Source organism: Pseudoselenomonas ruminantium, from assembly GCF_900104055.1.
GTDB classification, from domain to species: Bacteria; Bacillota; Negativicutes; order Selenomonadales; family Selenomonadaceae; genus Selenomonas_A; species Selenomonas_A ruminantium_C.
This window is the reverse complement of the sequence record NZ_FNJQ01000009.1, coordinates 1-57,671: the sequence shown is the minus strand read 5'-3', so window position 1 is coordinate 57,671 and position 57,671 is coordinate 1. Positions and strand designations below refer to the sequence as shown.

Sequence of the window (57,671 nt, the reverse complement as noted above, 5' to 3'; positions counted from 1 at the left end):
GCATCTACTTTCTTGAGGGCTTTGTCCATATCACCGGTCTTGCTGCCGAGATTCTTGCAGATGGACTGCGTATCATCAGCTACAGATTTATAATGTTTCAGGGTGTTGAGCACATCCTGATAGCTGCCGCTCTTGCCAGCCTGGGCAATGCCCTTAGCAGCTTCCTTCACCACAAACACAGCATCACGGAGGGCCAAAGCCTTGTACCAGTTTGCCATGGAACGATCTTCCTTAGCCCAGGACAGGCGTTCCAGCGTCTTCTTCTTAGCCTGCTCATCCTGAGAGTTCAAACGGGTTTCAATCATATTACCAATGTTGCTGTCAACCCCCGGGATAGAAGCATAACGGTACGCACTGCCCAGATCGCTGAAGTTGGAACGGGATACATTCGAGATATTGCCTAATTCATTGAAATGGCTGTTGTTCTGCAGGCCTGCTGCTTCTTCCAGCTTATACTGAGCACCTGCCGTGAAATGCGTAGCCAGTTCCAGATGAGCCTTCATAGCTCTGATATGGTCGTTCATACCATTCATGTCCACATTCAAAGCCTTCTTGACAGCAGCTTTGGCCTCTTTCTTGGCATCGGACACAACCTTATGTTTCATCTTGTCAATGGAGCCTGCAAAACCATTCATGATGCCGGCTTCTGCCTGCTGCATCCCTACAGCCTGGGACATATTACCGGTCATCAGGCTATCCACCTGTACAAATTGGGCAGATAGTCCCATCGCTAACGTCAACGTGATTCCTAAAGCTTTTTTCTTCATTCTGCAAATCTCCTTTACTATTTCGTCCGTGCCGAAGCCCGTAACTATTGGTTTGGAAAGCCTTTACCCACAATATGCCCATAAATTCATATGACCAATAAGCTTACCAACGTACACTAGTATACCACGGAAATTTGTTCTCAAAAAGGCTTTTTCTCATTTTATTTTCATTTTTTCTTAATTATTTTTTAAGTAAGTCCTAATCTTTCTCTAATTTTCCCGATTTCCATTTTTTTCATAAAAAAAATACTGCCCCCAAAAGGAGACAGTATATTCTTTCTCATTTCATCAACAGGACGATGATAACCCCCGGCACCCCTAAGACACCAGCTATCAATGCCTTGAGGAATGTGATTTCCACACCGGCGCCAAAGATATTGACTACCCATAGGACCAACGCACCAACAATGCTGTTGGTGATCATCTTCCACAGAAGTTTCATGGGCAGGGCTACCAGCTTGCCAATCAGACACAGGGCAATCAGCCCGACCGCAAAAGCGGCGATAATTTCCATTTAGATTTCCCTCCGGTTTTCCATCGCCTTGGAAAGCGTCACTTCATCCGCGTATTCCAGATCACCGCCAATCGGCAGGCCGTGGGCAATGCGGGTGACTTTAACGCCCATAGGCTTCAACAGTTTGGCTAAATACATAGCCGTGGCCTCGCCCTCCACATTGGGGTTCGTGGCCATGATGACTTCCTTCACCTTGTCATCCGTGAGTCTGGCCAAAAGTTCCTTGATGCGGATCTGGTCGGGGCCAACGCCTTCCAATGGCGACAACGCACCATGAAGCACATGGTATACACCTCTATAGTCGCGCATGCGTTCCATGGCTGCCACATCCTGAGGCTGCTCCACCACACAGATGATTGAGTGGTCGCGTTCTTCCGCTGCACAGATGGCGCAGGGATTCTGGTCGCTTAAGTTGAAGCAGGTATTGCAATAGCCGATTTTCTCCTTGGCCTCGATAATGGCTGTTGCGAGTTTCTTCGCCTGCTCAGCGTCCATATCCAGCACATGATAAGCAAGGCGCACTGCCGTTTTGTTACCTATACCCGGCAGTGCGCGAAAATGCTCTATTAACTTTGCCAGCGGGGCAATATACTGCACGCCTGCTCCTTAAAAGAGTCCCGGCGGCAGGCCAAGACCGCTCGTGAGCTTGCCCATTTCCGAGGCCATCATATCGTCCACTTTCTTCGTGGCGTTATTGAAAGCAGAAGTGATGAGATCCTGCAGCATTTCCACATCTTCCGGATCAACAGCAGCCGGATCGATCGTGAGGCTCTGCACCTGCTTCTCGCCGTTCATGACGATCTTCACAGCGCCGCCGCCCGTCGTAACGTCCACGGTCTTGCGCTTGAGCTCATCCTGCATCTTCTTCATGTCGTTCTGCATCTTCTGGACTTTTTTCATCATGCCGGCCATATTGCCCATGTTGCCCATTCCACCAAACATATTTGTAACTCCTCTCAAAGGTAAATTTTTACATTTCAACATCTCTTAGACTACCAAAATAAAAAGCTTCCGTCAAGGAAAAAAGGCTCTGCCTTAGTATTATGGAAGGCATCGAATCATTAAAGAAAAATTAGAATTCCCTTGCTAGGCCCTGGCAGATATGCTATCCTAAATTCATGACTGCCTGCCGCCTGTTGCGGCCAACAGGCAGAACCAGTTGGAAAATACGAGAATAAGAAAGGAAGCGTTAAAAATCGTGACAAGTCAAAACAGAATATGCAGCGCCTGCCAAAAGGAGATTCATGATGATGGAGCAATGTTCTGCCCCTATTGCGGTGCAGCCATCCATCAGGGTGAATGGAAGTGCCGTTCCTGTGCCACACTGAATGACAAAGACGCAAAATTTTGTAAAAACTGCGGTGAAGCGCAGGACCATGACAGCCATCAATTCAATATCGATGATTACATCCAGCGCTTCAGGGAATATAAATATTTCAAACACATTATGATTGCCCTGGCCTTATTGATTGTCTCCATCGCCGGCTCGTCCTACTACTTCAATAATATGAATGAAGGCAATTACCTGAAGATGTACGCTGAGGCACACCGCAGCCTGAATGATGCCACCAGCATCGTCGTGACCAACACCAAGCCCGGTGCCATCAAGCCGGAAAACGCAGAGGAACTCAGCAAGCAGCTGCAGTCGGAGAAAGACGAAATCGACGAAGAAATGAAATCCTTTACCTCCCGCAAGCCCTTTGCCGGCTATACGGCCCAGCATGAAGCCATGATTGAACTGCTGCAGAAAGAAAGCAGCGTGCTGGAAACTTCGATTCAGGTAATCAAATCCCCCTTGAATGAAGATGTAGACAACGCCCTGAATGAGGTCAAAGACAATACGGAGCAAATCAAGAATCTGTCCGGCCAGATCAACGTCTCCAATACGGTAATGACGCTCGATGACGATATCACCGTGCTGCCCGCCCAGCTCAAAGCCTATGTGACGGAGCAGCGCAAGCTCGAAGAAGAACGAAAACGCATCGAAGCCGAAAAACAGGCCCGCCTGAACGAATTGAAAACATTCTTCGCTGAAATGGACGAAGCTATTGAACGCTACAACAGTGCCAAGGCCGATACAGGCGGCATGATGGAATCCCTGCGCAACGGCGGCATGATCTGGGCAGACTACTTCCGGGTACTGAACCAGGCCAGAAACGACCGCGAGGGCGTACGCTATAAGGTAAACAACATGAAATGCCCGCAGGGAACCGACCAGCTGCGCAAGGACTTCCTGCAGGTACTCGACGATTCCGTCCGCTACTGCGACGTGATGAAAATCGGCGCCAACCTGCAATTCAACCGCTATTACGCCAGCGCCTACCAGAAAGAGGAAGAAGCCAAGAAAATCAACGAAAACGTGCAAAAAGAATATGCTGCCTTTATTGCCAACTATAATGAGAGCAAAAGCAGCATGCTGAACGAGTAAAAGGAACATTAAGATATGGCAAAGTAGTAGAGAACCCCCCTCAGCAACTGGGCAAAGCTGAGGGGGGTTCGAGTACATCAAGTATTCGTGTCCTTAATATAGCATCTCGTATTGAGAAATACCAGTCCTTGCTTGTCTATAAAGAAAATGATATAATTAGTCATAAGAAGAGGACGAACCACAATGATGGTCGCCCAACACCGTCATCTGCAGCGCATAGGTCCGCGGTTGGACATTAAAAACCACCCTTTTGGTCGAGGGTGGTTTTTTCTTGTATAAAATTATAAAATGGCCTGCGAAAATTATTCCGCAGGCCATTTTCAAGGGTTATTTTGTTATAGAAGGGAAATTCCTGGTTAACTTGAGATCTTTGGCCGTGACGTTCACGGGTTTGGCGAACCATGCCAGGGCATAGGCTGCCGTGCCGGTGTAGTCGATGGCGTATTCGTTGGTGGACCAGGAGCTCAGCACATCGATATAAGACTTGGCCACGGGGACCTTGTTCTCTTCGAGGTACTTGGTCTGGTCGGGATCGCCGCCCTTGATATGGTTCGGGCCGCCAACGAGCAGGCCGGGCACATAGGCACCAGTGCTTTCATGGATGCGGTTGTGCGGATGTTCCGGCGGGTTGGAACCCATGCCGGTCAGGAAACTCTTATCGAGGGAATTGCGGCCGAGCATATAGTGGATCTGGGCCAGTGCCCCTTCCTCATACTCTGCCTTGGGCTGCAGCTGATAAGCCATCAGCAGCATGTCGCCCTGCGTCAGGGCGTTCTTCGTGGAAGCCCAGGTGTATTCCTCTTTGGAGAGGGCGCAGCCAAAGCCATCCTTCTGGATCTTGCCGGCAATCATGTCCGCATAATCGAGATAGACCTTCTTGACCTCGGACTGGAAGCCGGCATCGGCTTTAGACGCAATGGCATAGGCGAACTGCGCCAGAGCCAGCGTATTATCCCAGGTGAAGAAGCCCGGTGCCTTCAAGAGCTCTGCCTTGTTGGCTTTGAGATAGTCTTCATATTTCTTGTCGCCGGTGGTGCGGAACATTTCCGCTGCCATCCAGAGGCGTTCCTGTATATCATTCGTGTCGTTGTAGGGGCCGGAGCCGCTTTCCTGGCCTTCGTCCACGCGGTAGATGGATTCCTTGGTCTTGGAAAGATAATTCCAGACCTTATCGGCATCCTTCTGCAGGGACTTGGCATAGGAAGCATCGAGGCCTTTGTAGACGCGGGCGCCGATGGCGAGGCTCGCACCGTACATAGCCGTGCTGGCGGTGCAGGTGCTATAGAGGAAGCGATCCTGCGTGTCAGAATCCGGACTCTTGTCAAAACCAGGCCACTGCGCACCAGACACCTTATGGAATGTGCTGCCGTCCTTGCGCATCATCTTCTTGAGGAAGTCGAATTCATACTTCACTTCGCTGAGTGCATCGGGGAGATTCTTGTCACTCGTGACACCTGCCGGGAAGAGCAGCTGTCCTTTGGTGAAATGATCCGGATGGGCTTCATAGGCCAGCAGGAGTTCTGCGGCCGCAATCGCGCCCGTCGTCGTGTATTTGCCATAGTCACCGGCATCATACCAGCCGCCGGATACATCCACCTTGTCGCCCTTCTTGTTGAGCTTGTCGGTGAAGTAAACCTGCGCCTGCGTGTCCTGCGGATGGCCCATCTTTACCTTGAGGCCGGTCACGTCCTTATCATCGATAGACGTGCTGCAGCGGGACAGGGTGAAAGAACGCCAGGTCTGCACATTGGGAACTGCATAGACATTATCGCCAATGGCAAATTCATAGGATTCACGATTGCCGACTTTGAGCTTGTACGTGCCGGGCGTATTGAAGTTCGTGAAATCTGCCTTGCGCAATGTCTCTTCCGACATGGCATCGGCCTTGGCCTCAGACAGCTTGCCGGTATAGACGACCTTATTGCTCTTGGCATCGACGAGACTGAAATCCGTTTCCTTGGAATCCGTTACCATCGCCGTCTTATCACGGCCGGTAAGATAGCCAACCTGATCCACGTGCATGCCTGCGTCAGCGGCTTCTACCAAAGTTGCTGCCCCGCAGGTACCTACCATGGCCAGACCTGCTAAAACGAGTTGACAAAGTTTTTTCTTACTCTGCATGATCGTATCATCTCCCAAAATTTTGCCTTCCCCAGTGGGGAAGGCATTTCATAGCTATTGCTTATTCAGAGAACGGAGTATATTTGATGGATTTATATTCCGCCGTCAGCGGCATATTGTCATCTTTGAATTCTTTGAGCCATTCATTTACGCCCTTGCCCGGCCATGCATTCATCATGATCTTCTGCTTGGTCACCGGCAGGTCTTCGTTTTCGCGGCGGAATACTTCCTTGCCATCGACGAACCAGATAATGGAGTTCTTATGCCATTCAAAAGCATAGGTATGGAAATCTTCGGAAGCATCGAAGCCCAGGTCAATCATCTTTTCATGGCCGCCCTTGCCGTTGCGGAAGTAGTTGAGCTGTACCTTCGTGGTGTCTTTGCCGAGCACTTCGAAGTCGATTTCATCCCAGGGATCGCCATCATAGGGGCCCGTGTAAGTGAAGAAGGAAGAAACCACGCCGTCATTCTTGATGGCCTTCATCACGACTTCATAACGGCCATAACCATAGGTGGCCTTGCTGCGGTATTCGCCGCCGGAGTACGGAACCTTGTCGGCTGCCGGATTCGGTGATTCATCAATCGTCAGCTGCAGTGCGCCATCTTCGAAGGTCACGTTTTCCTTATGCCAGAAGCAGTTGAAGGGCATGCCGTTCGTCCAGCCGTCGGAAGCTTCAAAGAGACTATTTTCGCCTTTGGTCAGATCTACTTCAAAAGCATCGCTGGCCTTGGTTTCCGTTGCCGGTGCGGCAGAAACCACAGCCGGAGTGAAGAGATCCATGGAAACCGATACGGGAGCTGCCAGAGCCATCAGCACAGCTGCTGCTACTGCTTTTTTGCGGATATTCATCATTTTTATTTCCTCCTCATTCGAAGCTCAAATCTTCGCCATTGCTCTTAATAACCTTCTGATACCAATAGAAAGATTTCTTCGGACTGCGTTTCAAAGTGCCTTCGCCCTTGTTGTTCTTGTCCACATAGATGAAGCCATAGCGCTTCTCCATTTCACCGGTGCTGGCGGATACGAGGTCAATCGGGCCCCAGGGGCAATAGCCCATGAGCGTCACGCCATCTTCTTCGATGGCTTTCTTCATCTGCGCGATGTGTTCAGCAAAATATTTGATGCGTTCATCATCCTGCACTACGCCGTTTTCGTCCGGTTCTTCGTGCAGGCCGATGCCATTTTCCACGATCATCATGGGCAGTTCATAGCGTTCCGCCAGGACGTTGAGCATATAGCGCAGGCCCACCGGATCGATCTGCCAGCCCCAGTCAGAGGCTTTGACATACTGATTGGGGATTTCCTTGGACAGATGACGGCTCGTCTCGTCGTATTCGCTGACAAAGCTCATGTAGTAGGACAAGGCGAAGTAATCTACCTTGCCTTCTTCGAGAGCAGCCAGGTCGCCGTCTTCCATCTTGATGTCGTAACCGTGGAGTTCCCATTCCTTGAGCATATACTGCGGATAATGGCCGCGGCACTGCACATCGCTGTAATAGAAGGTCCGATCCATTTCCTTCAGGGCTGCCATCTGATCGAGGGGTTTACAGGTTGCTGGATAAGAGGGGGACATTGCCAGCATGCAGCCAATCTGGAAATCGGGGTTGATCTTGTGACCTTCGATCACGGCCTTGGCCGAAGCCACGAGCTCATGATGGGCGACCTGGTAAAGAACCGCGTAACGGTCTTCACCTTCCTGGTAAATGACACCGGAGTTGGTGAACGGTGCGAACGTTTCTTTGACATTGCGCTGATTGTTGATCTCATTGAAGGTCATCCAGTATTTGACCTTGTCCTTATAGCGCTTGAAGCAGACCGTCGCGAAGCGGACGAAGAAGTCCACGAGCTTGCGGTTACGCCAGCCGCCGTATTCCGTCACGAGATGATAAGGCATCTCGAAATGGGACAGGGTGATAACCGGCTCCATACCGTACTTATGCATTTCATCGAACAAATCGTCATAGAACTTAAGCCCTTCTTCGTTGGGTTCGAGTTCATCCCCTTTCGGGAAGATGCGCGTCCAGGCAATGCTGGTGCGGAAGCATTTGAAACCGAGCTTGGCCAGCAGGGCGATATCTTCCTTGTAATGGGAGTAGAATTCAATCGCCTCGTGGTTCGGATAAATCTTGCCAGGCAGCACGCCATCGGTGATTTCACGAGGCTTGCCGGGGCCGCCGACGGTCATGACATCAGCTACGCTGATGCCCTTGCCGCCTTCCTGCCAACCGCCTTCGAGCTGATGGGCGGCAACTGCACCGCCCCAAAGGAAACCTTTTGGGAAACTCATAATCAGGCCTCCTTCTTCTCTGCGTCGAAGCGTTTGTACACGTCGATGAATTCCAAAGCGATAGTCTTGAAGCCCTCAGCGCTCATGAGCTGGTCCTCGGCATGGAGGATCAAGAGGCCGATATGCTCGCCTTCCCCGGCGGCTTCTTTCTGCAGCAGGCCTGCATGTGCGTCATGGCCTTCTACGAAAGCTTCGTCACCATCTTTAATGAGCTGGGCAGCCGCTTCATAGTTGCCTTTTTTGGCTTCCTGAATGGCTTCTATATAACAGCTGCGAGCCGTGCCCACAGCAGAAATGATCTGAAATGCAGTAAGTTCTAAACCTTCCATGATATACCTCAATCTTTATTAGTCATTCATCAATTTACGAGCGAATTCCAGTGCTGCTTTGCCGTCCATACGACCATACATGCGCATGTCGATGGCGTCTACAGGAACACCGGGAACCTGTTCCGCAATCTTGTTCTTCTGGAAACGAATCTGAGGACCGAGCAGGATGCAGTCCGCATCATTGGCCTTCGTAGCGGCATCCGTTGCGGAGAACGCATCGATGGAGCAGTCATAGTTAGCAGCAGCAGCAGCTTCCTGCATCTTCTTGACGAGCATACTGGTGGACATGCCGGAGGCACAGAGTAAAACAATCTTTTTCATGGTAAATACTTCCTTTTTGTAAAATCTTAGAAATGGTAATCAATCTGGGTGCGGATGAAGTTACGATGATAGGACTCATTCTTATGACCGTACAGAGTGTTCTGAGCCGTAGCCATGGAATACATGGTTTCCCACTCAATATTCTTTGCCGGTACATACTTGAAGCCAACTACCCAGCCATGAGAACCTGGCTGCAGGAGGCCCCATTCCTTATCGCCCATGATACCCACTAAATTATTGGCGTTCTTAGCATAATCATACCAGCGGGCATAAAGCTGGAAAGATCCCGGATTATCGACGTTGGACCAACGATAGTTAAGACGGAATGCCATGCAATCCTTCTTGTTATACTTGGTTTCTGTATAGCCACCTGCACCCCATTCACCAATATTATAAGAACGAGCATTTGTCCTAGCATAATCACCGATAAGGAAGATATTCTTCATTGGATTCCACATCGCACTCAGAACAAAACCATGGGAACCGGCCGTATTGCGGAGTTCCGAAACAGTTTCCGTAAGCGTTACATTACCCGTAGCATCTACCTTACCTTTAATACCGTCAGTATAGTAAAGTGATAACCCCTCACCGCTGTTAAATTCACCGTAAGAAGTGTCCCCACTAGCAGAACCATACCACTTAAATTCACCGCCGGCTTTAAGCTTACCGCTGATATCCTTAATCGTTACATCAGAACCTTCAATCTTGTAGGTAGTGGTCTTATCATAAACATTCTGGCCTAAGGAATCGCCCTTGCCCACATTAAGTTTGGCAAATGCACAGTTGATCTGCAGCTTCGGAGCAACCTGTCCCTGAATGCCAACACCAGCAACGCTGAAATCATATCCCTTGTCAGTCGGCGTGAGATAGAATGCAGAAGCCTTCAAGCCTTTTTTATTAATCGGCGTGCTTACTACCACACCATCGGTTTCATTACCGAGAAGAACATTCTGGAAGCCCAGTCCACGCCATCTGCGGCCAATATCGAAGTCAAATACCCCAATCTTACCATCAGCCCAAATACGCTGAATTACACCATCTTCATCATCACGACCCCAATGAGACTTGAGCGTACCATCAGCCATTACATAATTGGCATAACGAGGATTTGTTTCACTTTCAAAGTTGAAATTCCACTTATCATTAACTTTGAACTGCCCTTTCAAATCCAGATAGAACCGGCGATTGTCATTGCGGTCAATATATCCCTTGATGTTATCATTATCCCAAGTTACACGACCAAAACCATGCAACTGTACGCGATTCTGTGCTTCTTTCAAGCCTTTGATTGCATTCTTATTGCTTTCTGCTACTTTCTTGGTGCGTTTGAGCTGGGCATTTTCCTTCTTCAAAGCATCCAGCTGCTGATTTAATTTCTGCTGCTGTGCTTCAATAGCCGCAATGCGGGCAGCCAGATCCTGATCAGCACCATCAGCAGCCGGAGCAGCGAATACGCTGCCGGAAAGGCCCATGGTAAGTCCAAGAAGTACGGCGGCAGTCCTTTTCTGATTAATCATCCTACATCCTCTTTTCTCTATCGCATCCACATAAAGTCTTTATTCTCTAATTCAATAATCTCACTGTTCAGCAGCCGGCTTTACTTCTGCCTTTACTGCATTATCTTCTTTTGCTTCTTCTTCCATATCGCCCATTTCCTCTTTCAGGAATGCTTTATCCTGTGCTTTGAGGAACGGGAAGTAGATTACCGTAGCGATGGCCAGATTGATGATCTGTACCACTGCGCCCTGCCAGCCGTTGAGCAGGAAGCCTGCGATGACCGGCGGCGTCGTCCAGGGAACCTGTACGGCACTGAACGGAGCCATAAAGCCCGTCGTGATGGCGAAGTAGGTTACGAACATCGCAATCAGCGGCACGATAACGAACGGAACCAGCAGATACGGGTTGAATACGATTGGCAGACCGAAGATAATCGGTTCATTGATGTTGAACAGGCCGGGAACGAAAGCCATCTTCATCAGGGATTTGAGCTGCTGGGAACGAGCCGTGAAGATACCGGCAAACAGGAGGCCCAGCGTCAGGCCGCAGCCGCCGCTCTTAACGAACACATCGTTGATCTGGCAGGTGAAGATCTTTGCTTCGGGGTTGTTGATAAGGCTCATACCGGCATCAATCAGATGCTGGTTGTCGAGGGAGTTGGCAATCAAGAGCGGGCTTACAACGCCGCCCACCACGTTCGGGCCATGGATACCAGCCCAGAACAGGATGCTCTGGAGACCTACGATAATGGAACCGCCGGCGAGGGAATCAGACAGGCCCTGCAGCGGCGTCTGAATTACTTTGAACACGAGTTCCGGCAGCGTGGTTGCGCCGATGTAATGGCAGAGGCCATAGAGTACAGAAGCACAAGTGAAGAAGATCATGCCCGGTACCAGAGCCGTGAAGGCTTTGGCCACACCGGAGGGTACGGAATCCGGCATCTTGATGCCGATGTGGTTCTTTTCGCAGTAGCAGAACACATAAGAAACGAAGAAGGCAATCAGGATGGCGGTGATTACACCGTTACTGCCCACCCAGGCTTTCGGAATGATGTCACCAACGGTTTCCCCACCCTTGCTGATGATTTCCGGCGGCATCAGGATCAGGAACGTGGACAAGGACAAGATCGAAGCCATAATGGCATCGCAGCCTTCATTCTCCACAAATTTATACGTGATTGCTAACACAACGATCAGTGCCAAAACGCTGAACGTACCACCAGCAACCGCATTGAGCGGTGCCGTCCAATCTGCTCCGAAGATTGAAGCCATGAATTCCGGATAACCCGGCAGCGGTAAGTTTGCCAACAGCAGGAATACTGAACCGCAGATGGTGAATGGCGTGGTCATGATGAAGCCATCACGCAGGGCGGCGACAGCTTTGATCTGTGCAAACTCGCCCATGAATTCGATAAACTTATCGAACATCTCTTGCTTAGTCATTTTCTTTCCTCTCTCCAAAAGTTTTTTATTATTGCATGGGGTTATGCGCTTAACCCCCGTTCCCCTTAAGGTGATTCTAATATAACATAGCGCAAATCACGAAACAATAAATCGAAACCAATACGAAACACTGATACACGGATAATCGTAATATGTGTAACAGCATGTAGCACTGTTACATCGATTGCTTATATTTAGAATATTTATCCTTTTATATGCAAAAAAGGCCCGCTAGGAAGCTCCTAACCTTCCTAGCGGGCCTTTCCGTTTTGTTGCTTAACGACTCTTCACAACGTTTGCCTATGCCTAAAGTATAACATAGTCAATATGAACCTGCAAGATTTTAATAGTAGAAATGCTTGCTCAGCCATTGTTCTTTCTGCTGTGCACTATGGAAATCCACACGCGTCATCAGCACGGCGAACAAGATATCCATCACATACTTGGCCCCCAGCAGGAACACCCGTGGCCCCAGTTCCTCCATGGAATTCACCGTAGCAACGGGGAACACCACGTCGGCCAGGCTGGCCAGGCTGGATTTGGTCGAGGCTGTCAGCACGATGATTGGATTGCCACGCAGTTTCAACAGATGGGCGATATCGAGGAGCATCCGGTTTTCCCCGGTGCGGCTGATGAAGAAGGCCACATGCTCCTTGGGTGCGCCCGTGGCCTGCAGATACTGCATGGTCATGGCCGGATGAACCGTGGAACACTTGTTGGCCATGATAAAGCCCGTGGCTGCCATATTGGCAATATCCAGGTTGTTGTCCATGGCGTAGAAATCGACATGGTCGCTCTTATTGATGATCGTGAGCGCCCGAACAAAATCCCCCGGCTCGAGCATGGCACGGGTTTCCTTAAGCGAGTCAATCTCAATGCTCGTTACCTTGTCCAATATGCTGTGCACCGAATCCTTATCCGTCATCGCCAGTTCTTCGCCATGGGGACGGTCAGTATAGCGCATCATATCAGCCAGGAACTTCACGCGGAACTCGGTATAACCGCCAAAGCCAAGCTTCTGGCTGAAGCGCACGATTGCCGCCGAACTCGTGAATGTCTCCTTAGCCAGTTGCCGCGTGGACATGCCCGGTAGATTGCGGAAGTGCGCCAGCAGATAACTGGCAATCATCCGCTCGGATTCCGAAAACCCTTCCTGCTCCTGTAACTGCTTGATTAGACCTTTCACTTATTGTCCTCCTCGATTTCCACCACGTGGTCCCCAAAAATCTCAAAGGCCTTCTCCAAGGGGGCGCGCTCCTCGGGAGGCATAGAATCCAAATCAACATGTATCGTCGGCTCCTCCGGCGGAGGTGGCGGCAAAGTTTTTTTCTTCGGCACAGGACGCGGCGGCGGTGCCGCTGGCGTATTCTCTCCGCTGCAATGCAGGCGCAGGGAACGCCCTGTAAGCTCCTGTAATATCTCTTCGATCAACGTGCGATAATTGCGCATGGCCAGATCTGCCATCAGCACGCCCTGAAACTTCACCAGGAACTGCGTTTCCGTCATGCCCGCAAACTGTCCCTGATTCATGCAGGCAAAGGCAGGCATCTTGCGTTCTTTCAGCGCCTGCAGCAGTTTATCCCAGACTTCCGCATCGCTGGCGGTAATCGGCACGGCCTGTACTTCCTGTACAGGTGCGGCCGCCGGCATGGGACGGGACGGGCGCTGCGTTACTGCCGCAGCAGGTTTCGCCGCAGGCTGGGCAGGCGCTGCCGGACGGGCCGCCAGCTGTGCCGCCATCTGCGAAAGTTTTGCTTCGAGGCTGGCCAGACGTCCACTATCCACGGCGGGAGCAGCTGCCTGCACCGGTACGGCGCCGCTGTCTGCCGGATTGCATAATGCCAGCAGCGCGACCTCCACCGTAATGCGCGGCTGCGGCGACCACTTGAGCTCCGCCAAAGCCTCATGGAGTTTCTTGATCATGGCCATGACCTCTGCAGCCGAGAAGAATTTCCCCTGCGTCTGCAGGACTTCATCCGGCTCGGCATAGAGATCCATCTGTGCAAGCGTGCCCGTAGACTGGTAAATCATCAGGCTGCGCAGATGCAGGGATAGTTCCGTAAGCACCTGCTTCAATTCCTTGCCATCCCGCAGGAGGTCCGCCAAAACCTCTAACGCTTTCTGGCTTTTATGGGCATAGATGGCCTCCGTGAGCTTGTAGATTGACTCATGGCCGATAAGCCCCAAGGTCTGCCGCACCCGGGCAGCCGTGAGTTCCCCATCGGCCAGCGCCGAACACTGGTCCAACAAAGAAAGCGCATCGCGCAGACCGCCATCGGCCTGGATGGCAATCATGTTCAGGGCTTCCGGCTCGGCTTTCAGCCCCATTTCCGTCGTGACCGTTTCCAGCCGCCCGCGGATTTCCTCCACCGTGATGCGCTTGAAATCATAGCGCTGGCAGCGGGACTGGATTGTCGGCGGCACCTTATGGGCTTCCGTCGTCGCCAGGATGAACACCACATGAGCGGGCGGCTCCTCCAAGGTCTTGAGCAGCGCATTGAACGCCTCGGTAGTCAACATATGCACTTCGTCGATGATGTAGACCTTATAACGGCCATCCACCGGCGCAAACTTCACCGTTTCCCGCAGGTCACGGATCTCATCGATACCACGGTTGGAAGCCGCATCGATCTCAAACACATCCATCGTGGAACCGTCATTGATTTTCCGGCAGGCCTTGCACTCACCGCAAGGCTCCGGTGTGGGCCCATGTTCACAGTTGAGCGCCTTGGCCAGGATTTTCGCCGTACTGGTCTTACCTGTGCCCCGCGGCCCGGAGAACAGGTACGCATGACCAATCCGGCCGGTATTGATGGCATTAGAAAGCGTCCTGCTGATATGCTCCTGCCCCACCAGATCTGCAAAAGTCCCGGGACGCCATTTACGATAAAGTGCAATATAGGCCATGCTGCTCCCCCACATAAAATTTCTAATCCATACACCAAAAAAGACAGCCTCACGGCTGTCCCAATTCATCCATTCTTTTCCACGTCGAACTGCAGCCCCCAGGCACCCTCGCGGCACATGGAGCACCCCGCTTATCGCTGCTTCCTTCCGGACCTGACGAGGTTCACAGGACTCCATTGCGCAAGACCAAGACGCTACAGCCCGACCTGAAAAAGAATATCATGCGGAAAAAGGGAATCCGCATAAGAACAGCTATGATTGTATCATTTTTATCCTGTTTCGTCAATACTTTGTTTAACACAACACACTAAGCCCGGTGGCTGGCGATTGCTTTCCGCAGCATTTGATGCTTTTTATCAAAGCAAAGGAAAGTAATTGCCAGCCACCGGGCGCCTTAGCATATATTTTCTATCTTATTCAAATTCAATCGTTGCCGGCGGTTTGCCCGTGCAATCATACATGACGCGGTTGACGCCCTTGACCTCATTGACGATGCGCGTGGTAACGGTCTGCAGGACTTCCCAGGGAAGCTGTGCGCTTTCCGCCGTCATGAAGTCGCTCGTCATGACCGCACGCAGGGCAATGGCATAGTCATAGGTACGGCCGTCGCCCATAACGCCCACGGAACGCATATTCGTGAGGGCGGCAAAATACTGGCCGAGGTTCTTGTCGGCACCGGCTTTGGCCACTTCCTCACGGTAGATAGCGTCAGCTTCCTGCACGATCTTGACCTTTTCTTCGGTGACTTCGCCGATGATGCGGATGCCAAGGCCCGGGCCCGGGAAGGGCTGACGGCTTACGAGGTATTCGGGGATACCCAGCTCACGACCGGCATTGCGCACTTCGTCCTTGAAGAGCAGGCGCAGGGGTTCCACGATTTCCTTGAAATCCACGAAATCCGGCAGGCCGCCTACATTGTGGTGGGACTTGATCACGGCAGATTTGCCCAGACCGCTCTCGATGACGTCCGGATAGATCGTACCCTGTACGAGGAAATCCACGGCGCCAATCTTCTTGGCCTCTTCCTCGAATACGCGGATGAATTCTTCGCCGATGATCTTGCGCTTTGCTTCCGGTTCCGTCACACCCTTGAGTTTTGCATAGAAACGATCCTTGGCATTGACGCGGATGAAGTTCACATCATAGGGGCCGTTCTCGCCGAACACAGCCTCCACCTGATCGCCTTCGTCCTTGCGCAGGAGGCCATGGTCAACGAACACGCAGGTCAGTTGCTTGCCGATGGCCTTGGACATGAGCACAGCAGCCACAGAGGAATCCACGCCGCCGGACAGAGCGCAGAGTGCCTTGCCGTTACCGATCTTTGCCTTGAGTTCAGCGATGGTCTTTTCCACGAAGGAATCCATCTTCCAGTCACCAGCACAACCGCAGACCTTATAGACGAAGTTCCGGAGCATGGTCTGTCCCTGTACCGTATGCATGACTTCCGGATGGAACTGCACGGCATAGAGATTTTCGGCTGCATTTTCCATGGCAGCTACCGGGCAGACGGGAGTGTTCGCCGTTACCGTGAAGGAGGCCGGAGCGGCAGCGATATAGTCCGTATGACTCATCCAGCAGATGGTCTTAGCGTCCACATCCGCAAACAGCTTGGATGCTGCTTCCTTGATGGTGACTTCCGTCTTACCGTATTCGCTGGTAGGAGCCGTATCCACCTTGCCGCCGAGCTTATGCGCCATCAGCTGGGAACCATAGCAAATGCCCAGCACAGGGATGCCCAGCTGGAAGAGTTCCTCGCTGCAGGTTGCGGAATCTTCCTTATAAACGCTGTTGGGGCCGCCGGTGAGGATAATGCCCTTCGGTGCCATTTCCCGGATCTTGTCTAAAGACAGGGTATGGGGATGCACCTCGCAGTACACATGATTTTCCCGCACCCGCCGGGCAATCAGCTGGTTGTACTGTCCGCCAAAATCCAACACCAAAATCATTTCATTTGCTGGCTTGCTCAAAATATCGTCCTCCTGTATCTTGTCCATAAAGCTTTTTAACGATTATATCATAGGAAATGTCACTTGAAAAGGCTGGGATGTCTATAAAATACAGACTAAGCCCCGGCGGCTGGTGATGCTTTTCCGCAGCGTTTGACGCTTTTTGTCAAAGCGAAGGAAAAGTATTACCAGCCGCCGGGGCGTCTTGGCACTATGATGTTAAGCTAGCAGCGTCCGTATTTCTTGCACAGCCTCCGGATCTTCTCAACATCCACTTCCAGCAGATAATCCGGCTTCAGGCACCATTTCCAATTCAATCCTACGGTGCCCGGCGTGTTCATGCGGGCGCGCTCGTCCAGCCCCAGAACATCCTGCATGGGGGCAATGGCCAGCCTTGCCTCGGAGGCCAGGCCAAATTTCATCAAGCCTTTGTCCACCTCCCAGGGACGATCCAATGGGGCATTGACCAGTGCGGCCACAGCTGCCCGAGTGGCATCGTCAATATCCCGCTTATACCAGCCCACAGTGGTATTGTTATCGTGTGTCCCCGTGTAGACGATGCTGTTCTCCGGAGCCACAAAGCCCATCCTGCCCTGTTCATTGAAGTGCAGGGTGAAATGCAGCACCTTCATACCGGGGAAGCCGCAAGACTCTCTGAGGGCTTCCACCTCATCGGTGATGATGCCCAGGTCTTCGGCCACGATTTCCATGTCCCCGATCTCCTTCTTGATGATATCGAAGAACGCCTTGCCCGGGCCCTTGCGCCAATGGCCGTTGATGGCGGTTTCTGCCTTGCCATCCACTTCCCAATAGGATTCAAAGCCGCGGAAGTGGTCAATGCGCACGATATCCACGAGCCGGTGCAGATTCCTGAAGCGCCGCTTCCACCAGCTATAGTCCTCCTTCTCCATGGCTTTCCAGTCATACTGAGGATTGCCCCAAAGCTGTCCCGTAGCGCTGAAGTAATCAGGCGGTACACCCGCTACCGTGTTGGCGGTGCCATCCGGATTCAGGTCAAAGAGCTGCTGATTGGCCCAGACATCGGCGCTGTCATGGGAGATGAAGATGGGCATATCCCCCATGATCTTGATGCCCTTGCTATTGGCGTATTTATGGAGTTTAACCCATTGCTTATGGAAAAGGAACTGGACGAACTTGGCATAGCCCACGGCCTCTTCCATATGCGCAGCCAGTTTCTGCAGCGCCTTGGAGTCCCGGCGCACAAGGTTTTCCGGCCATTCATACCAGGGTTTGTTCTTATATTCTTTTTTCGCTGCATCAAAGAGGGCATAATCATCCAGCCAGCTGGCTGATGCTTCGCAAAATGCCTGGAACTGCCCCTGCATCTCCACATCCTTGGACTTCTGGAAAGATGCCCATGCCTTCTTGAAGCACTTCTTCTTGAATGAGATCACCCGTTCAAAGTCGATAAAGGAGGATTTGCTGGCATAGGGCACCCGGGCTTCAGTTGCTGTGATCCAGCCATGCTCTAACAGCTCATCCACATCAATCAGCAAGGGATTGCCCGCAAAGGCCGAAGGAGACTGATAGGGCGAATAGCCAAAGCCCACCGGGCCAAGGGGCAATATCTGCCAGACCTTCAAGCCGGCTTCAGCCAAAAAGTCCACGAACCGATAGGCTTCTTTGCCCAAGTCGCCAATGCCATACTTGGAAGGCAGGGAAGTCGGATGCAGCAGGATTCCCGCCGCCCGCTCGTATTTCCGCGGCAATGGTTCATAGCGCAGCAGCCGGCCAGTCAGCGGCGGCATCTTCACATCCAATTTGCCCCGATGAGAAAGCAACGGCTCTGTTTTCTCCCCTGCCACCGGCACCATATCCACAAACTGCCCGTCGGCAAAGTCGCTGATATCGAGATGCACCACATGGCTTTCCGTGCGGCTGCGGTTGAAGACACTGATGAAGGCGCCGTTATCTGCATCCACACCGAAGACATCATGCCCGCTGCGCACCACGCGGGCAAAAGCGATGATATCGCCCTCTGCGTTCAGCGAAAGGAGTTCACCGGTCTGCAGGGCCATATTATCATTGCGGGCCTTGATGATCGTGCGGTAGAATTCGCGCAATTCCTCATCCCCGCCCTGCCATTTATAGGGACGTCGGTTCGTGGGATCCTTGAACCCCTCCATGCCAATCTCATCCCCATAGTAGATGCAGGGCACACCGGGATAAGTCATCTGGAACAGGGCAGCCATCTTGAGGCGTGCCTTGCCTACCTGATACATTTCCGGCGAGAGCTTGGCCTTGCACTGCTCGATGGCCGGCATGCCATCATAGTAAGGCGTCTCCCCGAAGATCGTAATCGCTCTTTGCACATCATGGCTGCCAATCAGATTCATCATGGCATAGAAGTTTTCCAGGGGATAATTTTCCCGCAAGCTGTTGAACTGACGCATGGTATTACGCCCGGTCACATAGCCCAGCAGATAATCCAGCAGGATCTTGCGGAAGGGATAGTTCATGGCCGAATCCATTTCCTGCCCGCAGAGGTATTTGCGCGGCGTGCCATAGGCGACCTTGTTGGAGGCATCTTCCCAGACCTCGCCGATCATCACGGCATCCTTATTGGTCTTCTTGAGTTCCGCATAGAAACTCTGCGAGAAGGGCTCGGGCAGTTCGTCAATAACATCGAGACGCCAGCCCGCAATGCCTTCCTTGAGCCAATGATGCAGCACGCTGTCCGGATTCCGGATGATAAAATCCATATAGGACGGCGTGGTCTCCCGCACATTAGGCAGGGTATCGAAATTCCACCAGCAATCGTATTCATAAGGGAAATTGCGGAAACTGTACCATTCATAATAGGGTGACTTTTCTGACTGAAAAGCGCCTACGCCATCGTATTTGCCCTTGCGGTTGAAATAGCGGCTGTTGCTGCCGGTATGGCTGAACACGCCGTCCAGGATGATCCGGATTCCCTTTTTCTCTGCCGTTTCCACCAATTCATGGAATTCTTCATTCGTGCCCAGGATTGGATCGATCTTATGGTAATCCCCCGTATCATAATGATGATTGCTCTCTGACTCGAACACGGGATTCAGATAGATCACGCTGATGCCCATATCCTTCAGATAGTCGAGCTTATCCATCAGTCCGGCGATATTGCCGCCAAAAAAGTCATAGGAAACGATATCTTTCGTATCGGGATCCTTGTAATAGCAGGGATCATCCGTCCAGCTGGCATGATAGACCGCGCCTTCCTTTTCGATCAGCTTATCCCCTTTGCGATAGAACCGGTCGGGGAATATCTGATACATGATGGCATGCTTGAACCAGTCCGGCGTCTTGGCTCCCTTGTTGTAGACCGTGATCTGATAGGCTGGCGGCACATGGGGATAAACGTCTCCCGGCCCGCCCCATTGCTCATGGTTATTGCCATAGTAACAGGTACCATCGCTGCAGGAGATAATGAAATAATACCAGAGCAGATCGCCTTTTTCCGGCATCTCATAGTCGATAAAATAATACCGCTGTGGCGCCTCCATTGGATCTTTTGTCTGCAGCGGCAGAAGTTTTTCCCCCACCTTCCCCTGCCAGACATGCAAAAGCACCTGATTGATCTGTTGTTTGCTCCGTATCTGCAGCCCGAGCCTGACCTTGCTCCCTGCTTCAGCCGCACCCCGGGGGCAGCGATAGTACACATTATGCGAGTTATGCTCTACTTCATTCCTCGTAAGCACTTGATCCCACCTCTTCCTGCGGTTAAGGGCGGCAAATAATTGCCGCCCCGTTAACCCTTGGCCTTATTTATTTACCAGCTGCTCATAGAGCTTCTTGTATTCCTTCGCCGAATTGTTCCAGCTGAAGTCCGTAGCCATGGCATTATGGACGATGTTGTTCCATTCTTCATAATTGCCATAAGCGCTCAGGGCCCGCTTCAGTGCATACATCATCTCATGTGCATTGTAATCGCTGAAGACAAAGCCATTGCCGGTCTGCGTGTACTTGTCGTACTGCTGAACCGTATCCTTGAGGCCGCCCGTCTCACGGACCACCGGAATCGTGCCATAGCGCATGGCGACGATCTGACCGATGCCGCACGGCTCATAGTTGGACGGCATCAGGAAGATGTCCGCACCAGCGTAGATGCGCTGTGCCAGTTCATTGGAGAATCTGATGTTGGCCGAGACCTTATGCGGGAAACGCCAAGCCAAACCTTTGAACCAGTCTTCATATTCCTTGTCACCGGTACCCAGAACCACGAACTGGATATCTTCATGCATGAGGATCTCGTCCATCATGCGCACGATGAGGTCAAGCCCCTTGGCTGCCACCAGACGGGAAACCAAAGCGACTACCGGCGTGCGGCGGCCTTCCGGCAACCCCAGCATCTTCTGCAGGGCCACCTTGTTGTCCATCTTGCGGTCCTGGCTGTCCACATCATAGGTCTCAAAGAGGTTCTTGTCCGTCATCGGATTATAGACATCATAGTCAATACCATTGACGATACCGAACAGGTCATCGCGGCGGCTGCGCAGCAGGCCGTCCAGATGCTCACCGAAGTATTCATACTGGATTTCCTGAGCATAGGTCTTGCTGACGGTGGATACATAATCGGAGTAGATGATACCTCCCTTCATGAAGTTGACTGCATCGAAGAATTCCAGATCGCCGTTATTGAAGTATTTCCAGTCAAGCCCCAGCACATCCGACATGATATCTTTCGGGAATACACCCTGATATTTCAGGTTGTGGATGGTATAGAGCGTCTTGATATGCTGGTAGCGCTCATCATCCATATGCTCCAGTTTCAGGAACACATTGACGAGGCCTGCATGCCAGTCATTGCTATGGATGACATCCGGCCAGAAGTCCATGGCCGGCAGAAGGTTCAGCACGGCCCGGCTGAAGAAGGAGAAGCGCTCAGCGTCATCATCGTAGCCATAGAAACCCTCGCGGTTGTAATATTCCTGATTATCTACGAAGTAATAGGTCACGCCGTCTTTTTCCAACTTGTCCAGACCGACATATTTGCTGCGCCAGGCCACTTCGAGTTCACCATCATAGACGTGTTCCATCTGGTCAACATATTCCTTGCCAATGGCACCGTATTTCGGCATGATGACACGGATGTCCACATCTTCTTTCAAAAGCGCCTTGGGCAAAGAGCCGGCCACGTCGGCCAAACCGCCCGTCTTGACAAATGGTACTGCTTCCGATGCTACATAAAGAACTTTCATTTCGGATTTCCTCCCTAACCATTAAAAAACCTGAGCTTTAGGCATTAACTGCGGCATCTTCCACAAGGGGCTTGGCCGCTCGCTTACGAGTAGCAGTTCTGTTGGCTGTCTTGGCTTTCGGTGCCTTGGCAGCTGTCGTCTTCCTGCTTGCTGTCGTTTTCCTGGTCTTAGTTGTAGATTTAGTAGTTGTTTTTTTCGTCGTTGATTTTTTTGCTGGAGCTTTCTTCGTTGCCGCTATGGCGGCCGTAGAGGATTTATCTTCTCCCACTTCGAAGCCTTTGGCTTCTACATCACTGTGCTCCTCGGGAAAGGATACATTGGAACCATCCTGGCGCTTCAGGCGCAGATAGATGGTCGCCAATGGCGGGATAGTGAGACTGATGGACTGCTCCCGGTTATGCCAGGGTTTATCCTGGCTCTGGATCTCGCCCACATTCTTCACGCCGCTGCCGCCGAAGGCCTCCTCATCGGAGTTGAATACTTCGATATAGCTGCCCTTGGCCGGCACGCCGATGCGATAGTCCGTGCGCACCTCCGGTGTGAAGTTGCTGATGACAATGACAAAGTCATTGCGGTCCTCCGCCTTGCGGATAAAGGACACGATGCTGTTGTTGTTGTCATTGGGATCGATCCACTGGAAGCCGTTCCAGTCGAAGTCCACCTGCCAGAATGCTCTGGTATCCAGATAGAATCTATTGAGGGCTTTGGAGAAAGCCAGCATCTTGGCATGCTTATCAAATTCCTTGATCAGGTGCCAATCCAGCTCATCATCGAAATTCCACTCGATGAACTGAGCAAACTCGCCGCCCATAAAAAGCAGCTTCTTGCCGGGATGAGCCATCCAATAGCCGAAGAAGGAACGGAGTCCGGCAAATTTCTGCCAGTAATCTCCGGGCATCTTGCTGATCAGCGAACACTTGCCGTGTACCACTTCGTCATGGGACAGGGGCAGGACGAAATTCTCCGAGAACGCATACATGAAGGAGAAGGTCACCTTATCATGATTCCATTTGCGATAAATGGGATCCAGGCTCACATACTTCAGCATGTCGTTCATCCAGCCCATATTCCACTTGTAGTTGAAGCCCATGCCGCCCATGTAGACCGGCTTGGAAATCAAGGGCCAGGAAGTGGATTCCTCGGCAATCATCAGTGCCTGAGGATGGAATTTGAAAACCGCTTCATTGAGTTTCCGCAGGAAGTCCATGGCCTCAAGGTTGCCAGTATCGCCATATTTATTGGGCATCCACTCGCCATCCTTGCGTCCATAATCCAGATAGAGCATATTGGCCACCGCGTCGATGCGCAGGCCATCGATATGGAACTCCTCGAACCAGAACATGGCATTGGAAATCAGGAAACTCTGTACTTCCGTCCGGCCATAGTCGAAGTTCGTGGTGCCCCACTCCCAGTTCTCCGCCCGCTGCTCATTGTCGGATTCGTAGAGCGGCAGGCCATCGAAATGCCGCAGGCCCTGCTCATCCTTGCAGAAATGCCCCGGCACCCAGTCCATGATGATGCCGATGCCCTGCTGATGCGCCCGGTCCACCAGATAACGGAAGTCATCCGGCGTGCCATAGCGGCTGGTCACCGCATAGTACCCCGTGGCCTGATACCCCCAGGAGCCATCGAAGGGATGCTCACAAAGCGGCATGAATTCGATATGGGTGTAGTTCATATCCTTCACATAATCGATCAGCTGATCCGCAGCCTCCCGATAGGTCAGATACTCCCCTTCGGCATTGCGCCGCCAGGAGCCCATATGCACCTCATAGGTCAGCATTGGACGGTCATAGGAAGATTCCTTGCGCTTCTGCACCTTCCAACTGTCATCGTTCCATTTGTAATGGTTCATGTCAAAGGTGCGCGAAGCCGTTTCCGGCTTTTTCTCAGCGTAGAAACCATAAGGATCTGCCTTCATGATATGCGGACCGCCCCATTGGGGTTCAATGGCGTACTTATAAAGCTCGCCCTCGCCTAACGCTTCCACGAAGGTCACCCAGATTTCCCCATCGCCAATCTTGTGCATGGGATTCACCCTGGTATCCCAACTGTTGAAATCCCCCACCACGCTGACACCCTTGGCATGCGGTGCCCAGACGGCAAAGCGAATCCCCTGTTTGCCATCCTGCTCCACAAAGTGAGCGCCCAGCATCTCATAAGTGTGGTAATTCGTTCCCTGATGAAACAAATAGCGGTCAAACTCACTCAAATCAGAAGTTTTCAAAAATAATCCCCCTCAAAAGCCTTCCTCAACGAGGAAGGCTGCAGTCCCCCAGCTTACGAAATACGGACCGGTTTTACGTGCCAGATTTCGTTCGCATATTCGTCTATGGTACGGTCAGACGAGAACCGGCCGGAGTTGGCGATATTCATGGCCGAAGAGGTCAGCCAACCCAGCTTATTCTTATAGCGGCGCATGATTTCTTCATGCCCCCAAGCATAGGAGCCCAGGTCTTTCAGGATGAAGAACTCATCGTTGCCATGGATCAGATAATCGTAGAGGGAACGGAAATCCCCATAGGTACCGTCAATGAGCTGGTTCATCACGAAGCGCACCATCTCATTGTTGTTGTATTCATCCCAAGCGGAATAAGAACCCGTCATATAGTAGGTCAGGACGTCTTCTGCCCGCAGGCCGAAGATCACGCAGTGGTCGTCACCACCCTGGTCGCCACCGACGGCTTCACGGATTTCCACGTTAGCACCGTCCATCGTACCAAGGGTAATCGCACCATTCATCATGAACTTCATGTTACCCGTACCGGAGGCTTCCTTGGAGGCCGTGGAAATCTGCTCGCTGACATCCGCTGCCGGATAGACGATCTCGCCGATGGACACGCCGAAGTTCTCGATGAAGACGATCTTCATCTTGTCCTTGATGGACCGGTCGTTGTTGACCTTCTCGGCCACCGCATTGATCAGGCGGATGGTCTCCTTGGCGATATAATAGCCCGGTGCAGCCTTGCCGCCGAAGATATAGGTGGTCGGGATCATGTCATAACCCTTGTCATGCTTGAGCAGGTTATACTGATACATGATATGCAGGATATTCATGAGCTGGCGCTTATAGGAATGGATTCTCTTGACCTGGATATCGAAGATGCTGTCCGGGTTGACCTTGATCAGGTTGTGTTCCAGGATGTACTGCGCCAGATGTTCCTTGCGCAGATGCTTGACCTTGCCCAGTTCAGCCAGGAACGGCTTGTCATTGACGAAATCGTTCAAGAGGTCAAGCTGTTCCGGATAACGGTGCCAGCGGCGGCTGCCCAATGTCTCATCGATCAGACCGGCCAGCTCCGGGTTGGCGCCCATCAGCCAGCGGCGATGCGTGATGCCGTTGGTCTTGTTGTTGAACATCTTCGGATTGAATTCATAGAAGTCATGCAGCGTGGAAGCCTTGAGAATATCGGAGTGAATCTTGGCTACGCCGTTGACGCTGTGACCACCGACAATGGCAAGTCTTGCCATATGGACCATGCCATTTTCGAGAATGGACAGGGCCTGTACCTTGCCATCGTTGTTCGGATAGCGCTCACGCACCTCTTCGAGATGACGGCGATTGATTTCCTCGATGATCATGTAAACGCGCGGCAGCAGTTCCTTGAACATATCCACCGGCCAGGTTTCGAGGGCTTCCGGCATGATCGTATGGTTGGTATAGGCGATGGTGTTCTTGGTGATTGCCCAAGCCTCGCTCCATTCCAGACCTTCCTCATCGAGCAGGATACGCATGAGTTCCGGTACTGCTACAGCCGGATGGGTATCATTGATATGGATGGCAATCTTCTGGCTCAGATCCTTGATCTTCATGCCCGTCTTCTTGTAATGGCGGACAATACTCTGCACGCCGGCAGAAGTCATGAAGTATTCCTGAATCAGGCGCATCTTGCGGCCATCCCAGGTGCTGTCATCCGGATAGAGATAACGCGTGATACTTTCCACGAAAGAGCGGTATTCATTCTTCTGACGGATCTGTTCCTGCGTGAGATAGCCGTAGTCGGAGAAGTCACGGTTTACCTCGGCATTCCAGAGACGCAGGTTGTTGACCGTACTGTTATGATAGCCCACGATAGGCACATCATAAGGTACGGCCATGACGACCATCGGATTCTCATGCACCAGTTTCAGGCTGCCGTCCGGCATTTCCTTCATATAGGCATTGCCGTAGAATTTGACATCGATGGCTTTATCCGGCTTGCGGTATTCCCAGGCAAAGCCGTTCTTGAGCCAGTTATCCGGGATCTCAACCTGGTTGCCGTTGATGATCTTCTGCTCGAACAGGCCATACTGATAGCGAATGCTGCAGCCATGGCCCGGCAGATGATGGGCAGCCATGGAATCGATGAAGCAGGCAGCGAGTCGGCCCAGACCACCATTGCCCAGACCGGCATCAGGTTCTTCCTCGTAGACCTTGTCAAGGTTCAGCTTGAAATCCCCCAGCACATCCCGCAAAGCCTCTTCCAAGCCTAAATTGATCAGGTTGGATTTCAGCAGGCGTCCCATCAGGAACTCGATGGAGAAGTAGTAGATCTGTTTCTCTTCCCGTTCCATATAGGCCTTGTTGGTCTTGATCCAGTTTTCGGAGATATACTGCTTAGCCGTAGCGGCTACAGTCTGATATATTTCATTTTCCGACAGCTCGTCCAGCTCACGGCCCCACATGATATGAGCCGTAGCGATAAAACGGGCTTTCAATTTTTCCTTGAGTTTCTTAAACTCAGCCTCATTTACTTTTTTCTTTTCCTTTGCCAAAAAAAACACTCCCTTTTTTCAGCCTTAACACAACAATAAAGGCCGTCATAACTTGGCTTATGCCCGTTATAGGCAGATTGCCTCGTTACAACGGCCTTCTAAATATCAGATGACGACATTCTTCGTGACGATCAGCGGGTAATTATTGGCACCTTTAAGCCATTTTTCCTTCGAGATAACCACGTTCTTATCGCAGATGACATTTTCCACCAAGGAATCATCCTGTATATCACATTTCTGCATGATAATGGAATTCTTGATTTTTACGCCCTTGCCTACGGTGACACCACGGAACAAAATGCTGTTTTCGACCTCGCCGCGAATCACGCAGCCGTTGGCGATCAGCGAGTTCTTGACTTTGGCTGTCTCCTTATATTGAACTGGAACTTCATCTTTGCCTTTGGTGTAAATGGAATTGTTGCCCATGAAGAGCTCTTCCCAAACCTCCGGTTCCAAGATGTCCATGTTCGCCTTGTAATATGCGGAAGTAGAATCCACATGGGCCACATAGCCATCGTGCTCACAAGCATAGATATTATACTCGCTCGCGCGACGGATGATGCCGTCCATCAGGAGGTCCTGTCCGCCATGCTCATAGGTGTAACGCACCAGTTCCACGAAGATGCGCTTTTCGATGAGATAAACATTCATCGCTACCTTGGAATCATCGTAAATAGCCGGTTTTTCGGCCAAATCCGTTACCAGACCATTCTCTGCAGTCTCGAGAACCACATTGCGGCCAGCCTGCTCTTCCTTCGCCGTATAGTACACCATCGTGATATCCGCCGAGGTGTTCTGATGGAAGCGCAGGAGCTGGGAAAAGTCTACATTATAAACGAAACTGCCGCTGGTCAGGAGTACATATTTCTGACTGCTGTGTTCGAAGAAATCCAGATTGTGATAGAAGTTCTTTAAATCGCCTTTACGGATGCTGTCTTCTTCGCTGGGGGACGGCAGGTAGAACAGGCCGTCATGACGGCGGGCCAGGTCCCAATCCTTACCGGAACGAAGATGGTCAAGCACGGAACGGGGCTTATCGGGAAGCATAACCCCTACATTCAGGATACCTGAATTCACCATGCTGGATAAAGTAAAGTCAATCAGACGATAGCGTCCTGCGAACGGCATGGACTCCACCGCACGTCTTTCCGTCAGTTCACGAATTAATTTATTATCTTCCTGAAGATTAATAATCCCCATTACATCTTTCAATTTCTTCCACTCCTTGCTGTATCTAGGCTGTATTGATAGGGAAATACTCAGCCGGCCTGCTTGCCGCTGGCTTCGGCCAGTACAGTTTCACCCTCAGCTACCACAGTGATAGCACCTAATTCGCCTGCGACCTTAGCTCCTGCTGCGACTTCGCAGTTCTGAGCCAGGATAGCATAATCCACTACGGCACCGTCACGGATAACAGTCGAAGGCATAACCACCGAGTTAGTTACCTTAACACCCTTGCCAATGCGCACGCCCGGGAAGATCACGGAGTTCTCCACTTCACCGAGGATCATGGAACCTTCGCTGATCATGGAATTCTTGATCTTGGCATCCGGACCGACGTAATGCGGCGGCATGGAGGCATTGGAAGAATAGATCTTCTTCTCGCCTTTGAGGTCAAAGGGCGGCTGATCCTGCAACAGGTCCATATTGGCCTGCCAGAGGCTTTCGATAGTGCCGACATCCTTCCAATACCCCTCAAATGCGTAGGAGTACAGACGAGCCTTGTCAGCGAGCATCTTCGGAATGATGTTCTTGCCGAAGTCATGGCTGCTGGTTTCGTCCTTGGCATCTTCTTCCAGATATTTCTTGAGGAAATTCTTGTTGAAAATATAGATACCCATGGAGGCGAGATTGCTCTTCGGTTTCGCAGGCTTTTCTTCGAATTCTTCGATGCGCCCCGTCTTGTCCGTGTTCATGATACCGAAGCGCGGTGCTTCATCCCAAGGCACTTCGATAACACCGATCGTAGCCTCGGCCTTGTTCATCTTATGAGCTTCCAGCATCCAGGAATAATCCATCGTGTAGATGTGGTCACCAGACAGAATGAGAACGTACTCAGGATCTGCTAAATCAATGAAGTTCAGGTTCTGATAGATGGCATCAGCTGTGCCCTGATACCAGTCAGCCCCCTTTTCACGAGCATACGGCGGCAGGATAAAGATACCGCCATCCTTCTGGTCCAGATCCCAGGCGCTGCCGGAAGCTAAGTAGTTGTGCAGCTCCAGCGGACGATACTGGGTGAGGACACCGACCTTGTCGATACCAGAATTCGCGCAGTTACTGAGCGGAAAATCAATAATGCGGTACTTTCCCCCAAACGGTACAGCCGGTTTTGCAATCTTTTTGGTGAGCGCGCCGAGGCGGCTGCCCTGACCACCGGCCAAGATCATGGCCAAGCATTCTGTCTTTCTCATAAAAAATCCCCCTTGGATATCGTAGTAAACAATAATCTCCCCTTATTCGACTACAGTTTACTTTTATGTATATATTTTAACAGATTTTCATCTGTTAGTATACAGTTTTTCCCTGCTATTTCTGTATTTTTTGCTGCAGGTTATAAAATTGTTACATTTGTCATGATATTATGACATATGTCATGGCACTGACAGGATGCAACGACCGTCGATTGCTTTTCGCTAACAATCAATCTATGTTTTAATAATTCGCTTTTATGCGTTATTTTCCTGCTTTTTTCTAAAAAAAATGTAAATAATTTTTTAGAACCATTTTTGGCAAATAACTGAAAATTTACATTAATAATAAATAAACTTACAACATCGTCCAAAAAACAGCTGCCACAAACATGGCGACACTGAAGCCGGTCAAGGCATTGCTGACTGCTTTGCCCTTCTCCCCCAGGAAGAACTTCACCACGGGGCGTGCTTCAAAGGTCAGGAAGGCAACGCACATGTACAGTATCGGACTGTAATCCTCATTCCACTCATAGAGCAGGACGAAAGTAACCACCAGGATCGCCAGCACCTCTCCCCGAGTGTACAGCGATTTCTTCTGTGGATGCAGCGCTTCATCATAAGCCGCCCGGCTCACGGGCACACCGTATTCATCGGTCTGCTTATCCTTGTTGGCGAACCAACGGTAACGCATTGCCGTCACCTCTCAGTTGTTGTAGTGTTCTTAGTCTTGTCAGTAATATTTGCGTGTCATCGTGACCAGACGCGGCAGTCGGTCAAAGAGATTCTGCCCCGGGCAGGCCGTGGAGTTATACTCCCGATGCCCCTTGATATGCTGACGATTGGGCTCGAAACCATAGTAACGGCACAAAGCCGCCAGCAGTTTCGCTGCCGAATCCATCTGCGCCGGCTCCGGCACATGCGCATCAAACTCGCCTACGATATTTACCCCCACCGTATGCCAGTTATGATCATAACAATGCGCGCCGAGCATATTCATCGGCCGCCCCCGTTCGATGGTACCGTCCTTGCGGATGACAAAATGGTAGCCAATGCCGGCCCAGCCGTTGTTCTTGTGCCAGCCATCAATTTCCTCTGCTGACACATCCCGATTAGTCCCACCTACATGATGGATCACGATCGCATCGGTGGTACGGCGATTCTGCAGTGAGGAAAATTCCAGATTCGTTTCTCTGATTGAAATCCCCAGTAACGGATCTACGCCTCCTGCAGCACTTCCGCCAGCATTCCAGGCCGCTTCTGCTGCTTTTGCTGTCCACAACTGTGGCAGTATTGCGGTACCTGCACCTAAAAGTATCATGTTTTTCAAGAAATCTCTGCGTTTCATGCCATCCATCCTAATCTTACCAACAAACGGATTATATTATAGCCCTCTTTTCTGAAAAAAACATGTACATTTTCTATGAATACAAGCAGGACTTCAGCCCCATATCCGGAACTGCGCAAATAAAAAGCACACCCCGGAAGATGTGCTCAAGACTTCGTATTGGTGGCGGCAAAGAGATTTGAACTCCTGACACTGCGGGTATGAACCGCATGCTCTAGCCAACTGAGCTATGCCGCCAAAAGTGGTGGGCAGGGATGGATTCGAACCATCGTAATCCGAAGATGACAGATTTACAGTCTGTTGCCTTTAACCACTCGGCCACCTACCCATATGAACTTCTTAACAAAACAAGCGTTAAGAACAAGAAATATTATATCCGAGTTCTCAACGCTTGTCAATACTTATTTTAAATTTTGTTTATTTTTTCTGCATCCAGACCGGAATGTCGATGAAATCAGCGGCAGGCGTAACCGTCTGCTGCGGTTCCACCGGTGCGGCCTGATTCGGCATGCCAAAGTTCATGCCAGTATTGTTCGGCTGTACCGGCTGAGCGGCAGATGGAGGCATCTGCGGCTGGATACCAACAGTTTCCGGTGCATCAAAGCCCGTAGCGATAACCGTCACACGCACCGTATCGCCCATGGTGTTATCGATAGACGTACCCCAGATGATGTTTGCCTGGTCATCAGCTGCATCATGCACAGTCGCGGAGGCTTCCTGTACTTCCACCATGCTGAGGTATTCCTCGGCACCGGTGATGTTGATCAGGATGCCGCGCGCGCCATCGATGGTCGTTTCGAGCAGCGGAGATTCGATAGCCATCTTCGTTGCCGCAATCGCAGCGCCTTCGCCGGAAGCTTCGCCAATCCCCATCAGCGCCGAGCCGGCATTGCTCATGATGCTCTTGACATCGGCAAAGTCGAGGTTTACGAGGCCTGGCTGGGAAATCAAGTCGGAAATGCCCTTGACACCCTGACGGAGCACATCATCGGCAATGCTGAACGCCTGATTGATCGGCGTCTTCTTATCCACGACCTGCATCAAGCGGTCATTCGGAATCGTAATGATCGTATCCACATGCTGTTTCAGATTAGCGATACCGGATTCGGCGTTGCGTTCGCGCTTTTTCCCCTCAAAGCCGAACGGACGGGTTACAACACCTACGGTCAGTGCGCCGATCTCGCGGGCACATTCAGCTACCACCGGTGCTGCACCAGTACCAGTGCCGCCCCCCATACCAGCGGTAACAAAGACCATATCTGCGCCACGCAGAGCTTCGAGAATATCGTCACGGCTTTCCTCAGCCGCTTTCTGGCCGATTTCCGGACGAGCACCTGCACCTAATCCCCGGGTGAGCTTCTCGCCAATCTGCATACGCTTCGGAGCCAGAGACTTCAAAAGTGCCTGTGCATCCGTATTCACTGCGATAAACTCGACTCCCTGCAGTCCATAGTTTATCATGCGGTTCACAGCATTGCTGCCGCCGCCGCCTACACCGATTACCTTAATTTTGGCCACTTGATCGAGGCCGTTATCATCCAATTCAAACACAGCGTTAACCCCCATGATGTTCTATTCTATATCCCGTGCAAACGTCATTTCGTCCACCAGGATTCCTAGTCCACACAAATATACTCCTTAATTCTACCATTTATCTGCTCATAATGCTATAACTTTCATAAAAAAAGTGAAAAAAAACGAAAATCTGTGTTACCATCACTGTTCCTATTCATCGTCACCGGCAAAAACAGCAATAAGCCCGGGGACTGATGATGCTTTTCCGCAGCCAAGCTTGGGCGAAGGAAAAAGTATTGTCAGCCACCGGGCGCCTTTGTATATCGATGTAACTCCAGGCTGCTATTGTGCCCCTTTATGGACTTCGATCTCCGAATCTACCAACTGTTCTTTGAGCCGGATAAACGGTGCTGTATAACTGAAGTCCACGAACTCTATCTGATGTTTGGCATGGGGCAGGCTCAGCAGGAAATCTTTCGTCAGCCGGGCCTTTTCTTCCCAGCGGTCAAAATCCCCCAGCCTGATCTGCACGGACTGGTTGGTATAGGCCGTAATGGCCTTGGGATTGGTGATGTTGATTTCCGACAGGTGATTCAGCGTTTCCGCATCGAGCAAGGACAGGAACTCCAAGATCTTCTTCACGTTCTCGTCCGTGTTGTCATCCCCGATATACTTATCGTGCATCGCCACGCCGGTGATCAGCGGGATCGGCATCTTGCGCAGGTTCTTGTAGCTGGCGATGACCTTGCCCTGCCGGTCCAGATCCAGATAGCCATACTCACAGGCCACCGTGGCCACGGGCATGCGCTCTTTGAGTTCCACATCGAGTGTATCCGGCAACTTGCGCCGCACGACGACGCTCTCGATGCGCAGGTCCTTCATGAGGTTCTGCGTGACGGCATCGGTCTCAAGCTGGAACAGCGGCTCTCCCTTATGCAGGCGTCCGCTGGTCAGGATGTCATCCTCCTTGAGATAGGTGTTGCCATGAAGCGTCACCCGCTGCAAGGTGAAAAGAGGCGAATAAACGACAATGGACATCAGCCCGCCGCAAATGCCTAAGAACATCAGCCCCTTGATGATACGGCGGGGACTGCGGCGACGCTTTTTGTGGGGAGCAGATTGTTCCTGCTGGATTGCTATTTCGTTGTCATCCATATTGCTGCCTCCTTTCTGTTATGCCTTCCCCTTTGATGGGAAGGCTTTTAGAATCCTGCCATTTCCAGGATGCGTTCGCAGAGTTCCGGGAACTCTACGCCCATGGCACGGCCGGCATCGGGAACCAGGGAGGTTTCCGTCATACCAGGCACGCTGTTTACTTCGATGACGTAGGGCGTCTCATCTTCACTGTACATCATATCCACGCGGGCTACGCCCTTGCAGCCACAGGCCGTATAAGTCTTGATGGCCAGTTCCTGCATCTCCTTGGTCTTAGCCTCGCTGACCGGTGCGGGGATGATATGGGCGGATGCGCCTTTCGTATACTTGCTCGCATAGTCATAGCGGCCGGACGTCGTGGTGATTTCGATAATTGGGAAGGCCTCCTTCTTATCCTCATCGCCCCAGACGGCTACGGTCATCTCGCGGCCTTTGATGAATTCCTCGACCACGATCTCATCGTTGTAGGAGAATGCTTCCTTGATGGCCGGTGCCAGTTCTTCTGCTTTTTCGACGATATAGACGCCGATGCTGGACCCCTGAGAAGCAGCCTTGACCACGACCGGCAGGCCGAATTCAGCCTGGATCTCAGCAGCCAGGTCACGCTTCTGTTCGAAGCTGTTATAGGTATGGCACTTGGGCGTAGAAATGCCCTCGCTGATGAAGACGCGCTTGGAAGCGGCCTTGTCCATCGTGATGGCCGCAGCCAGCACGCCGGACCCCGTGTAGGGAATCCCGAGCATATCGAGCGTCCCCTGCAGAAGCCCATCTTCGCCGAACTTGCCATGCAGCGCATTGAAGACCATCTTGGCACCAGCCTGCTGGATATCCATGGCGAATGTCTTCGGATTGAGCTCCATGCCTTCGGCATTGTAGCCCTTGGACAGCAGGGCATCCAGAATGGCTTTGCCCGTACGGCGGGAAACTTCGGCTTCGGTGGAGGTGCCACCCATGACAACTACGATTTTATCCTGTTTCATTGTATCTAAATCCTGCTTTCCTTACTTGTTCAAAAGTTCTACTAATTCCTCACCGGTCTTGTAGATATCCCCGGCGCCCATAGTGATGATGAGGTCGCCATCCTGCGCTTCATTTTCCAGGTAATGGGCCAGCTTTTCCCGGGCCTGAATGTAGATGACATCCTGACCAGACTGCTTGCGCACTTCATTGAGGATGGTCTCGCCATTGATGCCTTCAATCGGTGCTTCACCAGCGGCATAAATATCCGTGAGGATCAGTATATCGGCAGAGACAAAGGCCTTGCCAAATTCCTCATGCAGCAGCTGCGTACGGGAATAGCGGTGCGGCTGGAACACGCAGACCAGACGGTTCGGATTGAGTTCCTTGGCGGCCTTGAGTGTGGCAGCAATCTCCGTCGGATGATGAGCATAGTCATCCACCACCCAGATTCCCTTGGCACGGCCTTTGGTCTGGAAGCGGCGTTTGGCACCGTGGAATTCAGCCAGGCCAGCCACGAGCTTCTTAAACTCTACGCCCATGGACAGCCCCGTTACGATGCAGGCCAGCGCATTGAGCACGTTATGGCGGCCGGGGATGTTCAGGGACACATGCCCGAGCATCTCTTCGCCATGGACGACATCAAAGGCAATGCCCTTGCCATTGGTCTTGATGTTCCGGGCCATATAGTCGGCTTCATGGTCGATGGCGTAGGTATAGTATTTCCGATCCACGGTCTTGGCGATATTGCGCAGGTTTTCGTTATCGAAGCAGAGCACGGCATAGCCCGTTTCCTTGTCCACGTTCTGGATGAACTGCGTGAAGGCCTTGATGATGTTCTCCATCGTGCCATAATGGTCCATATGGTCGTCTTCGACGTTGGTCACCACGGCGATATGGGGACGCAGTTTCAGGAAGGAACCATCGCTTTCGTCGGCCTCGGAGGTCAGGTATTCACTCTCGCCTAAGATGGCATTGGTGCCGAGATCCGGCATTTCACCGCCCACGACCACCGTCGGGGAAACACCCGCCTTGGTCAGCGCCACGCCCAGCATGGACGTCGTGGTGGTCTTGCCATGGGCACCAGCTACGGCAATGCCCTTGTACTCGTTGACGAGCGCTGCATTGATATCGGAACGATGCAGCTTGCGGATGCCGAGGTCGCGGGCTGCGAGCACTTCCGGATTGTCATAGGGGATAGCCGTGGATACGACAATCGCATCCGCGCCCTTGACATTTTCCCCCTTCTGGCCGTCCAAAGTGATTTTTGCGCCCAGCTTCTTGAGGTTCTGGATCACTTCGGAATCAGCCCGGTCGGAGCCGGTAACTTCATAGCCCAGCTCCACCATGATCTTAGCCAGCGGGCTCATGCCGGCACCGCCGATGCCTACAAAATGGATCTTTTCAATATCTTTTAGCTCTTTCAGCCGTTTCATTTCGTCTGTCTCCCCTGTGTCATTTCAATAACCATGTTCGCGATATCCTCTGCCGCCTGCGGCTTGCCCAAGGCTTTGCTTGCTGCAGCCATGGCCGCAAGCTTTTCCTTATCGGCCAGCAGTTCCTGCAGGGTGCTTTGGAGATTCTCACTCTTCAGCTCCCGGTTGAGGATTACCTTGGCCGCACCTGCTGCCTCCAATGCACGGGCATTGTGTTCCTGATGGTTCTCCGCCGCATAGGGATAGGGAATCAGGATTGCCGGAATACCTCTGGCCGTAAGTTCTGCCAGTCCTGTAGCTCCGGCACGGTAGACCACGAGGTCCGCCATGGCCATGGCCGCCGGCATATTGTAAAGATAGGGCTCTACCTTGATATTTGGCGTTTCGGCAAGGTTCACGCCCTTCTCGGCCAGACGGCCGATGATATCCTCGTAATCGAGCTTCCCCGTCACATGCAGGTACTGAACTTCAGTCTGCTTCGCTGCTTCCACCAATACATCAATCATGGCGTTATTGATGCTGCGGGCACCGCGGCTGCCGCCGGAAATCAGCACGGTCTTTTTCGCGGGATCGAAGCCAAAGGCTCTGGCTCCGTCCTCTTTGGCAGCCGTCATGACTTCCTTGCGGATGGGATTCCCCGTGCAGGTGACCTTGCCCTGCGGGAAATGCTTGGCCGCTTCGGGCGTGCCTGCCGCAATCTTCGTCACGAACTTAGCCAGGATCTTATTGGTGATACCCGGCACGACATTCTGTTCCTGAATCAGCGTCGGAATTCCGAGCATGCTGGCCGCCATAAGCACCGGGCCGCAGACATAGCCGCCCGTGCCGATTACCGCATCGGGCTTAAATTTCCGCACCACGTTCATAGCCTTGGCCACGCCGATGGCCGCCAAGCCCGCCCGGACGAAATTCGCCGGGGACAAACTGCGCTTGAATCCCTGGATATCCACTGTAGCAAAGGGGATATTTTCCTTGGGAATGATATCAGCTTCAAGCCCCTTATTTGTACCTACATAAAGAAACTTGGTATTGGGGTATTTTTCCTCAATGGTGCGCATGATGGTCAGCGCCGGGTAGATATGCCCGCCGGTGCCGCCACCGGAAACAATGATATTCATGCAAAATCCCTCTTACTGTAATTTATTCACTAAATCCTTGAAGTGACGGCCTCGCTCGGCCATGCCATTATACATATCGAAGCTGGCGCAGGCCGGGGAAAGCAGCACCACCTGCGGCGCCTTGGCTAGTTCATGGGCCAGTTCCACAGCCTTTTCCATGGAGAAGCCTGCCCTATGGATATGCTCGGCCGGATAGCCATGCTTCAAGGCTTCCTGTTCGAAGCGGTCAGCGGCGGCACCCACAAGCACCAGATCCGTCACCCGTTCCTTGACGCGTGCCAGGAAATCGGTCAGGTCCGTCATCTTATCATCGCCGCCAGCCAGCAGCACGATGCCATCGGCAAAGGTTTCCAGCGCCTTGATGGCCGAATCCGTATTCGTGGCCTTGGAGTCGTTGTAGTATTCCACGCCGTCCAGCGTGCGCACATACTCGATGCGGTGCTCCACGCCCCGGAAGGACTTGAGTACGGGAATCATCTCTTCTGCCGTGCAACCAGCCAGGAATGCCGACATAGCGGCAGCCAGCGCATTCTCCACGTTGTGGGCACCCTTGATGCCCAGCTCGCCGATGGTGCAGAGCGGGAAATCCTCTCCGTTCCAGGCAATGGTCAGCATATCGCCTTCGAGATAGGCACCTTCATGAAGGTGCACCTGACGGCTGAAATAGACCACATGGGCACTCGCGCGTTTTTCCATATCGCGCACGCGTTCATCATCGTAGTTGAGCACGAGGAAGTCCCTGCCCACCTGCTGAGCAAACATGCGCTCTTTCATGCGCTGGTATTCCTCCATGGAGCCATGGCGCACGATATGGTCGGGCGTGACATTGAGGACCGTGGCTACATGGGGATGGAAGTCTTCGGTGACTTCCATCTGATAGCTGGAAATCTCAGCAGCGATACAGCCGTCGGCAGGAATCTCCAGCGCAACTTCCGACAGGGGTACGCCGATATTGCCGCCCACGCCGACCTTATCGAAATGCGTTTCCAGCAGCAGGCCGAGGAGCGTTACCGTCGTGGTCTTGCCATTGGTGCCGGTCACAGCACAGATTGGCGCCTTCTTGAGACGGTAAGCCAGCTCCACTTCGCTGGCCACGCGGATCTTCCGCTTGTATGCGGCCTGAATCAAGGGAATACGGGCCGGTACCGCAGGCGAAACGATCACCAGGCTCACACCATCGAGGAGTTCCTCGGACTGCGGACCGAACACGCAGTTTATGCCCATATCCCGGAGCTCGTCAAAGTTATCCGTTAAATCTGCCTCGCTCTTAGCATCGCTGAGCGTTACCTGCGCGCCCAAACGGCGGGTGATTTTCGCCGCCGCAAAACCGCTGATGCCCGCTCCGATAATCAGTACCTTCTTGCCCGTTAAATCCATGATCATATCCCCCTTAGAGTAACATCAAAGCCGCCACGCAGGTGATCAGCTGCACCGTCCAAAAGACGAAGACCACCTTCCACTCGGACCAGCCCCCCAGCTCAAAATGATGATGGATGGGGCTCATGCGGAACACCCGCTTGCCAGTGGATTTGAAGGAGGCCACCTGTATGATTACGGACAGGGCCTCACACATAAAGATAAAACCAATCAATGCCAGCAGCACTTCCGTATGCGTCAGGATGGCCAGCGCCGCGATGGCGCCGCCCAGAGCCAGCGAACCCGTATCGCCCATGAACACCTTGGCCGGATGTGCGTTGAAGCGCAGGAAGCCCACGCAGGCTGCGGCAATAGCCGTGGCAAAGACAGCCAGGTCACTATGCCCCATCAGCATGCAGACCACGGCATAGGTGCTGGCGGCAATGGCCACCGTACCGGAAGCCAGGCCGTCCAAACCATCCGTGAGGTTGACCGCATTGCTGGCGCCCACCATCACAAACAGCACAAACGCATAATAACCGATGCCGATATTGATGTTGGTATTGAGCACCGGCAGCCAGACCGTGGTATCTATACCCAGCATCTTCGTACCGATAACCATGGTGACTACCGCAATGATGATCTGCCCCAGCATCTTCTGCTTCGCTTTCAGTCCCAGATTGCGTTTCTTGACCACCTTGATATAGTCATCGAGGAAGCCCAGCACGAAATGTCCCAGCATGATAAACAGCGCCAGGATGATTTTCGTGGAGAGCGGTGCCGCAACCAACGTAGCAATGGTGATACCTAAGATGATCATGATGCCGCCCATGGTCGGCGTGCCGCTCTTGGCCTGATGACTTGCCGGGCCTTCCTCGCGGATACTCTGGCCAAACTTCAGCTTATGCAGTTCCGGAATGAAAAAAGGTCCGGTCAACAGTACGAAACCTGCGGCAATCACAGCCGCCAATAAAAAGCTATCCAACTTCAATGCCTCACTATCTAACTTCTATTACAGTAAATCGATGATCTTTTCCATTGCCATGCCGCGGGAGCCCTTGAACAGCAGGGTATCGCCGGGTTGCAGCAATTCATGGAGCTTATCCGCCGCTTCCTCATGACTCTTGCAACGGTAAACCGCCGTCATGCCCTTATCTTCCGCGCCTTTAGCGATAAATTCGCCCATTTCACCGCGGGTAACGAGGGCCGTAAAGCCATGTTCAGCCACTTCCTCGCCCACATGGAGATGTGCCTCTTCGGATACGCTGCCCAGTTCGAGCATATCGCCGAGCACGGCAATCTTGCGTCCCTTGACCAGTTCACTGAGCGTATTGATGGCCGCCGTCATGGACATGGGGCTGGCGTTATAGGCGTCATTGACCACGTTCCATTTCTTGACCTGCTGCAGTTCAAAGCGCATCTTCGTGGCTTCGAGATTGTCAAGGCCCTGACGTACCTCATCCGGCGTCAGGCCCATGGCAAAGCCGGCGGCAATGGCTGCCAGCGTATTATAGACATTATGGCGTCCCACCATATTGACCGCATATTCATGGCGTTCATTGGCATAGGTCACCATGAATTTCGTGACCGTGCCTTCCGTATGCAGGGCTTCGCCCTTGACGTCCGCATCCTTTTCGATGCCGAAGGTCATGACCTTCACGCCCTCTTTGGCAGCCGAGCGCATGCCGGCCACATACTCATTGTCGGCATTCAGGATCACCGTGCCGCCCGCCGGAATGGACTCCACCAGTTCCTGCTTGGCCTTGGCGATATTTTCCAGCGAACCCAAAAGTTCCATATGCGTCTCGCCCACATTGGTCACAATGCCAATCTGCGGGGAGGCAATCGGCGCCAAAGCGTCAATCTGATGGAAGCCGCGCATGCCGATTTCCACCACGGCCGCCGTATGCTCCTTCTTGAGTCCCAGCAAAGTCAGAGGCAAACCGATTTCATTGTTGAAGTTGGCCTGCGTCTTGAGCACGGCACCTTTGGCCGACAGCACAGCCGCCGTCAGGTCTTTCGTGGTGGTCTTGCCGTTGGAACCCGTGATGGCGACCACGGGAATCTCGGGAAACTTATCGCGCCAAGCCTTGGCAATCAGCTGATAGGCCGTCAATGTATCTTCAACCTGCAGAACCGTACCCTGACATTTTTCGAGCGATTCTTTCGCGCAGGTCTTGCTGACCACCACGCCGGCAGCACCTTTTTCCAAGGCTTCCGCGGCGAAATCCTCACCATTGAAGCGCTCGCCCTTAAGGGCCACAAAGAGCACACCTGCGCTGATCTTGCGGGTATCCGTGACTACGGCGCAGAAATCATTCTTTTCTTCCTTATATACATCGGCGCTAGTAGCCTTTACAATCTCATCCAGCGTAAACATGTTCAAGCTCCTTTTTTCGCTGCCACGGCTTCGCGGGCAACTTCCTTATCGTCAAAGTGAATGGTCTTGTCTTTAAGGATCTGATAATCCTCATGGCCCTTGCCCAGAATGATCACGATATCGTCGGTCTCCGCCAGTTCCACAGCGCGGAAAATCGCCTCACGGCGGTCGATGATACACTCATGGTGCTTCGCGCCAATGGTCTCCTTGACGCCGGCTTCAACTTCAGAGAGGATGAAGGCCGGATCCTCACTGCGCGGATTATCCGAGGTCGCAATGACCACATCGGCAAGTTTTGCGGCCAGACGTCCCATGATCGGACGCTTCGTGCGGTCGCGGTCGCCACCGCAACCGAATACAGCGATAATTTTCTTTTTTGCGATGCGGCGAGCTGTATTGAGCACATTTTCCACCCCGTCCGGCGTATGCGCATAGTCCACGATAATGGAGAAATCCTGCCCGGCTTTGACGAGTTCAAAGCGTCCCGGCACGCTGGTGAAGTTCACGAGCGCCTTATGGATGATGGCCGGATCGATCTTCTCGGCAATCGCTGCTCCCACAGCAGCCATCACATTATAGACATTGAAGATACCGGTGATATGGAGCTTGAGGTCCATTTCGCCGAGGAATTCCTCGGCCAGCGTGAAATTGGCACCACTGGCCAGCACTTCCACATTGGTGGCCTGCAGAGCGGCCTTATTGTCGATACCATAGGTCAGATGACGGCAGTGAGCATGTTCGAGCATGGTCTTACCTGCTTCATCGTCCGCATTGACCACGGCAGTCTTGTTTTCCTTGACGCCTTCCCTGCCCAGCAGTTCAAAGAGCTTAGCCTTGGCCAGCTTGTAGTTTTCCAGTGTCTTATGATAGTCCAGATGGTCCTGCGTCAGATTTGAGAACACGGCCGTATCGAATTCGATACCGGCTACGCGGTTCTGATCGAGCGCATGGGAGGAAACCTCCATGACCACATAGTCCATGCCCTTATCGCGCATGATGGCCAAAGTGTGCTGGAGTTCCACCACGTCGGGCGTCGTATTATGGATGGGGAAGACTTCCTCTTCCATCATGATCTGAATGGTGCCAATAAGCCCCACCTTGTAACCTGCTTCGCGCAGGATTGCGCGGATCAGATAGCTCGTCGTAGTCTTGCCATTGGTGCCCGTGATGCCGATCACGCGCAGCTTCTGTGCCGGGTAATCATGGAAGAAGGGCACGATGGTATCGAGCGCTTCCTTGAGCTCCGGTACCTGCAGTACCGCAATGCCTTCCGGCACTTCCAATTCCTCAATACTGCGGGTGGTCAGGATCGCCTTGGCGCCCTTCTCCACCGCCTGCGGAATGAACTTATGTCCGTCCACATGGAAACCAGCAATGCACACAAAGAGCGTGCCCGCTTCTACCTTGCGGGAATCATGTTCAATGCCGGTGATTTCTATATTGCTATCGCCATGGATTGCAGAGCCATCGACAAGCTCTGCCAGCTGCGCTAATGTCTTCATATAATATCCTCCCTCGCCTAATAATGCGAACCGTTAACTATTATACGGCAAAATAGCAAAAAATTACAGGATTTTTCTGCGAAAAATCCTGTAATTTTTGATATCTGGTCATTATTTCTCACTGCTAAAGTAAGTCTGCCGCGGAACTTCCATTCCGAGCTGGTCCCGCGCAATGCTCTTGATGCGTTCCGGGGACTTCAACTTGGCAATCTCGATCTTGAGGCGGTCATTTTCCTGTTCGAGCTGATCCGCCTGCTGCTGGATGGCGACGAGCTCATACCCCCGGCTGGCGCTGATGCCGCTGCCGACAGTCACCAAAAGCGCCAGCACCGTCATGGTCAGGAACAGCAGCTGGCCATGGGTGCGCAGCCTGGTGTCCAATACCGTCTTGAAGAGCGGCTCCTTCGGAGCCTTGCGCAATTCCGTTTCCTCCTCATCGGGCGTAAGGACATGAGCTTCTTCCTCATAATATTCTTCCTGTCTGGCTAACATGGTCATCTGCCTCCCTTCTCTTTTGGCGGCAATTTCTCGGCAATGCGCAGCTTGGCGCTCTTGGAGCGGGAATTGTGCTCCAACTCATCAGCTGTAGCCTGAATCGGCTTGCCGATTATCTTGATCTCCGGCTGGTGGCTGCACATGCATACCGGAAGTTCCGGCGGACAGATACAGCCCCGAGCCAGTTCTTTGAGTACATTCTTGGCAATGCGGTCTTCGAGCGAATGGAAGGTGATGATCGCAATGCGGCCGCCGGGCTTCAAATGCGCCACCGCCGTACGGAAGGCGTTCTCCAGGATTCCCAGCTCGTCATTGACCTCAATGCGGATGGCCTGGAAAATCCGCTTGGCCGGATGGCCGCCCGCCGCCTGGCGCACCGCCTTGGGCACAGCCTTGCAGATAATGTCCACCAGTTCCCCGGTAGTCTCAATCGGTTTCTGCGTCCGTTCCTGCACGATAAACTGGGCAATACGCTTGCTCCAGCGTTCCTCACCATACTCTTTGAATATGCGGTTGAGTTCTTTTTCCTCGTAAGTGTTGACCACATCATAGGCACTGAAATCCGCTTCGGGATTCATGCGCATATCGAGCGGCGCGTCCTGTATATAGGAAAAACCGCGTTCGGCCGTGTCAATTTGATGGGAAGACACACCTAAGTCAAAAACCACACCATCCACGAGCTGGGCATCCTCATCCGCGAGAATCTGCTCCAGATTGCGGAAGTTGTTGTGAACGATATCCACGCGGCATTTGGCATCCTTGAGCCGCTCGCTGGCCGCTGCAATGGCCGCCGCATCCTGGTCGATGCCAATCAGCCGCCCTTTTTCAGTCAGCATTGACGCGATCAGGCTTGAGTGACCGCCGCCGCCCAGAGTACAGTCCACATAGGTTCCCTCTTCAGTTGTCACAAGACCTTTGACGGTCTCCTCCAGCATCACGCTGATATGATGAAACTCCATGTAACTGTAATCCTTTCCTTAAATACCTAGTTCTGCAAGCGATGCGGCAATCGCCGTGACATCCGGCTCCACCTCGCCATTATAGCGGTTCCAGTTTTCCTTGCTCCATACTTCAATGCGGTTGTCCACACCTGTGAGGATCACATCCTGCTTCAAGGTGATCTCCGCATAATTGCGCAGATTCGCAGGAACGAGGAAACGTCCCTGCTTGTCGCATTCCAGCGTACGGGCTCCGGCAAAGAAAAAGCGGTTCATAGCCCGGGCCTCCGGTTTCACCAGCGACAGGGCACGCAGCCGCGCCGCCAGTTCCTCCCAGGCCTGCTGGCCGTATAGAAACAGACATTTATCCAGCCCTTTGGCAATGATAAAGGTGACGCCGAGTTCCTGCCGGAAATCTGCAGGCAGGATAATGCGCCCCTTGGCGTCAATGGAGTGGGTGTACTCGCCCATGAACATCCTGCCTCACCACCTTTGCTTCATCTTGTGCCACTTTTCACCACTTTATCCCACTTTTATTCCTTTTTATTGTATAGCAAATTTCTCACAATGGCAAGTCCAAACCACAATAGAAATGACCAGTCAACGCGGACATTAACTGGTCATTTTCACATAAATCATACTTTAAATTTAGCAACCTGCTGTTTGAGGTTCTCTGCCCCTTCCATGGAGGCGTTCATCTTATCGAGAATATCGTTGGCTTTCTCGGCCACCACCGTGACTTTCTCCGCCACGGTGGTATTGCCCACGGCCCCTTCATGGGTAGCCTTGGCAATCTCTTCCATGGACTGATTCATGACATCTACCGAACGAATCAGCTCCTGCGCAGAAATGTTGCTCTTCTGGGCAAAGTCGTTGACGTAATCGGCATCCTCCTGATAGTGGATAGCAGTCTCATTGAGCAGATCATAGTCCTTGACGACCTTTTCATCCATGAACTTCAGCAGGTCAAAGGCCCCTGACGAGAGATCCTGTACCGAACTGGTCACCTGACCGGTCAGTTCCTTAATCTTTTCGGCCGTATCATGGGACTGCTCGGCCAGCTTGCGCACCTCATCTGCTACCACGGCAAAGCCGCGGCCATATTCACCAGCCCGGGCGGCCTCAATCGCGGCATTGAGCGCCAGCAGGTTGGTCTGAGCGGCGATCTCGCTGATGTCCTGCGTGAGCAGGCTGATGTTATCCACCACTTTGGCCGATGCGATGGATTCTTCCAATGACACTTTGGTGTCGTTGTATATGTGTTTGGCTTCCCGGCTGGATTCTTCCATACTGGTCTTGAGGCTGCTGGCCCGCTGGGCGATTTCCACCGTATAGCCTTCACTGTCCGCAGCGCCCTTGGCCGAAGCATGGATCTTATCGCGCAGATGATCGGCAAGGTTCTGCAGGCTGACCGTGGACGCGGCCGTTTCTTCCATGCCCGCAGCCATCTGCTCGGTTACAGCTGACATATCCTGTGCGCTCTCATTAAGCGAATCCACCAGGCCCTGCACTTCCGTGACCATATTGGCACTGTTTTCTGCCTCATCGTGGACATTTTTGATGACACTGCGCAAGGCCTTCTGCATCCTGCCCAAAGCCTGCATGACGAGGCCCACTTCATCCTGCCGTGCAGACAGTTTTTGCGGAATTTCCTGCGTCAGATCGCCATCGGCCACGGCATTCAGATGCTCAATAGACGTTGCCAGCGGCGAGGCGATATTACGGGCAATGAAGAATGCCACGGCAATCCCCACCAACAGGCCAATCAGGATGATGCTCAGGAAGATCTTGATGGTCAGTTCATAGTTGGCGTTGTTTTCATCGAAGAGCACCTTGCCCTGCGACACGTTGTCGGGCGTCAGTACCGCCATATCGTTAGCGATAATGCCGGTAGCGGAAAGGTTTTCGAAGGTTTTCACCTTGTCTTCATTGGTGTTTCCTAAGGTTTCACATTCCTTGACCTTGCTTTCTGCCGTTGCGAGATTTTTCTCCAGGCTGGCAATGATTTCCTGCGCCCGGGGGCTGCGGTCGATTTCCTTGACTTTATCGATATCCCCTTTGATGGACTGCAGGCGTCCCTTGATATCTGCCAGCATGACCTTGCGGCTGTCGGCCGAGAAATCCTGCTGGAGCATATAGGCTACATCCACATCAATGCCGCGCAGATGGTTGTTGGCATCATTGAGGTACTGTGTGGCCATAAGATTGTAATTATACATATCATCCAAAGCCTGCTTGGATTTCTGATTGGAAAAGATTCCCACAGCCGCCACTACGCAGGTGATGACCAGCATAATTGCCGCCAGCAGCAGGATCTTGATTCTTACGCTTAAATTCTCCATGACAGCATCCCCCTTCCTCATTTGCGGAACTGCGCGATATTATCCTTGGTAATGGACTTGAATTCCACAACGATGTTTTCCGTGGGGATTGTCCCCTTCAGGCAGGAATCCACCAGCTTGAAGGTGCCGTCTGCCAAGGCATTCGCATCCTGCTGGACGGTCTGGCTCATTTCACCGGCATCGATGAGTTTCAATGCCTCATCCACCGCATCAACGCCGGATATCAGGCAGCCATCCAGGCGGCCTGCATCTTTGAGTGCCTGCACAGCACCAACAGCCATACTGTCATTGGCCGCAATCACGCCGTCAATCTGCGGGAAGAGTTTTGTCCAGAGCGCTACGTTCCTGAGAGCATCTGAGGTGCGCCAATTGGCTGAGGTGCTGGCCAGCAGCTGTACATCCGGGCGCTTGTCCAGGCAGGCTTCCTTGAATCCCTGCCAGCGCAGCACGCTGCCTTCAAACCCCTTCTCGCCTTCGAGATAAACCACTTTGGCATTGGGCGGCAGGTGTTTGGCCATATATTCCCCCTGCATGATGCCCGCCTGTTTTTCATCGACCATACAGGACAGGTATTTACCGCCGTTCAGGCCACGATTGGTGATGATGATGGGAATCCCGGCCTCATTGGCCTTTTCCACCATGGGCACCAACGCCGTGCCCTCCACCGCCAGCAACACGATCGCGCTGGGTTTGGCCGCGATGGCCTCCTTCATCTGGTCGATCTGCATATTGACATCGCCCTTGGCATCCCGGTATTCCACAGGGATACCGGCAGCCTTGGCCTTGTCACTGAAGGACTTGCGGATCATATCCGTAAATCCGTCGCCATCCTGATGACTCAGGTAAAACACCGTTCCCGAGGCCGTACTGCCGCCACCGCAGCCCGTAAAGGCCAGCATGGTGACTGCAATCAGCATCAGTCCTAATAATGTACGAAAAATCTTCAACATCCCCACTCCCTTTCCCAAAAAACTAAACGATTTCCTCATGCTCTTCTGTGAGTTCATGAGCTAATTTTATCAACACACGGGTAATCCGTGCGCCTTCCACTTCCTCCACATAGAAGAAGTTGCCTGCAGCGGCAGCCATCTGGCCGACCTTCGGCTCACTGCCGATCTGGTCATAAAGCCAGCCGCCCACGCTGTCTACATCTTCATCTTCAATGGTGATTTCCAAGATGTCTTCGAGTTCTTCCAGCAGCATCTTGGCATCCACGGAGTAGACATTATCCCCCCGGTCTTCTGCCGTGGGGCGCTCCTCATCAAACTCATCCTGAATGTCGCCGACAATCTCCTCCATGATGTCCTCAATGGTCACCATGCCGGCCGTACCGCCGTATTCGTCCACCACAATGGCCATCTGGCTATGGCTGCCCTGCATGGTCTTCAAAAGTACGTTAACATCCATGCTTTCAGGCACCACCAGCGCCTTGCGCGCCAGCTTGCGGAAATTCGGCCGCTTGCCGCTGGCCATGGTTTTCATGAGGTCTTTCACATGCAGGAAGCCGATGATATGGTCCTTGTCCTCCTTGCAGATGGGATAACGCGTCATCTGCTCCGAGAGGATCACATCCATATTTTCCTGCCAGCTGTCCTCCAGATAAATGACAACCATATCCGTGCGCGGTGTCATGATTTCCCGGACATTGAGCTCCGTGAAGTCAAAAACATTGTCCACAAAATCCGCTTCGGTATCATCAATCAACCCCTGCCGGTGGCTTTCCTCCATCAGCAGGCGAATTTCCTCTTCGGTATGGGCCGACTCGCTCTCACTGGCCGCTTCAAAGCCCATACGAGCTGTCACCCAATTGGCCACATGGTTGAGTATCCAGACAAACGGATACATGATCCGATGGAAGATCAGCATGGGCAAAGCCACGGACAGCATAATCTTTTCCACATTTTGGATGGCCATGGTCTTCGGGGTAAGTTCCCCCAGCACGATATGGCCCGCAGTGATGATGGAAAACGCCACTACTAGCGACAGGGTGTGCCCTACCATATCGTCCATCCCAGCCAAACGAGTCAAAGGCAGGATTAGCTGGGCTACGGCAGGTTCACCTACCCAGCCAAGCCCCAGCGAAGCCAGAGTGATGCCCAGCTGCGTCACCGACAGGGACGCATCCAGATGGTCCGTAAGGCGCTTGGCATATACTGCCCGCCGGCTGCCCTCCGCAATCAAGGTCTCCAATCGTGACGAACGGATCTTCACGCAGGCAAACTCCGCCGCCACAAAAAAACCATTCATAAAAATCAAAAATGCTACCAGTACTAACTGCAATAGTATCGGTACAATGTCCAAATTGTATTCCCTCCAAATTTGCAAATAATTCCCCACAGTCTTCCCCTTGAGGGGGCGCCACCAGGCGCGGGAGTCCAGTGGACTCCCCGGCAGTGGCAGCCCAAAGGGCTGACGGATGAGGTGGCCTATCTCTGTTATTTTAGTTTTACTTCGCCGCAGCTCTCCGTTTTCCCTGCCGATTGGTATGTTTCTTACTCTTGGCTGCAGACTTTTTCGGCGCTGTATCATTGCCTTTTTTCACTGCATTTTTCTTCTTGGCAGGCGCAGCTTTCTCCCCGCCCTTCAGCGGCTGGAAATCGATGCCCAGCTTCCGTTCGAGCTGTTCAAGCTTATAGGCCTCCTTATTATCGGCCAGCGTGATAACTGTTCCTTTTGCCCCAGCCCGGGCCGTACGGCCTGCACGGTGCAGATAGATCTCCGCACTCTCCGGCAGATCAAGGTTGAATACATAGTCTACATCGGGAATATCCAGCCCGCGCGCTGCCAGATCCGTAGAGAGCAGCAGTTTGATACGGCCGGCCTTGAAATCGGCTATGGCCTTCTGTCGGGCCTGCTTGTTGTTATGCCCCAAAAGCGTGCCAACCATAAAGCCTTCATAGCGCAGCTGCGCGAGAATCCGCTCAGCATCGAAGACCTTGTTGATAAACACGAGGCCACGCTTCACCGCCAGCCGCCGGGCCAGATGGCGCACGGTTTCCACTTTGCTGCGGAACGGTGTCATGCGATAGAGATTTTCCCGCTGGCTCTGTGCTGCAGGATCTGCCTCCACCTTGACGATTTCCGGCTGCTGCAGGAAATCCGCCCGCTCCAAGGCCTTTTTCGGCGCTGTGGCCGATACCATGATGACCTGACGGTCTTCCGGCAAGAGGCGCACCACATCGGCGGTATTTGTCATGTTCTGGTCATCGAAAAGCCGGTCGAATTCATCGAGCACGAGCATCCTTGCCTTATGCAGCTTGAGTTTATTCTTCTGCGCCAGCTCAATGATGCGGCCGGCAGAGCCTACAATCAATTGCGGCTTGTCCTTGAGTTTATCCATCTGCCGGGCAATATTGGCCCCGCCGATAAGCCCCTGCACCTTGATACCGAGTTTTGCGCCCTGCGAGAGGTCACGGGCTACATTCATGATCTGCATGGCCAGCTCATAGGTCGGTGCTAAAATCACTACCTGCACATCGCGGGAGGAAACATCAATCTTTTGCAGAGCAGGCAGAAGATAGGCCAAAGTTTTACCTGTGCCTGTGGGGGCTTGGGCAACAAGATTGCCGCCGCCGATTATTTTAGGGATAACGGCAGATTGTACCTGCATGGGGGATTCGATGCCCTGCTTCTTTAATACATCGACTAACGCTTCGCTGATGCCTAATTCTATAAATTTGTTCATTTTCCTTGCCTTTCTTGGTAGTTGTTAATACGTGCCTAGAGCGGGGACACAATTGCCAATTTGCCAGTCATTACTCTTACAGAGCGCCTTCATCTGGAGCTCTAAGAATCTTTTTTCTTTTTCTCTATCGATAATACGCCATATATTACGAAAAAATTATACCATAAAAGGCAGACTTGCGCACAAAACTTCGTACCAAAATAAACAAAGGCGTAACTTGGGGGAGGGGGCATATTTTGCGGGTGAAACTACTGCTCTGCTGGCTGGCTTCCAGAAAAAACAAAGAAAAACGATGTAAACGCGCCGTGGTAACCGGCGCTTGTCCCTATACGCCACGCACAATACATGCCAGACATTTAGTGGAACCCGCAAAATATGCCCCCTCCCCCAGAACAACCTAACCTAAAAAGAAGGAAAAACAACTTTCGCCACGAATAGGAAAATGGTATTATTATGACTCGAAGGAGGTATTTTACAATGAAAAAAATATTCATGCTAATAGCACTCGCCATAACCTTTTCATTCATCCCGAACCTGACAGCAGCAGAAGCCGTCTCCCCCGCGCAGGGGAAGAAAATCCTGTTCGTACCGCTCGACAACCGTCCGATTACGGACAAGGAAACTCGTCAGGTGGCGGAAAAACTCGGCTATGATGTTGTCGTCCCTCCCGAAAAATTATTGGGAACCCGAGAACAGCCCGGTGATCCGGACGGTCTTTGGCAGTGGCTGAACGAGAACGCCTCCGGTGCCAAAGCCGCGGTAGTCTCCACCGATGCCATGCTCTATGGCAGCCTCGTCGCCTCCCGCAATCACGAACTCACGCAGGACACCATCAACGAACGCGTAGAACGCTTCCGCACGTTCCACGAAGACCATCCGCGCCTGCCCGTCTACGGCTTTGGCACCATCCTGCGCACACTTTTGACCGCTACCCACTCCGGCAACGGCATGGAACCGGCTATTTACCAGCAAAATGCCGTAAAAATCCGCGACTACAGCATGCTGCGCGACAAGGCTGAACTGGGCCTTGCCTCCAAGAAGGAAAAACGGGAGCTTGCCAAGCTCGAACAGGAAATCGTTCCTGCCGCCATGGAAGACTGGACGCACCGCCATGGCCTTAACTACAATGCCAACAAAGCCTTGATTGACCTCACAGGGCAGGGCGTTTTCTCCTTCCTGTTCCTCGGCGGTGACGACGGCGCCCTCTACTCCCAAACCCATTACGAAACCCGTCATCTGCGGGAATACGGGCAGAATATTGACAAGACCAAGTTGCAGCTGACCTCCGGTGCCGATGAACTCGGCATGGTCATGCTGTGCCGGGCCATCTGCGACGACAAGGGAGATATTCCCTTTGTCTACACCATCTACAATATCGGCAAGGGCCGTGAAACCATCCCCGCCTACTGCAATGAAAAAATCGGCCTGGACGTCGATAATACCATCATCGCCGCCGGCGGCCTACAGGTTCCTGCGCCAGAACGAGCTGAACTGGTCATGGCCATCAGTACGAACCCAGACGGAACAACCGGCGAAGCCAACGGCCCCGCCAACACCATCCAGCCCCGCAAGGGAACCATGCCCTTTGTCAATCTGGTCAGTGAGCTTGTAAGCAAAGGCTATCCCACTGCCGTAGCCGATATCGCCTATGGCAACGGCGCCGATAATGCCCTGATGAACGAACTGCACAAAAAAGACCTGCAGTTCAAACTGCAGGCCTACGGCGGCTGGAACACCGCCACCAATACCACCGGCTTCCTGATTGGTACCGGCATGCTCACGAAATGGATGGATAAACAGGCTCGGGAGGAACTCATGCTCACCCGTTACCTCGAAGAATGGGGCTATCAGGCCAACGTCCGGCAGAAACTCGGCGCCGCCGTCTGGAGCCAGCCCGGCTACAACCAGCAGACCGGCAATCTGGACGGAGCAAAAGACTTCGCCGCCAAACAGGGAACCGACTGGCTGAAAGAATTCGCCCAGCAAAACATCACCCTGCCCGCAGGACTCTCTCTGGACAAACTCCATATCTCCCACCCATGGAACCGCCTATTCGAATGCGAAATTGATTTTTAAAAGTTCTAGTTCAATACAATAGACGGATGGCAGGCGGGGACGTATTTTTCGGAACGGAGCGATTGCTCCGCTGGCTGGTTGCTGGCACAAACAATACACGGCGATGTCAATGTGCCGTGGTAACCGGCACAAGCATCAACGAGGTACTCATCCTCATACCAGACATTCAGCGCAGTCCGAAAAATATGTCCCCGCCTGCCTATACGCACTAACTTAATAAAGGTGCCCCTTTGCTGTCATCGAAAGTAGCCGTGCACCGCGGATAGTTGGTGCACCCCCAGAACGCTCCGTTCTTGCCGCGAATCAGGCGTAAATGCCCTTCCCGGCACTTAGGACACAGGTATTTATCATTTGCCTGTGTCTTTTCTTTTGCCGCTTTTTCCAGCGGGCTGGCCGAAAATTTAGGCTTATCTCCCCAATTTTGCCAGCCGCGCTTAGGCTGGGCCGCTTCATAGCTGGCCATATCCGCGGCCATCTGTGCCTCGTAATCCGCCGCCGCAAACAGCGAATTCAGATCCGCCATGTCCTGTGCGCTGGGGCCATTGCCACTTTGCGCATATGCCACCGCCGCCATCGGCCGCGTTTTATAGCCCGCAGCACTGCTTTGCCGTGCCAACTGGCTGGCCGACACAGCCGCCGGCGCACTAGTACGGACAGACCGTGCCACGCGTGCCTTGGCATCCTCAAGATCCGGTTTGCCGTCCTTGTCATTGCAGGTCATGCGGCATTTTGGATAGTTGGAACAACCCCAGAACAGGCCATTCTTCCCCTTGCGCTGCGTCAATACGCCGCTATGGCAGCGGGGACAGACATTGTCTCCGGTGACTTCCATCTGCGCATTGCCAGCCTTGCCGCAGAGTTTCTTCGTGAACTCGATCTGGCCGCGCAGGAATTCATCGAGCGTGCCGTCCCCCTCCGACATCGAATGGAGCTTATCCTCCCAGATGGCCGTGGAATCCGGATAAGTCATTTCATCGGGTAAGGCATCAACGAGCAGATAGGCCGCTGGCGTGGGCACGAGATACTTCTTCTTGCCCTGCTTCTGCATGAATTTGCGCTTGACGAGATCTTCGATGATCGTCGCACGGGTAGCTTCCGTGCCAATACCATAGACGTCCTTGAGCTGCTTCTTGGCTTCGGGATTCTTCACATATTTATGGATTTCCTTCATGCCGGCCAAAAGCGTGGACTCCGTAAACCGCACGGGCGGCTTGGTCGCCCGCTGGGTGATTGCGCCCTTCTCGTAGGTGACGCTGTCCTTTTTCTTCATAGCCGGCAAAGTGCCGTCATTTTCCTCATTGTCGCTTTCATTATCACTGTCATCATCGGCAGTCTTTTTCTTCGCCGCCTGATACATGACCTTCCAGCCCAGGTCCCGCTCCGTGCGGCCGCTGGCCGTGAAGAGTTCATCCTTATAGGTGACCTCCACCTTTGTCTGGTCATAAAGATGCACGGGATAGAACTGCGCCATATAGCCGCGGGCAATCAGGAAATACAGATTACGCTCCTCCGTGGTCATCGTCTGCATATTGGCCTTGACGGTAGTGGGGATAATCGCATGATGAGCTGAAATCTTCTTGTCATTCCAGGCACGGCTCTTTGTCTTCGTATCTACACCACTTGTCCAGCCTGCCAGACGTTCATCCCCTGCCTGCGCCAGATTCGTGATGATCTTCACCGCATCGCCGAACTGATTGGTCGGCAGATACTCGCAATCCGAACGCGGATAGGTCGTAAGCTTTTTCTCATAGAGCTTTTGCGCCGTATCGAGCACCACCTGCGGTGCATAGCCAAACATCTTGCCTGCCAGCACCTGCAAGGAAGACAGGGAAAAGGGCAGGGGCTGCGGCTCCTGCTTCTTCGTCTTCTGATAGGCCGAAATCACGCCTTCCCGCGGCTCCTGCTGGAACTCGGCAAGCTTTTCTTCGGCGATTTTCTTGTCAATCAGGCGGTTTTCACTGTCCAGCCCTGCCATGGTGTCCTTGGGCTTCCACTGGGCAGCGAAAGTGCCGTTCGCATGGGCAAACTCGGCCTTGATGGTATAGTAGTCCACGGGTTTGAAATTCTCGATTTCCCGTTCCCGCCGTACTACCAGCGAAAGCGTCGGCGTCTTGACACGGCCAATGGGCAGTACCAATTTATCATGACCAGCCCGCCTTGCCGCCAGCGTATAAGCCCGGGACAGATTCATGCCGATCAGCCAGTCTGCCCGCGCCCGGGCCAGTGCTGACTGCTTGAGATTGAAGAACTCGCTGTTCTCCCGCAGATTGGCATTAGCCTTCTTGATGCTGGCTTCATCCAAAGCATTGAGCAGGATGCGCTTGACAGGCTTCTTATTGCCCAGATAGTCCAGCACCTCATCGACCAGCAATTGCCCCTCGCGGTCCGGGTCTCCGCCATGGACGATTTCATCACAGCGGTCAATAAGCCCCTTGACGATGGCAAACTGTTTTTCGCAGGATTTATCGACAAACAGCTTCCACTGCTGCGGGATAATCGGCAGGTCTTCAGCCCGCCATCTCTTATACTTCGGATCGTATTCATCCGGTTCTGCCTGCCGCAGGATATGGCCAAACAGCCAGGTCACGACTCCTTCCCCGGTTTCTAAGTACCCATCACAGCGGCGCACCGGCCCCTTCAGGCACTTGGCGATTTCCCGCCCCATGCTGGGTTTCTCGGCAATATATAAACGCAATTTCAATACACCTCAAAAGATCAATCTATAAAGCCCGTACACGATAAGGCCGAGCCAGCAGATGATAAAGAGCGTGGCCGCCCCTAATATCACCGGCATATAGCGCAGCATCTTATCAGCCTGTGCTTCGGCCTGATAACGTACATTACGCGGCAGCATATTCGTAAGCCCCATCACCGCCGCTGGTACGATCACCGCATCATCGATAATTCCCGCCAACGGAACGGCATCAGGAATCAGATCGATTGGACTAACCAGATAAAGGATTGCTGCCAGCAAAAGCCCCTTCACATTCTTCGGCGTATCCCGATGCTTCAAGGCCACCAGCATTACCAACAAATCATATCTGAATAATTTCAAAAACATAAGGATTCTCTTCATGGATTTTCCCTCCTCCGTGTCACCTAATCTTATCATATTCAGCGGTCAAAATCCATAAATCCGGATACAAAGCACCCCTTCGCATGAGCAGTACGAAGGGGTGCTTTGCTGTGTATTATATTTTAGGAGAGCTTTAACGAAAGCCTGAATATAATATAACACTATTGAGAATGAAAATCAATAGATAGGTGATAATTTTTTCAAAAACTTATCATGCTAGGATGTCCATGATTTTCTTATCGAGAATCTCCAGATTATTGGTGGAAATCGTGAGTATCTCTGTCCCCTTGTCCACTTCGCCCTTAGCCTTCTGCGTGCAGGCATGGGATACGGCATTGGTGTTGATGACGAGGATATCCGTACCACTCAGCTTATCCCGATCGAAATTCTTGCTGCTGCCAATGACCTTGAATCCCGGATGTCGTTCCATAACTTTGGCCTGCCAGGCATCCGTACCGCCAATCACCGCGATCTTCAAGGGCAGATCCGCAAATGCATCCAGCTCACCTTTCTTCGGCTCTGCGTCCTCTTCCATTGCCGCTTCTTCCACCACCACCGCTTTTACCTCAATCGGTTCATGGCGTCGCAAACGCTCCCGATATTCCCTCATCTTTTCCTGCAGGCGAATATTTTCCAACAGGATATCTTCATACTTGACCTTAAAGGCATTGCGCTCTGCTGTCAAAGCCTCTACCTGACCAGTCAATTCCTCACATATCCTTTCCAGCTCCGCCAGCCGTTTCAAAACACTTTTAGGCGGCTGATTGCTTGCCATTCACTTCACTTCCTTACCAGATAGTCTCCATCATTTTAACACAAATCGCCCCGCCGGTAAGATAATTTATTTTTCTGAATTATATACTATTTCTGTCGTCTATGCTATAATGTGCTTAGTAGTCCGCTTGCAGGGAAGCATTGTCCCCTATTGCTGAGGAAGGGATGATTACCATGAAGACATACTATAGCAAAAACCGCCCCGTGCTGAAAAACTGTCCCATCTGTGGCAAGTTGTACGCAGATGCCGGCTCCGGGGCCTGTCAGAAATGTTATGATGCATACCGAAACTATGAAGAAGAAATCCGGAATTTCGTAGAAGCTAATCCCAACTGCACCGCTGGCGATATCGTCAAGAAAACCGGTGCACCTTTGGCGATTGCCTCTAAGATGATCCAAAGCGGTCAGTTCGCCATGAGCGGCAAGATTGCCTATCCTTGCAGCCGCTGCGGCAAGCTTATCAATACAGGCGTCTACTGTTCTTCCTGCCAGCAGGCTGTCCAGCAGGCCACGGCCAACGCCAACCGTCTCGCCCAGGAAGCAAGACGCAAGTATCTCACGGGCAAGAAAAAGAGCGAAAAAGAAAGCGGCCTCAACATCATCAAGCTTCTGCGAGGCAAAAAATAAAAAAATTCCCAGCTGCTTTTTGAAGCAGCTGGGAATTTTTTAGCCTTTTTTCTTTTGCCCGTAATAAGCATTGGGGCCATGCTTGCGCAGGAAATGCTTGTCCAGCAGCACCTGCGGCATGGGATCACGGTCACCCGTTAGCATCTGCGTATGGAAGGCCATCATGGCGACTTCTTCCAGCACGACTGCGTTATGCACCGCATTGAAGCAGTCCGTCCCCCAGGTGAAGGGGCCATGGTTCTTCACGAGCACTGCCGGCACATAGTCCGGATTGATGCCGTATTTCTTGAACCGTTCCACTGCCACTACACCAGTGTTGTACTCATATTCACCCTTGATCTCTTCTTCCGTCATATCCCGGGTGCAGGGAATCTCGCCGTAGAAATAATCCCCCTGCGTCGTACCATAAGCCCGCACGCCCTGGCCAGCCTGCGCAAAGATCGTTGCCCAGCGGGAATGCGTATGCACCACGCCGCCAATGTTCGGGAATTCCTTATAGAAAATCCGATGCGTTTCCGTATCCGAAGAAGGATTGAGGTCACCTTCCACCTTGTTGCCATCCAGATCCACAACCACCATATCCGACGGCTTCATAACATCATACTCAACCCCGGACGGTTTGATGACAAACAGCCCCTTCTCCCGGTCAATACCAGATACATTTCCCCAAGTAAAAGTAATCAGATGATGCTTCGGCAAAAGCATATTGGCTTCATAGACTTTCTCTTTGAGTTCTTCTAACATACGTTCCCCTCCAACAGAATGTGCCATGCACATAATTTCTTACTAATTTCTATTTTTCCAAATTACTTACACTCATATCATACACCACACGAATTGGTATTTCAATAGGTTATGCCAAAAAATGTGCTCGAACACATTTTGTTGACATCAAGAGGCGAAGACTTTCAAATATCTTCGCCTCTTGATGTCAACAAAGTCCCTGCGCGATGAATTCTTTGATAGTCTTCATCACCCCATGTTCCGCATTACTGGGTGCAATGAATCTGGCTGCTTCCTTGAGCGGGGGATACGCATTTTCCATAGCGTAGCTATAGTAAGCCGCCCCCATCATTTCCAGATCATTCATATAATCCCCAAATACCGCACATTCCTCCGGCTTCAACCCCAGTCTTTCCTGCAAAGCCTTCACTGCCATCCCTTTGTTGGCGCCCTTGTTGGTCACATCCACCCAGAACGCACTAGCCAGCACTACCTGCATGGAGTCATAATACGGCGCAAACAGGGGATAGATCTTTTCAGCAGCATCCGCATCCGGCGTAAAGAAAGAAACCTTGATTGGCTCCTCGGGTATATCATCAAAGCTATCCACGATCTCTACCGCCCGGAAATACTTCTTCAGCTCGTCCATCTGGATTTCCGGATTCTTGCGCTTCAACAGATAAACCGTTTCCTTGCCACAAAAGACATTGTAAATGCCATCGATATCATTGACCAGATTAAAGATTTCCCGGGCCGTATCCCGTTCGATTATATCCGAAAACAGTTCCTTGCCATGCTGGCGCACGATCGTGCCATTATCACTGACAAAGATAAACTGATCTTCATATTTATGGAAGGATTTTAGCAGTGAAAAATACTGCCGGCCGCTGGCAGGCGCAAACTGTACCCCGCGTTCCTGCAGCTGCCCCATCACCGCATCAAACTCGGCCGGCAACTGACCATTCTCATCCAGCAACGTACCATCCATATCCGAAAAGATTAATTTTATCATGCAAATCTCCTAAGCAAATCAAATGAACACAACATTGATAGTATATCATATGCGGACATCTTCGTCACTCATATAACACAAAAAAGCACCCCACAGGGTGCTTTCAGCTTAACTGGCAACGCCCTATCCTCCCAGTCCGTCTCCAGACAAGTACTTTCGGCGTATGAGTGCTTAACTACTGTGTTCGGTATGGGAACAGGTGGATCCACTCAGCTATCGTCACCAGATATTC

At 52.3% G+C, this 57,671-nt stretch carries 46 protein-coding genes, 2 tRNA genes, 1 rRNA gene and 1 other RNA gene (1 of these 50 running past the window's edge); 3 read left to right on the top strand and 47 right to left on the bottom strand.

Features of this window, described 5'->3' with window-relative positions; translation table 11 throughout:
* From BLQ59_RS05630 to BLQ59_RS05615, 4 genes are all read right to left on the bottom strand, one after another.
* Positions 1-767, bottom strand: partial view of a hypothetical protein gene (locus tag BLQ59_RS05630; protein ID WP_074571927.1) — the 5' portion only. The gene continues 70 nt to the left of window position 1, outside the view; 767 of the gene's 837 nt are visible here — the first part of the coding sequence; its start codon is at positions 765-767; the stop codon falls past the left edge of the window.
* Positions 768-1,047: 280 nt separating this feature from the next.
* A complete protein-coding gene (locus BLQ59_RS05625) occupies positions 1,048-1,281 on the bottom strand; it encodes a pro-sigmaK processing inhibitor BofA family protein (protein WP_074571926.1) in 234 nt (77 codons plus the stop codon).
* The gene (recR, locus tag BLQ59_RS05620; RefSeq protein WP_074571925.1) at positions 1,282-1,878 is read right to left on the bottom strand and encodes a recombination mediator RecR; all 597 of its coding nucleotides are present in this window, start codon (positions 1,876-1,878) and stop codon (positions 1,282-1,284) included.
* Between the two features lie 9 nt (positions 1,879-1,887).
* Positions 1,888-2,223: a YbaB/EbfC family nucleoid-associated protein gene (locus BLQ59_RS05615; protein WP_073088607.1), complete on the bottom strand. Its 336-nt coding sequence runs from the start codon at positions 2,221-2,223 to the stop codon at positions 1,888-1,890.
* Positions 2,224-2,479: 256 nt separating this feature from the next.
* Here BLQ59_RS05615 and BLQ59_RS05610 point away from each other — a divergent pair, with 256 nt between their 5' ends.
* Positions 2,480-3,709: a zinc ribbon domain-containing protein gene (locus tag BLQ59_RS05610; RefSeq protein ID WP_143005297.1), complete on the top strand. Its 1,230-nt coding sequence runs from the start codon at positions 2,480-2,482 to the stop codon at positions 3,707-3,709.
* A 327-nt stretch (positions 3,710-4,036) separates the two neighbouring features.
* Here the strand turns inward: BLQ59_RS05610 and BLQ59_RS05605 are convergent, their stop codons facing one another.
* From BLQ59_RS05605 to BLQ59_RS05425, 37 genes are all read right to left on the bottom strand, one after another.
* Positions 4,037-5,848 carry a glycoside hydrolase family 9 protein gene (locus BLQ59_RS05605; RefSeq protein ID WP_256324612.1) on the bottom strand — a complete coding sequence of 604 codons (1,812 nt, stop codon included), beginning with the start codon at positions 5,846-5,848 and terminating at the stop codon, positions 4,037-4,039.
* 43 nt (positions 5,849-5,891) lie between these two features.
* Positions 5,892-6,683: a beta-glucanase gene (gene bglS, locus BLQ59_RS05600; RefSeq protein WP_256324611.1), complete on the bottom strand. Its 792-nt coding sequence runs from the start codon at positions 6,681-6,683 to the stop codon at positions 5,892-5,894.
* Between the two features lie 13 nt (positions 6,684-6,696).
* Positions 6,697-8,118, bottom strand: coding sequence for a 6-phospho-beta-glucosidase (locus BLQ59_RS05595; RefSeq protein WP_074571923.1), 1,422 nt, complete (start codon positions 8,116-8,118; stop codon positions 6,697-6,699).
* A gap of 2 nt (positions 8,119-8,120) precedes the next feature.
* Positions 8,121-8,447: a PTS sugar transporter subunit IIA gene (locus tag BLQ59_RS05590; RefSeq protein ID WP_074571922.1), complete on the bottom strand. Its 327-nt coding sequence runs from the start codon at positions 8,445-8,447 to the stop codon at positions 8,121-8,123.
* A gap of 18 nt (positions 8,448-8,465) precedes the next feature.
* On the bottom strand, positions 8,466-8,768 hold the full coding sequence (locus BLQ59_RS05585; protein WP_074571921.1) for a PTS sugar transporter subunit IIB: 303 nt from the start codon (positions 8,766-8,768) through the stop codon (positions 8,466-8,468).
* A 26-nt stretch (positions 8,769-8,794) separates the two neighbouring features.
* Positions 8,795-10,285: a coiled-coil domain-containing protein gene (locus tag BLQ59_RS15965; RefSeq protein ID WP_176756739.1), complete on the bottom strand. Its 1,491-nt coding sequence runs from the start codon at positions 10,283-10,285 to the stop codon at positions 8,795-8,797.
* A 60-nt stretch (positions 10,286-10,345) separates the two neighbouring features.
* Positions 10,346-11,707 (bottom strand): PTS sugar transporter subunit IIC, encoded by a 1,362-nt coding sequence (locus tag BLQ59_RS05575; protein ID WP_074571920.1) that lies wholly within the window; start codon positions 11,705-11,707, stop codon positions 10,346-10,348.
* Positions 11,708-12,050: 343 nt separating this feature from the next.
* Positions 12,051-12,893 (bottom strand): MurR/RpiR family transcriptional regulator, encoded by an 843-nt coding sequence (locus BLQ59_RS05570; RefSeq protein ID WP_074571919.1) that lies wholly within the window; start codon positions 12,891-12,893, stop codon positions 12,051-12,053.
* On the bottom strand, positions 12,890-14,614 hold the full coding sequence (gene dnaX, locus BLQ59_RS05565) for a DNA polymerase III subunit gamma/tau (protein ID WP_074571918.1): 1,725 nt from the start codon (positions 14,612-14,614) through the stop codon (positions 12,890-12,892). The genes BLQ59_RS05570 and dnaX overlap by 4 nt, the downstream gene beginning before the upstream one ends.
* A 55-nt stretch (positions 14,615-14,669) precedes the next feature.
* Positions 14,670-14,866, bottom strand: an RNA gene (gene ffs / locus BLQ59_RS05560) — signal recognition particle sRNA large type.
* A 161-nt stretch (positions 14,867-15,027) separates the two neighbouring features.
* Positions 15,028-16,608, bottom strand: a complete 1,581-nt coding sequence (gene guaA / locus BLQ59_RS05555; RefSeq protein WP_176756738.1) for a glutamine-hydrolyzing GMP synthase — start codon at positions 16,606-16,608, stop codon at positions 15,028-15,030.
* Positions 16,609-16,784: 176 nt separating this feature from the next.
* A complete protein-coding gene (gene malQ / locus BLQ59_RS05550) occupies positions 16,785-20,258 on the bottom strand; it encodes a 4-alpha-glucanotransferase (RefSeq protein WP_074571916.1) in 3,474 nt (1,157 codons plus the stop codon).
* Between the two features lie 63 nt (positions 20,259-20,321).
* Positions 20,322-21,758 (bottom strand): glycogen synthase GlgA, encoded by a 1,437-nt coding sequence (glgA, locus tag BLQ59_RS05545; protein WP_074571915.1) that lies wholly within the window; start codon positions 21,756-21,758, stop codon positions 20,322-20,324.
* Positions 21,759-21,795: 37 nt separating this feature from the next.
* Positions 21,796-23,985 (bottom strand): 1,4-alpha-glucan branching protein GlgB, encoded by a 2,190-nt coding sequence (glgB, locus tag BLQ59_RS05540; RefSeq protein ID WP_074571914.1) that lies wholly within the window; start codon positions 23,983-23,985, stop codon positions 21,796-21,798.
* 53 nt (positions 23,986-24,038) lie between these two features.
* Positions 24,039-26,513 (bottom strand): glycogen/starch/alpha-glucan phosphorylase, encoded by a 2,475-nt coding sequence (locus tag BLQ59_RS05535; RefSeq protein ID WP_143005296.1) that lies wholly within the window; start codon positions 26,511-26,513, stop codon positions 24,039-24,041.
* Between the two features lie 105 nt (positions 26,514-26,618).
* The gene (gene glgD, locus BLQ59_RS05530; RefSeq protein WP_143005295.1) at positions 26,619-27,725 is read right to left on the bottom strand and encodes a glucose-1-phosphate adenylyltransferase subunit GlgD; all 1,107 of its coding nucleotides are present in this window, start codon (positions 27,723-27,725) and stop codon (positions 26,619-26,621) included.
* Positions 27,726-27,772: 47 nt separating this feature from the next.
* Positions 27,773-28,927, bottom strand: a complete 1,155-nt coding sequence (locus BLQ59_RS05525) for a glucose-1-phosphate adenylyltransferase (RefSeq protein ID WP_074571912.1) — start codon at positions 28,925-28,927, stop codon at positions 27,773-27,775.
* Between the two features lie 355 nt (positions 28,928-29,282).
* Positions 29,283-29,618 carry a hypothetical protein gene (locus tag BLQ59_RS05520; protein ID WP_074571911.1) on the bottom strand — a complete coding sequence of 112 codons (336 nt, stop codon included), beginning with the start codon at positions 29,616-29,618 and terminating at the stop codon, positions 29,283-29,285.
* 39 nt (positions 29,619-29,657) lie between these two features.
* Positions 29,658-30,272 (bottom strand): N-acetylmuramoyl-L-alanine amidase, encoded by a 615-nt coding sequence (locus BLQ59_RS05515; protein WP_074571949.1) that lies wholly within the window; start codon positions 30,270-30,272, stop codon positions 29,658-29,660.
* A gap of 160 nt (positions 30,273-30,432) precedes the next feature.
* Positions 30,433-30,509, bottom strand: a tRNA-Met gene (locus BLQ59_RS05510).
* Positions 30,510-30,514: 5 nt separating this feature from the next.
* Positions 30,515-30,600: transfer RNA gene (locus BLQ59_RS05505), tRNA-Tyr, on the bottom strand.
* 89 nt (positions 30,601-30,689) lie between these two features.
* The gene (ftsZ, locus tag BLQ59_RS05500) at positions 30,690-31,838 is read right to left on the bottom strand and encodes a cell division protein FtsZ (protein ID WP_074571910.1); all 1,149 of its coding nucleotides are present in this window, start codon (positions 31,836-31,838) and stop codon (positions 30,690-30,692) included.
* 291 nt (positions 31,839-32,129) lie between these two features.
* A complete protein-coding gene (locus BLQ59_RS05495; protein ID WP_081342470.1) occupies positions 32,130-32,942 on the bottom strand; it encodes a cell division protein FtsQ/DivIB in 813 nt (270 codons plus the stop codon).
* A gap of 47 nt (positions 32,943-32,989) precedes the next feature.
* On the bottom strand, positions 32,990-33,922 hold the full coding sequence (locus BLQ59_RS16520; RefSeq protein WP_074571909.1) for a D-alanine--D-alanine ligase family protein: 933 nt from the start codon (positions 33,920-33,922) through the stop codon (positions 32,990-32,992).
* A 21-nt stretch (positions 33,923-33,943) separates the two neighbouring features.
* Positions 33,944-35,335, bottom strand: coding sequence for a UDP-N-acetylmuramate--L-alanine ligase (murC, locus tag BLQ59_RS16515; protein ID WP_074571908.1), 1,392 nt, complete (start codon positions 35,333-35,335; stop codon positions 33,944-33,946).
* A complete protein-coding gene (gene murG, locus BLQ59_RS05480; RefSeq protein WP_074571907.1) occupies positions 35,332-36,453 on the bottom strand; it encodes an undecaprenyldiphospho-muramoylpentapeptide beta-N-acetylglucosaminyltransferase in 1,122 nt (373 codons plus the stop codon). The genes murC and murG overlap by 4 nt, the downstream gene beginning before the upstream one ends.
* 12 nt (positions 36,454-36,465) lie before the next feature.
* Complete coding sequence (gene murD, locus BLQ59_RS05475) at positions 36,466-37,830, bottom strand: UDP-N-acetylmuramoyl-L-alanine--D-glutamate ligase (RefSeq protein ID WP_074571906.1); 1,365 nt, start codon at positions 37,828-37,830, stop codon at positions 36,466-36,468.
* Positions 37,831-37,843: 13 nt separating this feature from the next.
* A complete protein-coding gene (gene mraY, locus BLQ59_RS05470) occupies positions 37,844-38,794 on the bottom strand; it encodes a phospho-N-acetylmuramoyl-pentapeptide-transferase (protein WP_081342469.1) in 951 nt (316 codons plus the stop codon).
* Positions 38,795-38,821: 27 nt separating this feature from the next.
* Entirely contained in the window at positions 38,822-40,189 is a 1,368-nt protein-coding gene (locus BLQ59_RS05465) for a UDP-N-acetylmuramoyl-tripeptide--D-alanyl-D-alanine ligase (protein WP_074571904.1), read from the bottom strand.
* 2 nt (positions 40,190-40,191) lie between these two features.
* A complete protein-coding gene (locus BLQ59_RS05460) occupies positions 40,192-41,691 on the bottom strand; it encodes a UDP-N-acetylmuramoyl-L-alanyl-D-glutamate--2,6-diaminopimelate ligase (protein ID WP_074571903.1) in 1,500 nt (499 codons plus the stop codon).
* A gap of 111 nt (positions 41,692-41,802) precedes the next feature.
* Positions 41,803-42,183 carry a cell division protein FtsL gene (ftsL, locus tag BLQ59_RS05455; RefSeq protein WP_074571902.1) on the bottom strand — a complete coding sequence of 127 codons (381 nt, stop codon included), beginning with the start codon at positions 42,181-42,183 and terminating at the stop codon, positions 41,803-41,805.
* A gap of 2 nt (positions 42,184-42,185) precedes the next feature.
* On the bottom strand, positions 42,186-43,145 hold the full coding sequence (rsmH, locus tag BLQ59_RS05450) for a 16S rRNA (cytosine(1402)-N(4))-methyltransferase RsmH (protein ID WP_074571901.1): 960 nt from the start codon (positions 43,143-43,145) through the stop codon (positions 42,186-42,188).
* A gap of 18 nt (positions 43,146-43,163) precedes the next feature.
* Entirely contained in the window at positions 43,164-43,601 is a 438-nt protein-coding gene (gene mraZ, locus BLQ59_RS05445) for a division/cell wall cluster transcriptional repressor MraZ (RefSeq protein WP_074571900.1), read from the bottom strand.
* A gap of 158 nt (positions 43,602-43,759) precedes the next feature.
* Positions 43,760-45,466: a methyl-accepting chemotaxis protein gene (locus tag BLQ59_RS05440; RefSeq protein ID WP_014423563.1), complete on the bottom strand. Its 1,707-nt coding sequence runs from the start codon at positions 45,464-45,466 to the stop codon at positions 43,760-43,762.
* A 17-nt stretch (positions 45,467-45,483) separates the two neighbouring features.
* Complete coding sequence (locus BLQ59_RS05435) at positions 45,484-46,416, bottom strand: sugar ABC transporter substrate-binding protein (RefSeq protein WP_074571899.1); 933 nt, start codon at positions 46,414-46,416, stop codon at positions 45,484-45,486.
* 22 nt (positions 46,417-46,438) lie between these two features.
* Positions 46,439-47,767: a hemolysin family protein gene (locus tag BLQ59_RS05430; RefSeq protein ID WP_074571898.1), complete on the bottom strand. Its 1,329-nt coding sequence runs from the start codon at positions 47,765-47,767 to the stop codon at positions 46,439-46,441.
* 145 nt (positions 47,768-47,912) lie between these two features.
* Positions 47,913-49,151 (bottom strand): DEAD/DEAH box helicase, encoded by a 1,239-nt coding sequence (locus BLQ59_RS05425; protein WP_074571897.1) that lies wholly within the window; start codon positions 49,149-49,151, stop codon positions 47,913-47,915.
* Between the two features lie 477 nt (positions 49,152-49,628).
* Between BLQ59_RS05425 and BLQ59_RS05420 the strand changes: the two genes are divergently transcribed.
* A complete protein-coding gene (locus BLQ59_RS05420; RefSeq protein ID WP_074571896.1) occupies positions 49,629-51,227 on the top strand; it encodes a DUF4127 family protein in 1,599 nt (532 codons plus the stop codon).
* Positions 51,228-51,435: 208 nt separating this feature from the next.
* Here BLQ59_RS05420 and BLQ59_RS05415 read toward each other — a convergent pair whose 3' ends face one another.
* From BLQ59_RS05415 to BLQ59_RS05405, 3 genes are all read right to left on the bottom strand, one after another.
* Positions 51,436-53,922, bottom strand: coding sequence for a DNA topoisomerase III (locus BLQ59_RS05415; protein ID WP_074571895.1), 2,487 nt, complete (start codon positions 53,920-53,922; stop codon positions 51,436-51,438).
* A gap of 12 nt (positions 53,923-53,934) precedes the next feature.
* Positions 53,935-54,288 (bottom strand): YkvA family protein, encoded by a 354-nt coding sequence (locus BLQ59_RS05410; protein ID WP_256324613.1) that lies wholly within the window; start codon positions 54,286-54,288, stop codon positions 53,935-53,937.
* 226 nt (positions 54,289-54,514) lie between these two features.
* Complete coding sequence (locus BLQ59_RS05405) at positions 54,515-55,078, bottom strand: hypothetical protein (RefSeq protein ID WP_074571893.1); 564 nt, start codon at positions 55,076-55,078, stop codon at positions 54,515-54,517.
* Between the two features lie 173 nt (positions 55,079-55,251).
* Here BLQ59_RS05405 and BLQ59_RS05400 point away from each other — a divergent pair, with 173 nt between their 5' ends.
* Positions 55,252-55,704, top strand: coding sequence for a hypothetical protein (locus BLQ59_RS05400; RefSeq protein WP_074571892.1), 453 nt, complete (start codon positions 55,252-55,254; stop codon positions 55,702-55,704).
* A 39-nt stretch (positions 55,705-55,743) separates the two neighbouring features.
* On the opposite strand, the gene BLQ59_RS05395 is transcribed toward BLQ59_RS05400, so the two are convergent.
* The 3 genes from BLQ59_RS05395 to rrf all read right to left on the bottom strand — a co-directional run bounded on the left by BLQ59_RS05395 (position 55,744) and on the right by rrf (position 57,666).
* Positions 55,744-56,448 (bottom strand): L-ribulose-5-phosphate 4-epimerase, encoded by a 705-nt coding sequence (locus tag BLQ59_RS05395; RefSeq protein WP_074571891.1) that lies wholly within the window; start codon positions 56,446-56,448, stop codon positions 55,744-55,746.
* 187 nt (positions 56,449-56,635) lie between these two features.
* Positions 56,636-57,439: an HAD family hydrolase gene (locus BLQ59_RS05390; protein ID WP_074571890.1), complete on the bottom strand. Its 804-nt coding sequence runs from the start codon at positions 57,437-57,439 to the stop codon at positions 56,636-56,638.
* Positions 57,440-57,549: 110 nt separating this feature from the next.
* Positions 57,550-57,666 (bottom strand): 5S ribosomal RNA (gene rrf / locus BLQ59_RS05385).
* Positions 57,667-57,671: the final 5 nt, after the last annotated feature.

Coding starts and splice junctions, on each gene's coding strand:
- BLQ59_RS05575 (WP_074571920.1), bottom strand. CDS start 11,707: ATGACTAAGCAAGAGATGTTCGATAAGTTTATCGAATTCATGGGCGAG.
- BLQ59_RS05435 (WP_074571899.1), bottom strand. CDS start 46,416: ATGTTGAAGATTTTTCGTACATTATTAGGACTGATGCTGATTGCAGTC.
- guaA (WP_176756738.1), bottom strand. CDS start 16,608: ATGGACAAGATACAGGAGGACGATATTTTGAGCAAGCCAGCAAATGAA.
- BLQ59_RS16520 (WP_074571909.1), bottom strand. CDS start 33,922: ATGAAACAGGATAAAATCGTAGTTGTCATGGGTGGCACCTCCACCGAA.
- glgA (WP_074571915.1), bottom strand. CDS start 21,758: ATGAAAGTTCTTTATGTAGCATCGGAAGCAGTACCATTTGTCAAGACG.
- BLQ59_RS15965 (WP_176756739.1), bottom strand. CDS start 10,285: ATGATTAATCAGAAAAGGACTGCCGCCGTACTTCTTGGACTTACCATG.
- BLQ59_RS05585 (WP_074571921.1), bottom strand. CDS start 8,768: ATGAAAAAGATTGTTTTACTCTGTGCCTCCGGCATGTCCACCAGTATG.
- BLQ59_RS05525 (WP_074571912.1), bottom strand. CDS start 28,927: ATGAGAAAGACAGAATGCTTGGCCATGATCTTGGCCGGTGGTCAGGGC.
- murG (WP_074571907.1), bottom strand. CDS start 36,453: ATGAATATCATTGTTTCCGGTGGCGGCACCGGCGGGCATATCTACCCG.
- murD (WP_074571906.1), bottom strand. CDS start 37,830: ATGGATTTAACGGGCAAGAAGGTACTGATTATCGGAGCGGGCATCAGC.
- BLQ59_RS05625 (WP_074571926.1), bottom strand. CDS start 1,281: ATGGAAATTATCGCCGCTTTTGCGGTCGGGCTGATTGCCCTGTGTCTG.
- BLQ59_RS05615 (WP_073088607.1), bottom strand. CDS start 2,223: ATGTTTGGTGGAATGGGCAACATGGGCAATATGGCCGGCATGATGAAA.
- BLQ59_RS05395 (WP_074571891.1), bottom strand. CDS start 56,448: ATGTTAGAAGAACTCAAAGAGAAAGTCTATGAAGCCAATATGCTTTTG.
- ftsL (WP_074571902.1), bottom strand. CDS start 42,183: ATGTTAGCCAGACAGGAAGAATATTATGAGGAAGAAGCTCATGTCCTT.
- BLQ59_RS05390 (WP_074571890.1), bottom strand. CDS start 57,439: ATGATAAAATTAATCTTTTCGGATATGGATGGTACGTTGCTGGATGAG.
- BLQ59_RS05495 (WP_081342470.1), bottom strand. CDS start 32,942: ATGGATGACAACGAAATAGCAATCCAGCAGGAACAATCTGCTCCCCAC.
- BLQ59_RS05400 (WP_074571892.1), top strand. CDS start 55,252: ATGAAGACATACTATAGCAAAAACCGCCCCGTGCTGAAAAACTGTCCC.
- murC (WP_074571908.1), bottom strand. CDS start 35,335: ATGAAACGGCTGAAAGAGCTAAAAGATATTGAAAAGATCCATTTTGTA.
- BLQ59_RS05420 (WP_074571896.1), top strand. CDS start 49,629: ATGAAAAAAATATTCATGCTAATAGCACTCGCCATAACCTTTTCATTC.
- BLQ59_RS05405 (WP_074571893.1), bottom strand. CDS start 55,078: ATGGCAAGCAATCAGCCGCCTAAAAGTGTTTTGAAACGGCTGGCGGAG.
- BLQ59_RS05590 (WP_074571922.1), bottom strand. CDS start 8,447: ATGGAAGGTTTAGAACTTACTGCATTTCAGATCATTTCTGCTGTGGGC.
- BLQ59_RS05515 (WP_074571949.1), bottom strand. CDS start 30,272: ATGAAACGCAGAGATTTCTTGAAAAACATGATACTTTTAGGTGCAGGT.
- BLQ59_RS05425 (WP_074571897.1), bottom strand. CDS start 49,151: ATGAACAAATTTATAGAATTAGGCATCAGCGAAGCGTTAGTCGATGTA.
- ftsZ (WP_074571910.1), bottom strand. CDS start 31,838: ATGGGGGTTAACGCTGTGTTTGAATTGGATGATAACGGCCTCGATCAA.
- BLQ59_RS05460 (WP_074571903.1), bottom strand. CDS start 41,691: ATGAAGACATTAGCGCAGCTGGCAGAGCTTGTCGATGGCTCTGCAATC.
- dnaX (WP_074571918.1), bottom strand. CDS start 14,614: ATGGCCTATATTGCACTTTATCGTAAATGGCGTCCCGGGACTTTTGCA.
- mraZ (WP_074571900.1), bottom strand. CDS start 43,601: ATGTTCATGGGCGAGTACACCCACTCCATTGACGCCAAGGGGCGCATT.
- BLQ59_RS05440 (WP_014423563.1), bottom strand. CDS start 45,466: ATGGAGAATTTAAGCGTAAGAATCAAGATCCTGCTGCTGGCGGCAATT.
- BLQ59_RS05465 (WP_074571904.1), bottom strand. CDS start 40,189: ATGTTTACGCTGGATGAGATTGTAAAGGCTACTAGCGCCGATGTATAT.
- BLQ59_RS05410 (WP_256324613.1), bottom strand. CDS start 54,288: ATGTTTTTGAAATTATTCAGATATGATTTGTTGGTAATGCTGGTGGCC.
- bglS (WP_256324611.1), bottom strand. CDS start 6,683: ATGATGAATATCCGCAAAAAAGCAGTAGCAGCAGCTGTGCTGATGGCT.
- rsmH (WP_074571901.1), bottom strand. CDS start 43,145: ATGGAGTTTCATCATATCAGCGTGATGCTGGAGGAGACCGTCAAAGGT.
- BLQ59_RS05520 (WP_074571911.1), bottom strand. CDS start 29,618: ATGCGTTACCGTTGGTTCGCCAACAAGGATAAGCAGACCGATGAATAC.
- BLQ59_RS05595 (WP_074571923.1), bottom strand. CDS start 8,118: ATGAGTTTCCCAAAAGGTTTCCTTTGGGGCGGTGCAGTTGCCGCCCAT.